Origin of the sequence: Pseudomonas sp. LAIL14HWK12:I10, assembly GCF_900184205.1 — a bacterium.
Taxonomy (GTDB): Bacteria; Pseudomonadota; Gammaproteobacteria; order Pseudomonadales; family Pseudomonadaceae; genus Aquipseudomonas; species Aquipseudomonas kermanshahensis.
The window spans coordinates 56,957-113,225 of sequence record NZ_FXWU01000005.1; the positions used below are offsets into that span (position 1 = coordinate 56,957).

51 protein-coding genes (2 of these 51 cut by a window edge) are annotated in these 56,269 nt (G+C 64.8%); 42 read left to right on the plus strand and 9 right to left on the minus strand.

Features of this window, described 5'->3' with window-relative positions; all coding sequences use genetic code 11:
• The 19 genes from QOS90_RS12840 to qhpG form a co-directional block, all read left to right on the plus strand.
• Window positions 1-1,267, plus strand: partial view of an ABC transporter substrate-binding protein gene (locus QOS90_RS12840; RefSeq protein WP_027593474.1) — the 3' portion only. 224 nt of this gene lie to the left of the window's left edge; only the last 1,267 of its 1,491 coding nucleotides appear in the window; its start codon lies off the left edge, out of view; the stop codon is at window positions 1,265-1,267.
• A gap of 12 nt (window positions 1,268-1,279) precedes the next feature.
• Window positions 1,280-1,921, plus strand: coding sequence for a SurA N-terminal domain-containing protein (locus tag QOS90_RS12845; protein ID WP_027593473.1), 642 nt, complete (start codon window positions 1,280-1,282; stop codon window positions 1,919-1,921).
• Between the two features lie 248 nt (window positions 1,922-2,169).
• On the plus strand, window positions 2,170-2,703 hold the full coding sequence (locus QOS90_RS12850) for a response regulator (protein WP_027593472.1): 534 nt from the start codon (window positions 2,170-2,172) through the stop codon (window positions 2,701-2,703).
• A 61-nt stretch (window positions 2,704-2,764) separates the two neighbouring features.
• Window positions 2,765-4,435 carry a GspE/PulE family protein gene (locus QOS90_RS12855; protein WP_027593471.1) on the plus strand — a complete coding sequence of 557 codons (1,671 nt, stop codon included), beginning with the start codon at window positions 2,765-2,767 and terminating at the stop codon, window positions 4,433-4,435.
• Window positions 4,416-5,210 (plus strand): hypothetical protein, encoded by a 795-nt coding sequence (locus QOS90_RS12860; protein ID WP_085272962.1) that lies wholly within the window; start codon window positions 4,416-4,418, stop codon window positions 5,208-5,210. The genes QOS90_RS12855 and QOS90_RS12860 overlap by 20 nt, the downstream gene beginning before the upstream one ends.
• Before the next feature lies 1 nt (window position 5,211).
• A complete protein-coding gene (locus QOS90_RS12865) occupies window positions 5,212-5,754 on the plus strand; it encodes a pilus assembly protein (protein ID WP_085272961.1) in 543 nt (180 codons plus the stop codon).
• Window positions 5,741-6,304: a GspMb/PilO family protein gene (locus QOS90_RS12870; protein ID WP_027593468.1), complete on the plus strand. Its 564-nt coding sequence runs from the start codon at window positions 5,741-5,743 to the stop codon at window positions 6,302-6,304. The genes QOS90_RS12865 and QOS90_RS12870 overlap by 14 nt, the downstream gene beginning before the upstream one ends.
• The gene (locus QOS90_RS12875) at window positions 6,304-6,813 is read left to right on the plus strand and encodes a hypothetical protein (protein WP_085272960.1); all 510 of its coding nucleotides are present in this window, start codon (window positions 6,304-6,306) and stop codon (window positions 6,811-6,813) included. Before QOS90_RS12870 ends, QOS90_RS12875 begins: the two co-directional genes overlap by 1 nt.
• Window positions 6,810-8,675, plus strand: coding sequence for a secretin GspD/PilQ domain-containing protein (locus QOS90_RS12880; RefSeq protein ID WP_027593466.1), 1,866 nt, complete (start codon window positions 6,810-6,812; stop codon window positions 8,673-8,675). The genes QOS90_RS12875 and QOS90_RS12880 overlap by 4 nt, the downstream gene beginning before the upstream one ends.
• Window positions 8,672-9,145, plus strand: a complete 474-nt coding sequence (locus tag QOS90_RS12885; protein ID WP_033694024.1) for a type II secretion system protein — start codon at window positions 8,672-8,674, stop codon at window positions 9,143-9,145. Before QOS90_RS12880 ends, QOS90_RS12885 begins: the two co-directional genes overlap by 4 nt.
• A gap of 5 nt (window positions 9,146-9,150) precedes the next feature.
• Window positions 9,151-9,525: a type II secretion system protein gene (locus tag QOS90_RS12890; protein WP_085272959.1), complete on the plus strand. Its 375-nt coding sequence runs from the start codon at window positions 9,151-9,153 to the stop codon at window positions 9,523-9,525.
• Window positions 9,500-10,027, plus strand: a complete 528-nt coding sequence (locus QOS90_RS12895; protein ID WP_085272958.1) for a type II secretion system protein — start codon at window positions 9,500-9,502, stop codon at window positions 10,025-10,027. The genes QOS90_RS12890 and QOS90_RS12895 overlap by 26 nt, the downstream gene beginning before the upstream one ends.
• A complete protein-coding gene (gene csgE / locus QOS90_RS12900; RefSeq protein ID WP_085272957.1) occupies window positions 10,024-10,425 on the plus strand; it encodes a curli production assembly/transport protein CsgE in 402 nt (133 codons plus the stop codon). Before QOS90_RS12895 ends, csgE begins: the two co-directional genes overlap by 4 nt.
• Window positions 10,422-10,835, plus strand: coding sequence for a curli assembly protein CsgF (locus QOS90_RS12905; RefSeq protein ID WP_027593461.1), 414 nt, complete (start codon window positions 10,422-10,424; stop codon window positions 10,833-10,835). Before csgE ends, QOS90_RS12905 begins: the two co-directional genes overlap by 4 nt.
• Window positions 10,836-10,869: 34 nt before the next feature.
• Window positions 10,870-11,721, plus strand: a complete 852-nt coding sequence (locus tag QOS90_RS12910; protein WP_085272956.1) for a CsgG/HfaB family protein — start codon at window positions 10,870-10,872, stop codon at window positions 11,719-11,721.
• A gap of 495 nt (window positions 11,722-12,216) precedes the next feature.
• Window positions 12,217-14,127: a sigma-54-dependent Fis family transcriptional regulator gene (locus QOS90_RS12915; protein ID WP_085272955.1), complete on the plus strand. Its 1,911-nt coding sequence runs from the start codon at window positions 12,217-12,219 to the stop codon at window positions 14,125-14,127.
• Between the two features lies 1 nt (window position 14,128).
• A complete protein-coding gene (locus QOS90_RS12920; protein ID WP_027593458.1) occupies window positions 14,129-15,862 on the plus strand; it encodes an ABC transporter ATP-binding protein in 1,734 nt (577 codons plus the stop codon).
• The gene (qhpE, locus tag QOS90_RS12925) at window positions 15,852-16,529 is read left to right on the plus strand and encodes a subtilisin-like serine protease QhpE (protein ID WP_085272954.1); all 678 of its coding nucleotides are present in this window, start codon (window positions 15,852-15,854) and stop codon (window positions 16,527-16,529) included. The genes QOS90_RS12920 and qhpE overlap by 11 nt, the downstream gene beginning before the upstream one ends.
• On the plus strand, window positions 16,522-17,814 hold the full coding sequence (gene qhpG / locus QOS90_RS12930; RefSeq protein WP_085272953.1) for a flavin-dependent monooxygenase QhpG: 1,293 nt from the start codon (window positions 16,522-16,524) through the stop codon (window positions 17,812-17,814). Before qhpE ends, qhpG begins: the two co-directional genes overlap by 8 nt.
• 36 nt (window positions 17,815-17,850) lie before the next feature.
• On the opposite strand, the gene QOS90_RS12935 is transcribed toward qhpG, so the two are convergent.
• Window positions 17,851-19,164, minus strand: a complete 1,314-nt coding sequence (locus QOS90_RS12935; RefSeq protein WP_085272952.1) for an alginate export family protein — start codon at window positions 19,162-19,164, stop codon at window positions 17,851-17,853.
• 135 nt (window positions 19,165-19,299) lie between these two features.
• On the minus strand, window positions 19,300-20,793 hold the full coding sequence (locus QOS90_RS12940; RefSeq protein ID WP_085272951.1) for an aldehyde dehydrogenase family protein: 1,494 nt from the start codon (window positions 20,791-20,793) through the stop codon (window positions 19,300-19,302).
• 497 nt (window positions 20,794-21,290) lie between these two features.
• Between QOS90_RS12940 and peaA the strand changes: the two genes are divergently transcribed.
• From peaA to QOS90_RS12965, 5 genes are all read left to right on the plus strand, one after another.
• Window positions 21,291-22,856 carry a quinohemoprotein amine dehydrogenase subunit alpha gene (gene peaA, locus QOS90_RS12945; RefSeq protein ID WP_085272950.1) on the plus strand — a complete coding sequence of 522 codons (1,566 nt, stop codon included), beginning with the start codon at window positions 21,291-21,293 and terminating at the stop codon, window positions 22,854-22,856.
• 47 nt (window positions 22,857-22,903) lie between these two features.
• The gene (gene peaB / locus QOS90_RS12950) at window positions 22,904-24,334 is read left to right on the plus strand and encodes a quinohemoprotein amine dehydrogenase maturation protein (protein WP_085272949.1); all 1,431 of its coding nucleotides are present in this window, start codon (window positions 22,904-22,906) and stop codon (window positions 24,332-24,334) included.
• Window position 24,335: 1 nt separating this feature from the next.
• Window positions 24,336-24,659, plus strand: coding sequence for a quinohemoprotein amine dehydrogenase subunit gamma (qhpC, locus tag QOS90_RS12955; protein WP_008091708.1), 324 nt, complete (start codon window positions 24,336-24,338; stop codon window positions 24,657-24,659).
• 32 nt (window positions 24,660-24,691) lie between these two features.
• Window positions 24,692-25,813: a quinohemoprotein amine dehydrogenase subunit beta gene (peaD, locus tag QOS90_RS12960; RefSeq protein ID WP_085272948.1), complete on the plus strand. Its 1,122-nt coding sequence runs from the start codon at window positions 24,692-24,694 to the stop codon at window positions 25,811-25,813.
• Window positions 25,814-25,944: 131 nt separating this feature from the next.
• A complete protein-coding gene (locus tag QOS90_RS12965) occupies window positions 25,945-27,618 on the plus strand; it encodes a fatty acid CoA ligase family protein (protein ID WP_085272947.1) in 1,674 nt (557 codons plus the stop codon).
• A 36-nt stretch (window positions 27,619-27,654) separates the two neighbouring features.
• Here the strand turns inward: QOS90_RS12965 and uvrA are convergent, their stop codons facing one another.
• On the minus strand, window positions 27,655-30,171 hold the full coding sequence (uvrA, locus tag QOS90_RS12970) for an excinuclease ABC subunit UvrA (RefSeq protein ID WP_085272946.1): 2,517 nt from the start codon (window positions 30,169-30,171) through the stop codon (window positions 27,655-27,657).
• Between the two features lie 316 nt (window positions 30,172-30,487).
• Here uvrA and QOS90_RS12975 point away from each other — a divergent pair, with 316 nt between their 5' ends.
• The 4 genes from QOS90_RS12975 to QOS90_RS12990 all read left to right on the plus strand — a co-directional run bounded on the left by QOS90_RS12975 (window position 30,488) and on the right by QOS90_RS12990 (window position 35,352).
• Window positions 30,488-31,663, plus strand: coding sequence for a M20 aminoacylase family protein (locus tag QOS90_RS12975; protein ID WP_027593448.1), 1,176 nt, complete (start codon window positions 30,488-30,490; stop codon window positions 31,661-31,663).
• Between the two features lie 80 nt (window positions 31,664-31,743).
• Complete coding sequence (locus tag QOS90_RS12980; RefSeq protein WP_027593447.1) at window positions 31,744-33,054, plus strand: citrate-proton symporter; 1,311 nt, start codon at window positions 31,744-31,746, stop codon at window positions 33,052-33,054.
• Complete coding sequence (locus tag QOS90_RS12985; RefSeq protein ID WP_027593446.1) at window positions 33,051-34,508, plus strand: amidase; 1,458 nt, start codon at window positions 33,051-33,053, stop codon at window positions 34,506-34,508. The genes QOS90_RS12980 and QOS90_RS12985 overlap by 4 nt, the downstream gene beginning before the upstream one ends.
• Window positions 34,509-34,578: 70 nt before the next feature.
• The gene (locus QOS90_RS12990) at window positions 34,579-35,352 is read left to right on the plus strand and encodes an IclR family transcriptional regulator (protein WP_027593445.1); all 774 of its coding nucleotides are present in this window, start codon (window positions 34,579-34,581) and stop codon (window positions 35,350-35,352) included.
• Here the strand turns inward: QOS90_RS12990 and QOS90_RS12995 are convergent.
• The gene (locus tag QOS90_RS12995) at window positions 35,341-36,255 is read right to left on the minus strand and encodes a helix-turn-helix domain-containing protein (protein WP_033694023.1); all 915 of its coding nucleotides are present in this window, start codon (window positions 36,253-36,255) and stop codon (window positions 35,341-35,343) included. The two genes, QOS90_RS12990 and QOS90_RS12995, sit on opposite strands and share 12 nt — an antisense overlap.
• Before the next feature lie 177 nt (window positions 36,256-36,432).
• Here QOS90_RS12995 and QOS90_RS13000 point away from each other — a divergent pair, with 177 nt between their 5' ends.
• From QOS90_RS13000 to QOS90_RS13015, 4 genes are all read left to right on the plus strand, one after another.
• Window positions 36,433-37,260, plus strand: a complete 828-nt coding sequence (locus tag QOS90_RS13000; RefSeq protein ID WP_027593444.1) for an SDR family NAD(P)-dependent oxidoreductase — start codon at window positions 36,433-36,435, stop codon at window positions 37,258-37,260.
• Window positions 37,257-38,975, plus strand: coding sequence for an FAD-dependent oxidoreductase (locus QOS90_RS13005; protein WP_085272945.1), 1,719 nt, complete (start codon window positions 37,257-37,259; stop codon window positions 38,973-38,975). The genes QOS90_RS13000 and QOS90_RS13005 overlap by 4 nt, the downstream gene beginning before the upstream one ends.
• A complete protein-coding gene (locus QOS90_RS13010; protein WP_027593442.1) occupies window positions 38,975-39,304 on the plus strand; it encodes an NIPSNAP family protein in 330 nt (109 codons plus the stop codon). Before QOS90_RS13005 ends, QOS90_RS13010 begins: the two co-directional genes overlap by 1 nt.
• A 68-nt stretch (window positions 39,305-39,372) precedes the next feature.
• A complete protein-coding gene (locus tag QOS90_RS13015) occupies window positions 39,373-40,716 on the plus strand; it encodes an MFS transporter (protein WP_085272944.1) in 1,344 nt (447 codons plus the stop codon).
• A gap of 35 nt (window positions 40,717-40,751) precedes the next feature.
• Here the strand turns inward: QOS90_RS13015 and QOS90_RS13020 are convergent, their stop codons facing one another.
• Window positions 40,752-41,663, minus strand: coding sequence for a LysR family transcriptional regulator (locus tag QOS90_RS13020; protein WP_085272943.1), 912 nt, complete (start codon window positions 41,661-41,663; stop codon window positions 40,752-40,754).
• Between the two features lie 294 nt (window positions 41,664-41,957).
• On the minus strand, window positions 41,958-42,614 hold the full coding sequence (locus QOS90_RS13025) for an HAD family hydrolase (protein ID WP_027593439.1): 657 nt from the start codon (window positions 42,612-42,614) through the stop codon (window positions 41,958-41,960).
• A 93-nt stretch (window positions 42,615-42,707) separates the two neighbouring features.
• On the opposite strand from QOS90_RS13025, the gene lexA reads away from it, so the two are divergent.
• The 4 genes from lexA to QOS90_RS13045 are packed head-to-tail and all read left to right on the plus strand — an operon-like array spanning window position 42,708 to window position 48,447.
• Entirely contained in the window at window positions 42,708-43,325 is a 618-nt protein-coding gene (gene lexA, locus QOS90_RS13030) for a transcriptional repressor LexA (RefSeq protein WP_085272942.1), read from the plus strand.
• On the plus strand, window positions 43,325-43,939 hold the full coding sequence (gene imuA / locus QOS90_RS13035) for a translesion DNA synthesis-associated protein ImuA (protein ID WP_027593437.1): 615 nt from the start codon (window positions 43,325-43,327) through the stop codon (window positions 43,937-43,939). The genes lexA and imuA overlap by 1 nt, the downstream gene beginning before the upstream one ends.
• A 12-nt stretch (window positions 43,940-43,951) precedes the next feature.
• A complete protein-coding gene (locus tag QOS90_RS13040; protein ID WP_085272941.1) occupies window positions 43,952-45,370 on the plus strand; it encodes a Y-family DNA polymerase in 1,419 nt (472 codons plus the stop codon).
• Window positions 45,367-48,447 (plus strand): error-prone DNA polymerase, encoded by a 3,081-nt coding sequence (locus QOS90_RS13045; protein ID WP_027593435.1) that lies wholly within the window; start codon window positions 45,367-45,369, stop codon window positions 48,445-48,447. The genes QOS90_RS13040 and QOS90_RS13045 overlap by 4 nt, the downstream gene beginning before the upstream one ends.
• A 143-nt stretch (window positions 48,448-48,590) precedes the next feature.
• Here the strand turns inward: QOS90_RS13045 and QOS90_RS13050 are convergent, their stop codons facing one another.
• Both QOS90_RS13050 and QOS90_RS13055 read right to left on the minus strand, forming a co-directional pair.
• Window positions 48,591-49,412, minus strand: a complete 822-nt coding sequence (locus QOS90_RS13050; RefSeq protein ID WP_027593434.1) for an aldo/keto reductase — start codon at window positions 49,410-49,412, stop codon at window positions 48,591-48,593.
• Complete coding sequence (locus QOS90_RS13055) at window positions 49,400-50,305, minus strand: LysR family transcriptional regulator (protein ID WP_027593433.1); 906 nt, start codon at window positions 50,303-50,305, stop codon at window positions 49,400-49,402. The genes QOS90_RS13050 and QOS90_RS13055 overlap by 13 nt, the downstream gene beginning before the upstream one ends.
• 140 nt (window positions 50,306-50,445) lie before the next feature.
• On the opposite strand from QOS90_RS13055, the gene QOS90_RS13060 reads away from it, so the two are divergent.
• The 5 genes from QOS90_RS13060 (at window position 50,446) to QOS90_RS13080 (ending at window position 54,854) form a co-directional block, all read left to right on the plus strand.
• Window positions 50,446-51,144 (plus strand): CoA transferase subunit A, encoded by a 699-nt coding sequence (locus tag QOS90_RS13060; protein ID WP_027593432.1) that lies wholly within the window; start codon window positions 50,446-50,448, stop codon window positions 51,142-51,144.
• A 35-nt stretch (window positions 51,145-51,179) separates the two neighbouring features.
• A complete protein-coding gene (locus QOS90_RS13065; protein WP_027593431.1) occupies window positions 51,180-51,836 on the plus strand; it encodes a CoA transferase subunit B in 657 nt (218 codons plus the stop codon).
• Window positions 51,837-51,976: 140 nt separating this feature from the next.
• The gene (locus QOS90_RS13070) at window positions 51,977-53,428 is read left to right on the plus strand and encodes a short-chain fatty acid transporter (RefSeq protein WP_172960356.1); all 1,452 of its coding nucleotides are present in this window, start codon (window positions 51,977-51,979) and stop codon (window positions 53,426-53,428) included.
• 96 nt (window positions 53,429-53,524) lie between these two features.
• On the plus strand, window positions 53,525-54,067 hold the full coding sequence (locus tag QOS90_RS13075; RefSeq protein WP_027593429.1) for a helix-turn-helix domain-containing protein: 543 nt from the start codon (window positions 53,525-53,527) through the stop codon (window positions 54,065-54,067).
• Window positions 54,068-54,077: 10 nt separating this feature from the next.
• Window positions 54,078-54,854, plus strand: a complete 777-nt coding sequence (locus tag QOS90_RS13080) for an AraC family transcriptional regulator (protein ID WP_085272939.1) — start codon at window positions 54,078-54,080, stop codon at window positions 54,852-54,854.
• Window positions 54,855-55,005: 151 nt separating this feature from the next.
• Here the strand turns inward: QOS90_RS13080 and QOS90_RS13085 are convergent, their stop codons facing one another.
• Window positions 55,006-55,587 carry a LysE family translocator gene (locus QOS90_RS13085; protein ID WP_085272938.1) on the minus strand — a complete coding sequence of 194 codons (582 nt, stop codon included), beginning with the start codon at window positions 55,585-55,587 and terminating at the stop codon, window positions 55,006-55,008.
• A gap of 250 nt (window positions 55,588-55,837) precedes the next feature.
• Here QOS90_RS13085 and QOS90_RS13090 point away from each other — a divergent pair, with 250 nt between their 5' ends.
• A protein-coding gene (locus tag QOS90_RS13090; RefSeq protein ID WP_027593426.1) for a TerC family protein crosses the window boundary here: on the plus strand, window positions 55,838-56,269 show its beginning. Its footprint extends 1,140 nt past the window's final position; only the first 432 of its 1,572 coding nucleotides appear in the window; its start codon is at window positions 55,838-55,840; its stop codon lies beyond the right edge, outside the window.

Here is a 56,269-nt window from a genome sequence, read left to right on the forward strand (position 1 = left end):
GCAACGCCTGGCCCTGGGCCAGGGCGAGCGGCAGACCAATGGCCGCAGTTACCCGCGTTACACCGACGCCAGCCTGGCCAGGGCGATCCAGCAGGGGGTGGACCCTGCCGGCAATCGCCTGGACGCCGCCATGCCGCGTTTCGATTTGACCCTGGCCGACCAGCGCAACCTCACCGCCTACCTCAAACGCCTGGCCGATGAGCGCGACCCGGGCGTGGAGGAGGGCGTGCTGCGCCTGGGCACCTTGCTGCCGGGCTCCGGGCCGCTGGCCGAAGCAGGGCACGTGGTGCGCGCAGTACTGGAAGACGGCCTGGCGCAACTCAACCAGCAAGGCGGTGTGCACGGGCGGCGCCTGGAACTGGTGGTGCTCGACCCTGGCAGCGACGCCGACAGCGCCGAGCAGGCCCTTCGCCAATTGCTGGACAAGGAGCAGGTGTTCAGCCTGATAACCCCGCTGGCACCTATGCTCGATCAGCGACTGACCACCGTGCTGGCGCAGCAGAGCGTGCCGCTGATCGGCAGCACCCCGCGCAGTGGCGGCAGTGCGCAGATCTTCGACCCGCTGCCGGGCTTGCCTGCGCAACTGCTGAGCCTGGCCGGCCACGCCCGTGACGCCTTGGGTCTCGCCCCAGATGGCTTGCGTGTGGTGTATGCCGGTGACGAGCAAGCGCCGCTGGCCGAGCAGGTGCGTGAACAGCTTGTGCAGCAAGGCTGGGCCCCCGGCGCCCTGCAGCCCTTCGATGGCCAGGCGGTGGACGGCCAGGGCATCGTCTTCGTTGGCCGCGCCCAGGCCTTTGCCGAGTTGGCTGCCGCGTTGCAGGCGGCAGGCCGCCAGCCATACCTGTTTGCAGCGTCCAGCCAGGTGGTCGGGGCCGTGGCGAACTTACCTGCGCAGTGGTCGCAGCGCGTCTACCTTGCCTACCCATTCGTGCCCGAAGACTGGACCGAGCAAGGCCTGGCGACCCTCGACGGGCTGCAACAACGCCAGGGCCTGGACCCGCGTCAGGCGTCCTTACAGGTCAACACCCTGTGCGCCCTGCGCTTGCTGACAGAGGCCCTTAAACAGATCGGCCGAGATGCAAGCCGCGAGCAACTGATCACGGCCCTGGAGGGCCTGCACGACGTCACTACCGGCCTCACGCCAGCCCTGGGCTTCGGCCCCGGTCGCCGGCAGGGCATGGCCGGTGCCCACGTGGTGGCGGTGGCCTTGCCCGGGCCGCGCTTCACCTCGGTCACCCCGTACCGGCCAGTGCCGGACACCCCTTGAGCGGAGGTTGCCATGCGTACCCTGTTGCTGTGCCTGTTGCTGCTGGTCGCCAAGGCGAGTTGGGCCGATGTGCCGGCCGCGCGGGTAAACGGTGTGGAGATTGATGTGATGCGCCTTGAGCGCTACTTCACGGAGTACCTCGAAGCCCAGGGCCGCGCGGTGGCCAGCATCCGCAACCCGACCCTGTACAAGCGCCTGCGCGACCAGGCCTTGGACGAGCTGATCGACAAGGAGCTGCTGTGGCAGGAGGCCCAACGCCAGGGCATCGGCATCAGTGATGAACAGGTGTCTGCCCAGGTTGGTGAAGTGGAGGCGGCGTTTGGCAGCCCGACAGTGTTTGAACGGCGTCTGGCGCAGGCAGGCTTCGATAGGGCAGAGTACGCTGATTACACCCGCCGCGAGCTGGCTGCCCAGCGGGTGTATGCCCAGCTCAGCGCGGTCGACGCGCCCAGCCAGGCCGAGGTGGAGGCCTTCTACATGGCCAATCGACAAAGACTGCAAGGAGCGCAGAACCAAAGTGATAACCCTTCTGTCATACGTGAACAGGGCCTGGTCTTGGCCAGGGCCTCGCTCATCGGGCAATTGCAGGCGCAAGCGCGGCAAGCTGTGCGCCAACGTTTGCGCGAATCCGCTAAAGTGGAAATCGCCGACTGAAGGCCCCGATGGCGTTTCCCCAAAGCTGGGGAATAACGACTTGGCAAAGTGCCATCAGGTTCCCCGGATGTGGGGAACCGGGCGAGCTCGCCTGCTCGCCGCGCCTGGGGTGATTTCGGGCACCCTTGCCAGATCAACGACTTACAGTGGTGCAGCATGACTATTCACGCCTGGCACGAAGCCTGCTCAAGCCTTATCAAGGCCGCACTTCGCAGACCGGGAAACCGGGCAGTTTTGGGGAGTCGACCTTGGTGAACAGAGTATTGGTAGTCGATGACGAACAGACTCTTGCGCAGAACCTGCAGGCGTATTTGCAGGCGCAAGGCCTGGAAGTTCATGTTGCCCACGACGGTGCCAGTGGTATCGAGCAGGCTGAACGCCTGGCACCGCAAGTGATTGTGCTGGATTACCGCTTGCCCGATATGGAGGGTTTTCAGGTACTGGAGACCGTGCGCAAGAACAGGCAGTGCCACTTCGTGCTGATCACCGCCCACCCGACCGCCGAGGTCCGTGAGCGAGCCGCCGAACTTGGCGTGACCCATGTCCTGTTCAAACCGTTCCCGTTAGCGGAACTGGGGCGCGCGATCCTCGACCTGATGGGCATCGAGCGCCGGCGCAGGGCCACGGACAACCCGGCAGAAGGGTTCGTCGAACGACGCCAGACCAGGAACGAATCGTTCCCCCTGCAGTTGTACGATGGTAGCTGGGTACTGGCCGACCGCCGCCGTAATGGCGCCAAGCCCCCAGGTCCGGATGACGAACAACTGCTCACAGGGGAATAGCGGCGCCCGCTGCCCTGGCTGAGCCAGCCTGCGACGCGCCCCCTGAGCGGAGTCGCAGGCCATGCCCGAAGTACTCGAGATTGCCGGTTTTACACGCGAGCTGCTGGCCCAGGCCCGTTTGCAAGCCAGTGACGAACGCCTGCTCAATTGCCTGGAGCGCCTGGCCAACGACACCCCGGACACCTTCACCCGCCGCCTCGGCATCACCCTGCATTACCCCGTGCTGCACAGCCAAGCGCTGCTGGCCAGCACCCCCCGCTTCGACAAGGTCAGCCTGGCCCAGTGCCTGAAACGCGAGTTCGTGCTGATCGAGCAGGGCGGCGAACTGATGGGTGTGTTCTCCGACCCCTTCGACCCTGCGCGCCTGGCCTGGATCGACGATGTGCTGCAAGGCGCGCCGCTGTACCTGGCGCACGCCGCCGAGCTGGCGACGTTTCTGGCCCGTCATGAAGAAAGCTTCCACGCGGTCGATGCGCTTGACCACGACAGTGAAGCCAGCAGCGAAAGCGACCCGCTGCAACGCCTGTCGCTGACCAGCATCAGCGAAGACCAGAGCCGCGTGGTCAAGCTGGTCAACTCGACCCTCTACGACGCCCTCAAACTGCACGCCAGCGACATTCACCTGGGCATGACCGGCCAGGGCCTGACCATCAAGTACCGTATCGACGGTGTGCTCAACGGCGCCGGCAAGGCCAGCGGCAGCGCCTTCGCCGATCAGGTGATCTCGCGCATCAAGGTCATGGCCGAGCTCGACATCGGCGAGAAACGCGTGCCCCAGGACGGTCGCTTCAAGGTCGCCGTGGGTGAGCGGCAGATCGACTTCCGCGTCTCGATCATGCCCAGCATCTTTGGCGAAGACGCCGTGCTGCGGGTGCTCGACAAACAGGACCTGTCCGACAAGGTGAGCGGCGTGCAGTTGCAGGCCCTGGGCTTTGCCGACGAAACCCTGCGTGCCTTGCGCCGGCTGGCCGCCGAACCCTACGGCATGATCCTGGTCACCGGCCCCACCGGCAGCGGCAAGACCACCACCCTGTACGCCATGATCAGCGAGATCAACCACGGCGTTGACAAGATCATCACCATCGAAGACCCGGTCGAGTATCAACTGCCCGGCGTGTTGCAGATCCCAGTCAACGAGAAGAAGGGCCTGACCTTTGCCCGCGGCCTGCGCTCGATCCTGCGCCACGACCCGGACAAGATCCTGGTCGGCGAGATCCGCGACCCGGACACTGCACAGATCGCCGTGCAGTCGGCCCTGACCGGGCACCTGGTGTTCACCACCATCCACGCCAACAACGTCTTCGATGTGATCGGCCGCTTCAGCCAGATGCAGGTCGACCCCTACAGCTTCGTCTCGGCGCTCAACGCCATCCTGGCTCAGCGCCTTATTCGCCTGGCCTGCCCGCACTGCGCCAGCGCCTGCGAAGTGGACGATGAAACCCTGCTGGCCTCGGGCCTGACCCGCGCCGCCGTGGCCGGCTGGACATTCGTCCGCGCCCAGGGCTGTGGCCAGTGCCGTGGCAGCGGGTATCGCGGCCGCAGCGCCATCGCCGAGCTGCTGCACCTGGACGATGACCTGCGGCAGATGATCGTCGAACGCCGCCCCCTGTCGCAGATCAAGACACTCGCCTGCCAGCGCGGCCTGCGCTTGCTGCGGGCCTCGGCCCTGGACCTGGTCCGTGACGGCCGCACCACCCTTGAGGAGATCAACCGTGTCACATTCATTGCGTGATCGTGCTGCTCATAAATACTGTGCCGTGCTCGGCGCCGAGGGTGTTGGCCTGGGTTGCTGGAAAGGCAATCAGCACCAGTGGCTGGGCAGTCGCGAATTCAGCTGCGACGCCGCCCAACCGGCCTGGGAAGCTGCCGTCGAGGCGCTGGGCGCACTGCTGGCCGAGCACGCCGTACGCGGCGCCCAATTGCGGGTGTTGCTGTCGGCCCGCTACAGCCGCTTCTGCCTGGTGCCGTGGAGCGATGCCATTGGCCATCCACGCGAGCTGGATGCTTATGCGCGGGCCTGCTTCGAGAACCTCTACAGCCAGTCGCTGGGTGATTGGCGCATCGTCCTCTCGCCGGAGCCGGCAGGTGCCGCACGCATTGCCACGGCGTTGCCCGAGGCCTTGCTGCAACGGCTGCAGGCGCTGGGCCGGGAAAGCCGCCTGAGCCTGCGCTCGGTGCAGCCGTACCTGATGGCGGCCTACAACCGTTGTTCGGCGCAGCTGGCACAAGGCGACTTCCTGTTCGTCCTCGCCGAGCCGCGCCGCAGCGTGCTGTTGCTGGCTGCTGGCGGTGCCTGGCAGCAGGTGCTGGCGCAAGGCTGTGCCGATACCGACCAGGCCCTGCAAGCGTTGATCGAGCGTACCTGCGAGCTGTACGGCGAGCATCTGCCACGGGTCTACCTGCATGCGCCCGGCCGCGGCGACGTGCCGCAACTGGCAGCGGTGCAGCTGTGCCAGCCGGCCAGCGAAGCCGACCCCCTGTGCGCCATGTGGCGGGCGGTGGCCTGACATGCGCCGCCTCGACTTGGAATTCCAGCCCCGCCGCAATGGCGCCTTGGCTTGGTCGCTGCTGGCCCTGGGCTGTGCAGGGGTGGCCGCACTGGTGCTGCTGCAACACCACCTGCAGGGCGAGCAAGGGGACCTCGAAGGCCGCCTGCACAGCCTGGAGCTGCAACTGGGCCGGCGCCCAGCCACCGCTGCGCCGCAAAGCAGTGCAGCCAGCCGCGAGCAGGCCGAGCGCCTGGCGCAGATGCGCAATGTCTCGCAGCAGCTGCAACGGCCCTGGCAGCAACTGTTCGCCATGCTCGAAGCACTGCCGCAGGACGATGTGGCGCTGCTTGGCCTGACCCCGGACGCTCGCAAGGGCCAGGTCCGCATTGCCGCCGAGGCGCGCAACCTGGAGGCGATGCTGCAGTACCACCAGCGCCTGGAGGCCAGTGCCGAGCTCAGCGATGTTTCGTTGCTCAATCACGAGGTGATGGTGAGCCAGCCGGAGCACCCGGTGCGTTTCACCCTGACCGCCACCTGGGAGACCGGCCATGCGCGCCCCTGAACCGCTTAGCAGCCTGATCATTCAGGAGCACCTGCGCCGTATCGGCCCGGTGGGCCTGGCCGCCGTTGCCGTTGGCCTGCTGGTGGTCGGCGTGGCAGTGGCCGGCGTATTGCCGCAATGGCAAAGCGTGCGCGAACTGCGGGCCAGCGAGGCAGACGCCAGTGTGCAAGTAGGGCGGGTGCAGCGCGGTGAGCTGAAAATCGCGGTCAAGCCCGAGCAGCAGGCCCTCGACACCCTGCGTCAACAACTGCCCGGTCAGCCGCAGGCCAGCGAACTGATCGAGCGGCTGTATCACCTGGCCAGTGCCGAGCACATCAGCCTGGCACGCGGCGAGTACGCCCTGGGCATCGACCCGAAAACCCAGTTGGCGCGCTACCAGATCGTGCTGCCGGTCCGCGGCAGTTACCCGCAGATCCGTGGCTTCCTCAAGGGCCTGCTTGGCCAGCTGCCGACCTTGGTGCTGGAAGACCTTGAGCTGCAACGCAAACGCATCGGCGACAGCGAGCTCAACGCCCGCCTGCGCATGACCCTCTACCTGTCGAGGTCGTGATGAATACTCAACGTGGGTTGGTCTGGCTCGGGTTTTTTGGGCTTTCTGCCGCGCTGGCGTGGGCGCCTGGGCATTGGTTTGGCCAGCAAGTCGAGGACGCCCCAATCGCCGGCAAGCCGGCTCCCACAGGTTCGGGGGTGCCCATGGAACCGGTGGGAGCGGGCTTGCCCGCGAATAGGCCAGAACAGGCCTCCACCGACCTGTTCCCGAGCCAGCGCTGGACCAAACCCAAGGCCCTGGCCACCGTCACCGAACAACCGATCATCGCCACACCCGTGGTGGTTGCCGCACCCACGGCACCGGCGTTGCCCTTCCAGTTCGTCGGCCGCCTGGGCGATCGCGACGACCTGCAGGTTTTTCTGCAGAGCGGCGAAAAACTCTACGTCGTGCGCCAGGGCGACGTCATCGAAGACACCTACCGCCTCGACCGGGTCTCGGCCAACGAGCTGAGCCTGGTCTACCTGCCTTTGCATCAGTCGCAGACCTTGTCTGTTGGGAGCGCACCATGAAGTCATCGAAGCTGTGCAAGCCTGCTCCGTTCCTGCTGTTGGCGCTGTGCGTGGCCATCGCCGGCTGCGGCTCCAGTGCGGTACGCGAAGACAGCGCAGAACTGATGAAGGAGGGGCAGTACGAAGCCGGCATCGCGCGCCTGGAAGAGGCCCTGCGTGAAGACCCGCGCGACACCGAACTGAACATCGCCCTGGCCCATGGCCGCCAGGCGGCGGTCGAGGCACTGCTGAGCCAGGCCGACAGCGACCGTATCCGCCACGACTTTGCCGGTGCGCGCATGGGCTACGGCCGGGTGCTGAGCATCGAGCCCAACAACCGCCGTGCCCAGGAAGGCATCCGTCAACTGGAGCTGATCCGCACCCTCGACGAACGCGTCGCCCTCGGCCAGGCGGCCCTGCGCCAGGGCGACCTGTTCGGTGCCGAGCGCTACATGCGCGAAGTGCTGCGCCTGGACCCGCAGAACCAGAAGGGCATGACCCTGCGCAGCGACATCGAGAACGTCCAGGCACGCACTGCGCAGCCCTTCCCGCAGCTGCGCAGCAAGCTGGAGCGCCCGGTCACCCTAGAGTTTCGTGATGCCAACCTGAAGACCATCTTCGAAGTGCTGTCCCAGGTCGCTGGCATCAACTTCATCTTCGACAAAGACCTGCGCCCGGACATGAAGGCCACCATCTTCGTCCGCGACGTCCGCATCGAGGACGCCGTGGCCCTGCTGCTGGAGCAGAATCAGTTGCGCCAGAAGATCGTCAACGACAACACCCTGATGATCTACCCCGACTCGCCGCAAAAGGCCAAGGACTACCAGGAACTGGTCATGCGCACCTTCTACCTGACCAGCATCGACGCCAACACCGCGCTGAACATGGTCAAGACCATGCTCAAGACCCGCGATGTGTTCGTCGACGAGCGCCTCAACACCTTGACCATGCGCGACAGCCCCGACGCGGTGCGCATGGCCGAGAAACTGCTGCAGTCCCAGGACCAGTCCAACCCTGAAGTGGTACTGGAAGTGGAGGTTATGGAGGTGGCCACCTCGCGCATCCTCGACCTCGGCCTGCAATGGCCCAACACCTTCGGCGTGCTGACCTCCGACGGCAAACCGGTCAGCGTGCTGGACCAGTTGCGCGGCATCGACTCCAGCCGCATCAGTATCTCGCCGGCCCCACAAGCCAAGATCAACGCCCAGGACAAGGACATCAACACCCTGGCAAGCCCGGTGATCCGCGTCAGCAACCGTGAGCAGGCACGCATCCACATCGGCCAGCGGGTGCCGATTATCAGCGCCACCTCGGTGCCGTCGACCCAGGGCCCCGTGATCACCGAAAGCGTCACCTACCTGGACGTGGGCCTGAAGCTTGAAGTGCAGCCTACCGTGCACCTGAACAACGAAGTGGCGATCAAGATTGCGCTGGAGGTCAGCAACGCCACCCCACTGGAGGCCACGCGCCAGGGCACCATTCCGGTTCAGGTCGATACCCGCAACGCCCAGACCAGCCTGCGCCTGCACGACGGCGAAACCCAGGTACTGGCCGGGCTGGTGCGTAACGACCACAACGCCAGCGGCAACAAGATCCCCGGCCTGGGCGACATCCCCGGCCTGGGCCGGCTGTTCGGCAGCAACAAGGACGACATGAGCAAGTCCGAACTGGTGCTGGCGATCACCCCGCGCATCGTGCGCAACCTGCCGTACCAGAGCCCGTCGGACATGGAGTTTGCCACCGGCACCGAGTCGAGCCTGCAAGTCCGCCAGATGGCACCGCTGCCGCCAACCGATGTACCGGGCAATACGCCGTCCGGTGACACGCCGGTAGTAGAAAGCCAAATGGCCGTGGTGCCTGCCAACGGGAGCCCACGCCCATGAAACGCCGCATGCAAGGCTTCAGCCTGATCGAGGTGGTGCTGACCCTGGCACTGCTCGGGCTGCTCGCCAGCATGGCCGCGCCGCTGACCGAAACCGTGGTGCGCCGCGGCAAGGAGCAGCAACTGCGCGAGGCGCTGTACCAGATCCGCGATGCCATCGATGCCTACAAGCGCGCCTTTGACGCCGGCTACATCGAAAAACGCCTGGATGCCAGCGGCTACCCGCCCAACCTGCAGGTGTTGGTCGACGGGGTGCGTGATGTGCGCAGTGCCAAGGGGGCCAAGTTCTACTTCCTGCGGCGCATCCCCCACGACCCGCTGCTGGCGGCCAAGGAGGACGATGAGGGGGCCTGGGGCCTGCGTGCCTACGACAGCAGTCCCGACAGCCCACGGGAAGGCGAAGACGTCTTCGACGTGTATTCCAAGGCCCGTGGCAAAGGCCTCAACAACATCCCCTACGGGCAATGGTGACGGCCATGAAACGCAGCCGAGGCTTCACCCTGATCGAACTGCTGGTGGTGATGGCGATTATCGCCACGCTGATGACCATCGCCATGCCGCGCTACTTCAACAGCCTGGAGAGCTCCCGCGAGGCCACCCTGCGCCAGAGCCTGGCAGTGCTGCGCGAGTCGCTGGACCACTTCTACGGCGACACCGGGCACTACCCCGATTCGCTTGAGCAACTGGTCGAGCTGCGCTACCTGCGCAACACCCCGGTGGATCCGATCACCGAACGCAGCGATGCCTGGCAACTGGTGCCACCGCCAGAAGGTGTGGCCGGTGGCGTGGCCGACATCAAAAGCGGCGCTACAGGGAGGGCGCGTGATGGCAGCCTCTATGCTGAATGGTAAGGCCTGTGCCGGCTTCACCTACCTGGGCGTGCTGCTGCTGATCGCGGTCAGCAGCGTGGCCCTGGCCGCCACCGGGACGGTCTGGTCGAGTGCCGCCCAGCGCGACCACGAGCGCCAGTTGCTGTGGGTCGGCAGCCAGTACGCCCAAGCCCTGCGCAGTTACTACCGCGCATCGCCGGGGCTGGCCCAGTACCCCCAGGACCTGGCCGACCTGTTGCAGGACAACCGCTTCCCCGAGGCCAAGCGGCACATCCGCAGGCTCTACCCGGACCCGATCAGCAACAGCGACGACTGGGGCCTGCTGCGCTCGATCGACGGCCGCATCACCGGCGTGCACAGCCGCTCGGACGCCACCCCGTTCAAACGCAGTGGCTTTGCCGCCGAGTGGTCGGGCTTCGAAGGGCTGGAGCACTACAGCGACTGGCAGTTCGTCGCCGAGCAGGCGTTCGCCGACAGCCCCAACGGTGCCCAGCCCCATGCCGGTCCGGGAGACACGCCATGAACCGCCTGGCTGCGCTGTGCCTGAGCCTGTTGCTGGCGAGCTCGCTGAGCAGCGCGCTGAAGGCGGCTGAAGAGGACGAGATGATGGGCTTTATCGTCGACAACACCATCTCGCACATCGGCCACGATTTTTACTACTACTTCGCCGACCGCCTGCGTGCCACCAGCCGCCTGGACTTCAACCTGGTAGTGCGCGAACGCCCGGATGCCCGCTGGGGCAGCCTGATCACCGTGGAGTTCGAGCGCGACGTGATGTACCGCCGCTTCCTGCCACCCAACACCACGGAACTCAAAGAAGAGGCCGTCGCGGCCGCCGACCTGGTCAAGCAGCAGATCATCCAACGCAAGTTGCAACGCCTGCTGCAGGACACCACCGATCTGGAGAGGGACGAGCTATGAAAACCCGCATTCCCCGTTGCATCGCCGCCTGCCTGCTGGCCAGCGCCTGTGCTGCCCAGGCCACCGAGCTGGTGTACACCCCGGTCAACCCGGCCTTCGGCGGCAACCCGCTCAACGGCACCTGGTTGCTGAACAACGCCCAGGCGCAGAACGACTACGACGACCCCGACCTCAAGGACCGTGCGTCTGCCTTCTCGGGCACTTCGGCCCTGGAGCGCTTCAGCAATCAGCTGGAGTCGCGGATGTTGTCGCAGCTGCTGGACAACATCAGCAATGGCAGCACCGGAAGCATGGCCACCGATGCCTTCCTGATCGACGTTATCGACGATTCAGGGGCGCTGAGCATCAAGGTCACCGACCGCGCCACAGGAGAAATTTCGATCATTGAGGTCAGCGGCCTAAACCCCTGAGAGGGGAAGGCATTTATGTTGGGGAGAGAACACCATGAAACGTCTGCTGAGCACGCTGCTGATCCTCACCGCCCTTGGCCTGCAAAGTGGTTGCAGCCTGCGCGAACCCATGTCGGCCGAACAGGACTCGGAAACCCCGACCCTGACCCCGCGCGCCTCGACCTATTACGACCTGATCAACATGCCACGCCCTAAAGGCCGGCTGATGGCGGTGGTGTATGGCTTCCGCGACCAGACCGGGCAGTACAAACCCACCCCGGCCAGTTCGTTCTCGACCAGCGTCACCCAAGGCGCGGCGAGCATGCTGATGGACGCCCTGAGCGCCAGTGGCTGGTTCGTGGTGCTGGAGCGTGAAGGCCTGCAGAACCTGTTGACCGAACGCAAGATCATCCGCGCCTCACAGAAGAAGCCGGATGTTGCAGAGAACATCATGGGCGAACTGCCGCCGCTGCAGGCCGCCAACCTGATGCTCGAAGGCGGCATCATCGCCTATGACACCAACGTGCGCAGTGGCGGGGAAGGGGCGCGTTACTTAGGCATAGACATCTCCCGCGAGTACCGCGTCGACCAGGTGACCGTGAACCTGCGCGCAGTCGATGTGCGCACCGGGCAGGTGCTGGCCAACGTCATGACCAGCAAGACCATCTACTCGGTTGGGCGCAGTGCCGGGGTGTTCAAGTTCATCGAGTTCAAGAAGTTGCTGGAGGCGGAGGTGGGGTATACCACCAATGAGCCGGCGCAGCTGTGCGTGCTGTCGGCGATCGAGGCGGCGGTGGGGCATTTGCTGGCGCAGGGGATCGAGCGGCGGTTGTGGCAGGTGGCGGGGGAGGCGGGGGATGGCAAGGCGACGGTGGACAAGTACCTGAGCCAGTATCAGCAGCCGTGATCGACGTTGAGGGCCTCTTCGCCGGTGAACCCGCTCCCACAGGTACTGCGTAGCCTTTGAGATCAAGCTATTCGCCTACAGAGGTTTGGCGCCTGTGAGATCGAGCGCCGCCCGCGCGGCGCTTCGCGGGGCAAGCCCGCTCCCACATCTGTTTCGGGCCAGTCACTCCAGTGAGCTCACCTCTGTCCGCTGTATTTGCCAATCCAGTATCGAGGGTAGCGCTGCGGTCCTTCATCTATCTCCAGCCATGCACCCAGGGGGCCGCGCGCCATAGGTACAGGAGTAACTGGCCCGAAACAGATGTGGGAGCGGGCTTGCCCCGCGAAGCGCCGCGCGGGCGGCGCTCGATCTCTGCCCGCACACAAAACCCAAGCCATGCACTTCCAGCCATACCCCAACCCATCAACCAGATGACGCCCAGCCTTTTCTCCCGCACACTGCGAAAAATTCCCAAGCCTGTACCCCGCCACTCGCGGGGCGCAGCCGGAGTAGAAAATGGCGCGACAACTAATAACAAACGCCCAAGACCCGCTACACGAATCCCGCCAGGCCCGGCTCAAGCTGGCCAGCGAAGGCGAGCTGCCATTGGGCATGCTGCGCGATGAAATCGACGCGTCCTGGCGCCGCAGCCTGGGCCATGGCCTGGACTGCCTGCAAGGCGAGCAGGTCGGCCTGGGCCTGGAGCAAGGCCATGACCTGCGCATGCTGTTGGAGCGCAACCGCTTGTTGGTCGATGCCGTCACCCCCGAGCTGGATTACCTGGTCTCGCGCCAGGGCAAGGCGGGCATCATCATCCTCGGTGATGCCCAGGCCAACGTGCTGGCCATCGAAGGCCAAACCCACGTGCTCAGCCGCGAAGGCCTGCGTGACCTGCACCCAGGCAGTTGCTGGAGCGAATCCCTGCGTGGCACCAATGCCATCGGCACGGCCGTGGTAGAAGGGCGGCCGACCTTGATCAATTGTGGCGAACACTACCTCGATCGCCTCAGCCCGTTCTCTTGCACCTCGGTGCCGCTGCGTGACCCGCGGGGCGAGGTGATCGGTGTGCTCGACATCACCCGCGAAGGCGTGATGGCGCAGCCGCAGGACAGCCTGTCGACGCTGATGCTGGCAGCCGGCAACATCGAAGGTCGGCTGTTCGGCCTGTGCCACCCCGAGCAACTGGTGCTGGCCTTCCACAGCCGCCCGCAGTACCTCAACAGCGCCTGGCACGGTCTATTGGCATTGAGCCTGGACGGCGAAGTGCTGGCGGCCAACGACAGTGCCTGCCAATTGTTGCAGGTGCCGCGCCAGGACCTCATTGGCCGGCGTAGCAGCGACCTGCTCGGCGAGCGCTCGCCAGCCTTCATCGCCCGGCTGTGGCAGGGCGGTGTCAGCAGTGTGCAGACGGCCAAGGGCGAGTTCTTCTTCCGCGCGTTGCAACTGCCACGTCACGGCCAGCTGAACGGCAGCGTGGCGGTGAGCAAGCCGGCGCTGGCCAACAGGTCACCGGCGCTCGATGCACTGGCCGGTGACGACCCACGCCTGGCGCGCAACCTGCGCATGGCCCGCCAGGGCCTGGGCAATGGCCTGCCGGTGTTGCTGCTGGGTGAGACCGGCACCGGCAAGGAAGTCGTCGCCCGGGCCCTGCACCAGGCCAGCCCGCGGGCCGACAAGCCGTTCGTGGCGGTCAACTGCGCGGCCATTCCTGAAGGGCTGATCGAATCCGAACTGTTTGGCTACCGCGAAGGGGCGTTCACCGGCTCGCGCCGTGGCGGCATGGTCGGGCGGCTGATGCAGGCCCATGGCGGCACGCTGTTCCTCGACGAGATCGGCGACATGCCGCTGGCCCTGCAGGCCAGGCTGTTGCGGGTGCTGCAAGAGCGCCGCGTGGCGCCGCTGGGCGCGGGTGACGAGCAGGACATCGACGTGGCGCTGATCTGCGCCACCCACCGCGACCTCAAACGCCTGGTGCTTGAACAGCATTTTCGCGAAGACCTCTATTACCGGGTCAATGGCGTCTCGCTGCGCCTGCCGGCCCTGCGCGAGCGTGACGACCTGGCCGGGATCATCCAAGGGCTGCTGGACAAGTCCGGTGCCAAGGGCGTGAGCCTGGACCCGGCGCTCAGCGCCTTGCTCGAAGGCTTCGACTGGCCAGGCAACATCCGCCAGCTGGAGATGGTCGTGCGCACCGCGCTGGCCATGCGCGAGGACGGTGAGCAGGTGCTGACCCTCGATCACCTCACCGATTGCCTGCTCGATGAACTGGCCAGCGGCACGACGCCGTCCGGCAGCCTCAAGGACAATGAACTGGAGCTGATTCGCAGCGCCCTGGGCCGCCACCAGGGCAACGTCTCGGCCGCCGCCGAGGCCCTGGGTATCAGCCGGGCGACGCTGTACCGCAAGCTCAAGCAGTTGCGTAGCTGACATGGGTGGTTTGTTCGCAAGGCTGGTAGAGACCAGCGACCCTGTCCTCATGCGTCAGGCGTTGGCCTGGCTGTATGGTTTCGTCCGCCCCCATCGACGCGCCATCGGTGTGCTGCTGGGCTTGTCCTTGGGCGCGTCACTGCTGGCCCTGGCGCAACCCTGGCTGGTCAAGACACTGATCGACGAAGGCCTGTTGGCCAAGGACTACCAGACCCTCTGGCACATGGCGGCGATCATGATCACTGCGGGCCTGCTGGGCACCGTGCTGGCCGGGGTCAACCGCTACCTGCATACGCGATTGTCCGGGCGCATTCTGTTCGCGCTGCGTGATGACCTTTACCGCCACCTGCAACAGTTGTCGCCCACTTTTTACGGGCGGCGGCGCATCGGCGATATCCTTTCGCGGCTGGATGGCGACGTCGCCGAAATCCAGCGCTTTGCCGTGGACTCGCTGTTTTCAGCGGTGTCTGCCGTGATCGGGCTGATGGGGGCGGTGGCCTTGATGCTGATGTTGTCTTGGCAGCTGTCGCTGTTGCTGGCGCTGCTGATCCCGATCGAGGTGCTGTGGTTGCGCTGGATGCGGCGCAAGGTCGAGCGCGAGGTGCGCAGCCTGCGTGAGCGCTCGGCCGATGTGTCGTCGTTTCTGGTCGAGACACTGCCGGCCATGAAGTTCATTCAGGCCGCGGGCCAGCAGGGGCGCGAAGCCGGGCGCCTGGACCAGTTGGGTCAGGGCTACATGAGCCAGTTGCTCAAGGTGCAGGTGACCGAGTTCTTTACCCAGGCGATACCCGGCACGCTGACCTCCTGGTGCCGCGCCTGCGCCTTTTTGGTAGGCGGCTGGTGGGTGATTCAAGGTACCTGGCAACTGGGCGCGCTGATCGCGTTTTCCACGTACATGGGCATGGCAGTCGGGCCGGTGCAAAGCCTGTTGGGCTTGTATGTGGCGGTGCAGCGCATGGCCGTGAGCTTGGGCCGGGTAATGGAGCTTAAGCAAGAAGCCGTTGCCGTGCGCCAGGCGGACACGCCGCAGCCGATACCAGACGGGCCAGGTGAATTGCGCCTGGAGGCCTTGCACTTCGCCCATGACGGGCGCCAAGGCGCGGTGCTGAGCGACGTGAATATCTGCGTGCCGGGTGGCCTGAAGGTCGCCATCAGCGGCGCCTCTGGGGTCGGCAAGTCGACCTTGATCGATCTGTTGCAACGGTTCTACGACCCGGACGCCGGGCGCATCCTGCTGGATGGCACCGACCTGCGCGAACTCGACCTGGCGGCGCTGCGTCGGCGCATTGCCGTGGTCAGCCAGGACATCGTGTTGTTCCGTGGCACCCTGGCGCAGAACCTTGCCTACGGGGTGCCCGAAGCCAGCCGTGCCGAGCTTGAGCGGGTGGTGCGCCTGGCGCGCCTGGACAGCCTGGTCGAAAGCCTGCCCTTGGGGCTGGACGGGCTGTTGGGCGAGCGTGGCCAGCAGCTGTCTGGCGGGCAGAAGCAACGTATCGCCATTGCCCGCGCGGTGTTGCAGGCCCCTGCGATCCTGGTGCTGGACGAGGCCACGTCGGCGGTAGACGAAGCGACCGAGCGCGAAGTGATCGCGGCCATCGACCAGCTGTTTGCCGGGCGCACGCGCATTCTGATCAGCCACCGAGCCTCGACCCTCGCCGATGCCGACTTGCATTTGCACCTGCATGATGGGCAACTGAAGGTGTTGCCCCAGGAGGCCATCAAGCATGGGCAATGAGTTGCGTGTCGGGGTCATCGACAGCGGTTGCTCGTCGGACCAAGCACTGGATTTGCTGGGCGCACGGCGTTTCTGGCTTGAGGACGGCCAGCTGCGCGAAGGCGAAGCGTTGCCCGACCAACTAGGCCACGGCAGTGCCGTTGTTGCAGGCCTGCTGCGTGAGTCTGGCCCGGTGCCGCTGTTGCTGGCCCAGGTGTTTTCTGCGCAGGCGAGCACCAGTGCGTTGCAGGTGGCCGCCGCATTGTTATGGCTGGTGGAAGAGGGGGCGACGCTGATCAACCTTAGCCTCGGCCTGCTGCAGGACCGGCCCGTGCTGCACCAGGCCTGCGCCGAGGCCCAGGCGGCTGGCGTGCTGCTGTGCGCCTCCAGCCCGGCGCAGGGTGGGGCGGTGTACCCGGCCAGTTACCCGGGCGTGATTCGCATGACCGGCGATGCGCGTTGTGCACCGGGGCAGTGGTCCTGGCTGGGCACTGCACAGGCGGACTTCGGTGGCCATGTCGGCGCCGGTGGCCTGGCTGGGGCAAGCCTGGGTTGCGCTGCGCTGAGCGGGCGCGTTGCAGCGTTACTGCGTGAGCGGCCCGGCATGGGCCGGCAGCAGGTGTTCGACTGGCTGCGCGCCCATGCCGCATTCAGCGGCCCTGAGCGGCGAGGTGCCGAGGATGAGTGAGCCGCACATCGTGGTGCTGGGTGCCGGCCCCGCGGGGGCTGCCACGGCGATCGGCCTGCGCCGCCTGGGCTACCTGGTCACGGTGGTATCTGAGTGGCGCCGCTTTGCTGCCGTGGAAGGCGTTTCGCAGCGGGTACTGGAAGGTCTGCGGCACGCGGGCCTGGGCCGGGCCCTGAGCGAGGCGGCGATGCCAGCGACACGTCAGGTGCGCTGGAATGGCGAGCACCTGCAGATGAACCAGGAGTTTCTGCTCGACCGGCAACGCTTCGACCGTGCCTTGCGTGATGACCTTGCACGGGCGGGAGTGACGCTGGTTGAAGGGCGCATCCGTGAGGTGGCCCGTGCCGAGGGTCATCAGGTGCGCCTGGACGACGGGCAAATGCTGCAGGCTGAATTTCTGGTTGAGGCCCGTGGGCGCCAGGCACCGTTGGCAGCTGACCGCATGCGCGGACCTGAGACGATCAGTTTGCTCAACGTCTGGCATGACGCCCCTGGCGCACCGGCTTCGGCGGTGGAAAGCCTGGACGACGGCTGGTCCTGGATGGCCAGGTTGGCCGATGGGCGCTGTTATTGGCAGATTACCGTCGATGCCCAAGGGGTGCCGACCAAGGCCGCCCTGCCTGAGTACTGCGCCACACGGCGCCGTGACTCGGCGTTAGTGGCCGAATTGTTCGGGGCGCAGGCGATGGAACCTGCACAGGTACATGCCCGTAGCAGTACCGCGATACTGGCCGGCGAATGCGTGGGGGATGACTGGATACGGGTGGGGGATGCTGCGATGGCGGTTGACCCACTCTCGGGGAACGGAATTTTCCAGTCGCTGTCGTCGGCGCTGCAGGCGCCTGTGGTGATCAATACCCTGTTGCGACGGCCCGAGCGGGCTGCGCTGGCGCGTCAATTTCATCAACAGCGGGTTGAGCAGTTGTTCATGCGCTTTGCCCGTATCGGGCGGGATTTTTATAGTCAGGAGCAGACACGCGCAGGGCTGCCGTTCTGGGCGCGTCGGCGGGGTTGGCCCGATGCCCAGTCGCTGCATTTGGCGGCCGATTGGCAGTCAGTACAGGTAGCGCGCAGGCCGGTGTTGCGTGATGGTTTTGTGGATGAGGCCGAAGTGGTAGTGACGGCGGATCAGCCGTTGGGGGTTTGGCATTTGCAGGGGGTGGAGCTGGCGCCGGTGGTGCGCGCGGTGCTGGCTGGGCAGGCGTTGGATGAGGTCATGAGCAGCCACTCCGAGGCGCAACAGATGATGCTGCGGCGGTGGCTGGCGGAGCAGGGCAGGCCCTGAGACCCAGGGGCCGCACAGCGGCCCCAAGATCCTCAGTCAGAAGAAAGTCCCAACCACCAACTGCATATAGGTCCCGGTATCGCGGCTACCCATCTGCGTACCGCCATTCGCCGCACTGCGCTCCGGCTTGTAGAACCCCACCAGCGGGCTGATCAGCAGGTGCTCGTTGACCATCCATTCCACATACAGGTCCAGCTCACGCCCACCCAGGTTGCCCTGGTCGGTGTCAAGTGTGTCGAAGTCGAAGTACAACGTCCCCACCGTCAGGTTGTCACGCGGCTTGCCTTTGAGCGCGACGTGGTGCACCTGGCTGTTCTTGTTGAAGGGCCCGGCATAGTTGGCGGCCACCTCGCCCTGAAACCAGGTGCCGTAACCGCGGCTCAGGCCATAGAACAGCGGGTCGAAATCTTCCGAAAAACGGCTGTAGCGGTAGGTGGCGGTTGGCGTCCAGGGCAGTTCGGAAAACGTCCAGTTGCCCTCAAGGTACCAAGCGTTCTCGCGCCCGCCTGTGCGGTCTTGGGTGACGTATTCGCCGGCCAGTTCCAGGTCCTTGACCCCCAGGTTACCGCGCCCGCGCAGGCTGACTGTGTCCATGCCGTCGCGGTGCTCCAGGCCCATGATCTGCGCGTAGCGCTGGTCGACGTCGAGGCCGCGGATCCAACTGAGCCCGACTGTGCCAGCGTCGGCGACATGCTCGATGTTGGTCACCGCCATCGACGTGTTGGCCTGGTAATGGTTGTCGGATTTGAGCCACATCAGGTCGCCACGCCAGCCTTGCTTGCCGCCCAGGCGCAGCACGGCGGTGCGGTCGAAGGCTTTGCGTGCGGCCAGGTAATAGGCGCCGCCGCGGTCGAAGTTCGCGCCCAGGTCGACCTTGCCCAGGTTGACCGGGTCGCCCTGGATCAGGAAACCATCGCCCAGGGTCACCACCTGACGGCCACCGGAGAGGTCGATGCCATCTTCGCCCAGGGCCGGGAACAGGTTGGCTGAGCGCCAGCCCAGGTACAGGTCTTCGAAGGCGGTGCGGCGTTCGTCGCCGAGCGTCAGGCCTGCAGCGTCGCCATCACCCCAGGTGGCAGAGCTGAGCAGGTTGACGGCGCCATACAGTGCGCCGCTGTCGGCCAGGGCCTGGCTGCCGCTTAGGCCGTATTTGACGTAGCCCTCGCGCCAGTTGCTGCTGCCGGGTTGGCGGTTGCCGGCCTGGTTGTAGCTTTCGTCGCTGTGGAAGACGCCGAACAGGGCTTCGAGGTCGGCGTTGAGGGTGGTGCCGTTTTGGTTGTAGAGCTCGTGGGCTTGGGTGAGGGTTGTGCTGAACAAAAGTGCCAACGTGCAGGCGAGCGTGTGCTTCATGGTGTGCTCCATGTTTTTGTTGTTGTGTTTGGGTTGCCTGTGCCGGCCTTTTCGCAGCACAAGGCTGCTCCTACAGGGACCGCGTGCTTTTGTAGGCGCAGCCTTGTGCTGCGAAGAGGCCGGTATAGGAAAAGATCAGAGCTTGATCAACACTGACTTCAGCTCGGTGTAATGCTCGATGGCCGACGCGCCCATCTCGCGGCCGACGCCTGACATCTTGTAGCCACCAAACGGCAACGCCGGGTCGAGTGCGCTGTGGCAGTTGACCCACACCGAGCCCGACTTGATACGCGGGATCATCCGGTGCACCGCCCCCAGGTCGTTCGACCAGATACTCGCCCCTAGCCCGTAGGGGTTGTCGTTGGCCATGCCAATCACTTCGTCGAGGTCATCGAAGGGCATAGCCACCAGCACCGGCCCGAAGATTTCTTCCTGCACCAGGCGATGACGCTGGTCGACATCGACGATCACCGTTGGCTTGACGAAGTAACCCGGCCCGAAGCCTTCGCCGCCGCAGGCAATGGTCGCGCCCAGCTCACGGCCGAGTTCGATGTAGCCGGTGACACGGTCCTGCTGCTTGGCCGAGATCAACGGGCCCATCTGTACCGAAGGGTCCAGCCCGCTGCCCAGCTTCATGCCATTGGCGATACCGGCGATGTCGGCGATCACGTTGTCGAAGTGCTTGCGGTGCACATACAGCCGGGAGCCTGCGCAGCACACTTGGCCCTGGTTGAAGAAGATAGCTGTGGCAGCGCCGGCAGCGGCTTCCTGCAGGTTGGCGTCGGGCATGACGATGGTCGGCGATTTGCCGCCCAGCTCCAGTGTCACGCGGGTCATGTTGTCCATGGCCGCTTTGCCGATCAGCTTGCCGACCTCGGTAGAGCCGGTGAAGGTCAGTTTATCGACGCCGGGGTGGCGGCTCAGGGCTGCGCCGGCATTCAGGCCGGTGCCGGTGATCACGTTGAACACGCCTGCCGGGTAGCCGGCTTCCTCGATCAGCTCGGCCAGTTTCAGTGCAGTCAGAGGGGTTTCGTCGGCCGGTTTGAGCACCACGGTGCAGCCCGTGGCCAAGGCTGGGCCCAGCTTCCAGCAGGCCAGTAGCAGCGGGAAGTTCCAGGCGACAATGGCACCTACCACGCCTACCGCCTCGCGGCGGACAAAGCCGTGGAACTGGTCGTTGGGCATCAAAGGCATCGAGGCTTCGACGGTGCTACCCTCGATCTTGGTGGCCCAGCCGGCCATGTAGCGCAGGAAGTCGATGGCCAATTGCACGTCCATGACCTTGGCCACTGCGGCGCTCTTGCCGTTGTTCAGGCACTCAAGCTCCGCCAGCTGTTGCGCGTCACGCTCCATCAGGTCGGCCAGGCGCCACAGCATGTTCTGCCGCTCACGCGGGCGCAGGCGGCTCCAGCGCGAGTCGTCGAAGGCTTGGCGCGCGGCCCGCACGGCGCGGTCGACATCGTCGGCGTCGGCGGCGGGTACTTCGCCCAGCACCTCGCCGGTGGCCGGGTTGCGGAACGACAGGGTGCGACCGCTGGCGGCGTCCTGCCAGTCGGCGCCGATGCGCATTTTCAGTTTGCGTTCGAGGAAGGCGCGGGTGGCGGGCTGGATGGGCAGTTCGGAAAGCATGGGGCGGTGCCTCTTGTCATTGGAATGTGAGCGAGGCTTGCGCAATGGGCGTGCCAAGGTCGTTGATGGGCCGCAAGGCCTTGAGGCGACTGGGGTTTGCCACAGTGCAAGGGCGTAATTGCAGGGTTGCGCTGTTGCACATTGAGACTGTGTGAGACGGTGGTGAAACAGTGGCTATACCGGCCTCTTCGCGGGGCAAGCCCGCTCCCACAGGGATAGAGCCGAACCCAGCCGCTGCGGCGTTTCGGTGGGAGCGGGCTTGCCCCGCGAATGGCCTGCAGAGCAGGCCCTGTCTCAGGATGAAACACCCTGTCGCGAAATGGCACGCTTCGGCTCTACCCCGGCGTGCCTGCGCAACCACGCGAAACCTACTAAGAGGCTGAAATACAACAACTTTTCAGCATGTGGCACAGTTTCTGTATCACAACTGTCACATGCACACCTGCTGTACCAAAGCGTGCGAGAACGATAAGAACAACAACCGTGGAGGTCTGACCTTGAAGACGACTCGACTCCGCCGGCATGCGGGCAAACTGGCGCTGGTCGCCGCCGCGCTGCTGAGCACCCAGGCCATGGCGGCCGAGCAGGGCCCTAACCTGTTGCAAACCAAGTGCATGGGGTGCCATATCCCCGAAGGCAACGACACCTACAGCCGTATCAGCCATCAGCGCAAAACGCCGGAAGGCTGGCTGATGAGCATCGCCCGCATGCAGGTCATGCACGGCCTGCAGATCAGCGACGATGACCGGCGTACCCTGGTCAAGTACCTGGCCGACAAGCAGGGGCTGGCGCCCAGCGAGACCGATGGCGTGCGCTACGCCATGGAGCGGCGGCTGAACACCGTCGAACACTTCGACCAACAGCTCAGCGAAACCTGTGGCCGTTGCCACTCCGGTGCCCGCGTTGCCCTGCAGCGTCGCCCGGCCCAGGAATGGGAACACCTGGTCAACTTCCACCTCGGCCAATGGCCGTCTCTCGAATACCAGGCCCAGGCGCGTGACCGTGACTGGCTTGAAATCGCCCTCAAGCAAATGGTGCCGGACCTGGCCAAGCGCTTCCCGCTCGACAGCCCGGCCTGGGCAGAATGGCAACAGGCCAGGCCCAAGGCCGATGCCTTGCCAGGGCAGTGGGCGTTCAGCGGTCACATGCTGGCCAAAGGCGATGTCCGTGGGGTGATGACGGTCAGTGCAGGGGAGGCTGACACCTTCAAGGTCGAGGTCAAAGGCAGCTACGCCGACGGCACGCCGTTCAATGGCAGCGGCTCGGCGATCCTTTACAACGGCTATGAATGGCGCGGCAACGTGAAGGTGGGCGACAGCAACCTGCGCCAGGTATTCGCGGCGCTGGATGGCGAGATGAAAGGCCGCATGTTCGAGGCCGATCACGACGAGCGCGGCCTGGACTTCAGCGCGGTGAAAGACGGCAAGGCACGCCTGCTGGCAGTGCAGCCAGCATTCATCAAGGTGGGCAGCGAAAGCGAGATCACCCTGGTCGGCAGCGGCCTGACGGGCAAGCCGGAACTGGGCGCAGGTGTTGAAGTGACAGAAGTGCTGGAGGCCACCCCGACCCTGGTGCGGGTCAAAGCGCGCGCGGCGGCAGACGCCAAGCCAGGCCAGCGAGACGTCGCAGTGGGCGCACTCAAGGGCGTCAACCTGGCGGTTTACGACAAGGTCGACGAGGTCAAGGTGGTGCCGGCGTTCTCCATTGCCCGCATCGGCGAAAACGGCGCGTCCGTGCCGAAGGTGCAGGGGCGCTTCGAAGCCGAAGCCTGGGGCAAGGACGCCAGCGGCCAGCCGCTGCGCATCGGTTACCTGCCCGCCCAATGGAAGGTCGAGCCGTTCAACGAGCGTGCCGTTGAGGACGAGGACGTCAAGTTCGCCGGGCAGATGCAGGCCGACGGCGTCTTCGTACCCGGCGGTGCGGGGCCTAACCCGGCACGCAAGATGATGACCAACAACGCTGGCAACCTGAAAGTCATCGCCACCCTGGCTGACGGCGGCCAGACCGGCGAGGGCCACATGATCGTCACCGTCCAACGCTGGAACAACCCGCCCTTGCCATAAGGCAGGTGTGAACGCGTTTTCCAACGGATCGATTATCGGAGGTCGCCATGGGCGCACTATTGAACCTGGTCGAACGCAACCTGCACGAAGTGCAGGTGGATGCCGACCGCATGCTGTTCCACATCCCTAGCAGTTCGCTGTTTGCCACCGACGCGGTGACCGGCGGCATCATCGACACCCTGCGCCAGCAAGGCTGCTCCGCCGAGGAGCTAATGCAGCGCCTCGGTCAGCAGTTTGCCGGCGCCGACATCCAGGACACCCTGCGCGAGCTGATCGCCCTGGAAGTGGTCAGCGACGGCTCACCACTGACGCCGGAAATCGCCCTCAAGCAGGTCGAGCGCACGGCCTTGAACACGGTGGTGCTCAACGTCAACACCGGCTGCAACCTCAGCTGCACCTATTGCTACAAGGAAGACCTGGACAAACCCTCTGCTGGCAAGAAGATGAGCACCGCCACTGCCGAGGCCTCGGTGGAGATGCTGCTCAAGGAGTCCCCTGACGAGCAACGCTACAGCGTGGTGTTCTTCGGCGGCGAGCCGTTGTCCAACCGGCCTTTGATCGAGCACATGGTCGCTTACTGCGAGCGGCGTTTCGCCGAGGCCGGCAAGCAGGTGGAGTTCATCATGACCACCAACGCCACCTTGCTCACCGAAGAGATCATCGACTGGCTCAACGCCCACCGTTTCGGGTTGTCGATCAGCATCGATGGGCCGAAGACCGTGCACGACCGCAACCGCATCACCGTGGGCGGGCAGGGCACCTATGATGTGGTGCGGCGCAAGGCCGAGATGCTGTTGTCACGCTATACCAGTCGCCCGGTGGGCGCGCGGATCACCCTGACCCGTGGCATCACCGATGTCGAGACCATCTGGAATCACCTGTTCAACGAGATGGGCTTTGCCGAAGTCGGCTTCGCCCCGGTGACCTCGGGCGACCTGTCGGCATTCAACCTCACCAGCGACGAACTGGTGCAGGTGTTCGCCAACATGAAGGCCCTGGGCCGTCGCTACCTGGAAGCCGCGCTGGAGCACCGCAACATCGGCTTTTCCAACCTGCACCAACTGATCACCGACATCCACGAGGGCCACAAGAAGGCCCTGCCGTGCGGCGCCGGGCTGAAAATGCTGGCGGTAGACCATGAAGGTGAATTGAACCTGTGCCACCGCTTCACCGGCTCCAGCCTGCCGACGTTCGGCAACGTGCACCAAGGTGTGAAGCAGGCCCAGCTCAATGACTTCCTGTCGCAACGCCTGGACCGCAGCAACACCGGCTGCGAGAGCTGCCGTATTCGCAACCTGTGCTCCGGTGGCTGCTACCACGAGAGCTATGCCCGCTACGGCGATCCGCAGCACCCGACCTACCACTACTGCGAGCTGATGCGCGACTGGGTCGACTTCGGCATCGAGGTCTACAGCCGCATCATGGCCGCCAACCCGGCCTTCATCGACCGCTACATCACCCCGCGGAAGGCGCACTGACATGAAGCACTTGAAGCCCCTGAACAACAAGGCGCGCATCCTCGAACAGGCCGCTGCCGAAGACCGTGTCGAAGAAGTCATGGCGATGAGCGCGGTGGCAGGCTGTACCGCCACCACCGACCCGGGTTGGGAAGTGGACGCCTTTGGTGGCGTGAGCTCGCTGTGCCAGCCCATGGAAGCCGACCTTTACGGCTGTTCCGACCCTTGCTGGTGGCCAGCGCAGGTGCCGGACATGATGAGCACCTACCAGGACTGGAACGCCCAGGCGACCAACTCCCAGGACGACTGGCGCAACCTCGGCACCGTGTTCCCGAAAGACAAGTGACCGGCCCAACAAGAATGACAAGGGGAAACCGCATGAAACCTGGACTCTGCGCGCAGCTCGCGCTCACCGTCGCCGCCACGGCCAGCGCCTGGGCGGTACAGGCTGACGACACCGGGCCGGCCTTGAAGGCTGGCCATGAATACCTGATCGTGACCAACTACCCGAACAACCTGCATGTGGTGGATGTGGCCAGCGATGCGCTGTACAAGAGCTGCCGCATGCCCGATGCGTTCGGCCCCGGCACCGCGATGATGGCGCCGGACAACCGTACCGCCTACATCCTCAACAACCACTACGCCGACATCTACGGCATCGACCTGGACACCTGCAAGACCACCTTCCACGCCAACTTGTCCAGCGTGCCTGGGGAAGTCGGCAAGTCGATGTATTCGTTTGCCATCAGCCCTGATGGCAAAGAGGTGTATGCCACCGTCAACCCGACCCAGCGCCTGAACGATCACTATGTGGTCAAGCCGCCGCGCCTGGAGGTGTTCCGCACGGCCGATGGCCTTGATGCGAAACCGGCGCGTACCTTCCCGATGCCGCGCCAGGTGTACCTGATGCGCGCTGCTGACGATGGCAGCTTGTTCGTGGCGGGCCCGGACATCTACAAGATGGACGTGCAAACCGGCAAGTACGAGGTGGCATTGCCGCTGCGTACCTGGAACCGGCCCGGCTACAGCGCCCCGGATGTGCTGTATTTCTGGCCGCATCAGAGCCCTCGGCACGAGTTCTCGATGCTCTACACCATTGCCAAGTTCAAGGACGAAAAGCAGGACCCGAATACCGCCGAACTGCTTTACGGTTACCTGAGTGTCGACCTGAAAACCGGCAAGACACACACCCAGGAATTCGCCGACCTGACCGAGCTGTACTTCACCGGGTTGCGCTCGCCGAAGGACCCGAACCAGATCTACGGCGTGCTCAACCGCCTGGCGCGGTATGACATCAAGGAACGCAAGCTGATCAAGGCGGCTAACCTTGAACACACCTACTACTGCGTGACCTTCGACAAGAAGGGCGACAAGCTGTACCTGGGCGGCACCTTCAATGACCTGGCGGTGTTCGACCCCGAAACGCTGCAGAAGGTGAGGAACATCAAGCTGCCGGGTGGGGACATGTCGACCACTACGCCGCAGGTGTTCATCCGCTAGATACAAGGTGGACTTACCGGCCTCTTCGCAGCACAAGGCTGCTCCTACAGGCCACCGCGTTCCATTGTAGGAGCAGCCTTGTGCTGCGAAGAGGCCGGTTCAAACAACACAAGAACAACAAGAGAACGCCCATGCCCCAGCCAAGCTATTCCCAGGGCAACCAGGACAAACCCCTGCTTACCCACTGCATCGGCGACGCCTTCGACACCACCGTGGCCCGCTTTCCCGACCGCGAAGCCCTGGTGGTCCGCCACCAGGCCTTGCGCTACACCTGGCGGCAACTGGCCGAGGCGGTCGACCAGAGCGCGCGCGCACTCATGGCATTGGGCGTGCAAGCCGGCGACCGCCTGGGCATCTGGGCGCCCAACTGTGCCGAGTGGTGCATCACCCAGTTCGCCAGCGCCAAAGTCGGAGCGATCCTGGTCAACATCAACCCAGCCTACCGCGCAAGCGAGCTGGACTACGCCCTGGGCCAGGCGGGTTGCCGCTGGGTGATCTGCGCCGATGCCTTCAAGACCTCCGACTACCATGCCATGCTGCTGGGCCTGATCCCGGGCCTTGCCGAGGGCCACCCGGGCGCACTGGCCTGTGAGCGGTTCCCCGAATTGCGCGGGGTCGTGAGCCTGGCCGCCTCACCGCCACCGGGCTTTCTCGCCTGGCATGCCCTGCAGGCCCGCGCCGACGCCATCAGCGCCGAGGCGTTGGCCACCCGCCAGGGGCAACTGCACTGTGACGACCCGATCAACATCCAGTACACCTCCGGCACCACCGGCTTCCCCAAGGGCGCCACGCTGAGCCACAGCAACATCCTCAACAACGGCTACATGGTGGGCGAAAGCCTGGGCTTGACCGAGCACGATCGGCTGGTGGTGCCGGTGCCGCTGTACCACTGTTTCGGCATGGTCATGGCCAACCTGGGTTGCATGACTCACGGCAGCACGTTGATTTACCCCAACGACGCCTTCGACCCACTCGCCACGTTGCGCGCAGTGGCCGAGGAAAAGGCCACCGCGCTGTACGGCGTGCCCACCATGTTCATCGCCGAACTGGACCACCCGCAACGCAGTGCCTTCGACCTGTCGAGCCTGCGCACCGGCATCATGGCCGGCGCCACCTGCCCGATCGAAGTGATGCGACGGGTCATCGACGAGATGCACATGGCCGAGGTGCAGATTGCGTATGGCATGACTGAAACCAGCCCAGTGTCCTTGCAAACCGGGGCCAATGACGACCTGGAGCGCCGCGTGACCAGCGTCGGCCGCACCCAGCCACGGTTGGAGAACAAAGTCATCGATGCCGATGGCCGCACAGTGCCGCGTGGTGAAATCGGCGAACTGTGCACCCGCGGCTACAGCGTAATGCTGGGGTACTGGAACAACCCCAAGGCCACGGCCGAGAGCATCGATGCCGAGGGCTGGATGCACACCGGTGACCTGGCGGTAATGGACGAGCAGGGCTATGTGCGCATCGTCGGGCGCAGCAAGGACATGATCATTCGGGGCGGCGAGAACATCTACCCACGTGAGCTGGAAGAGTTCTTCTTCACCCATCCAGCGGTGGCCGATGTGCAGGTGATTGGTGTGCCCTGCAGCAAGTATGGCGAGGAGATCGTCGCTTGGGTGCGCTTGCACCCGGGGCATGCAGCCACCGAAGACGAGCTGCGTGACTGGGCGCGGGCGCGGATTGCGCACTTCAAGGTGCCGCGCTATTTCCGCTTCGTCGATGAGTTCCCGATGACGGTGACCGGCAAGGTGCAGAAGTTTCGCATGCGCGAGATCAGCATTGCGGAACTGTCGGCGGGCTAATGGCATGGGCACCGGCGAGGCCGGTGCCCAGCACCGCTACAACGCCTTGGCCAGGAAGCTGGCGGTACGGCTTTCAACGCACCCGGCGACGGCCTGCGGTGTGCCACTGGCCACGACCTTGCCCCCCGCATCCCCAGCCCCCGGCCCGATATCGATCACCCAGTCGCTTTGCGCCACCACGCGCATGTCATGTTCGACCACCACCACGCTATGCCCGGCATCCACCAGACGGTTGAGTTGTACCAGCAACCGGTCGATATCCTGGGGATGCAGCCCGTTGGTGGGTTCATCCAGTACATACAACGTCGCCCCGCGCGCCGTGCGCTGCAACTCGGTGGCCAGCTTGATGCGTTGCGCTTCACCGCCAGACAGCTCCGTAGCCGGTTGGCCCAGGCGCAGGTAACCCAGGCCGATATCCTGCAGCACTTGCAGGCTGCGCCGTACTGACGGCTGTTCGGCGAACACCGCCAGGGCGTGTTCAACGGTCAGTTGCAGCACCTGGGCGATGTTCATCCCTTGCCAGGTCACCGCCAGTGTCTCGGGGTTGTAGCGGGCACCGTGGCAGGTTGGGCAGGGCGCGTAGACACTGGGCATGAACAACAGCTCGACGCTGACAAACCCTTCGCCCTCGCAGGTTGCACAGCGGCCCTTGGCGACGTTGAAGGAGAAACGCCCGGCATCGAAGCCTTGCGCCTTGGCGTGGTCGGTGGCAGCAAACAGTTTGCGCACGGCGTCGAACAGGCCGGTGTAGGTGGCCAGGTTGGAGCGGGGGGTACGGCCGATGGGTTTCTGATCGACCTGCACCAGGCGCTTGATGCTGCCCAGCCCTGCCTTTACCCGGCCGCTGCTGGTTTGTTCGGGGTCGTCCTCCAGGCTCTGTTCTTCGCGCTCGGCAGGCTGTTCGGCATGGCCCAGGTGCGCGCCGACCAGCTCCAGCAGCGCCTGGCTGACCAGGCTGGATTTGCCTGAACCGGAAATACCCGTCACGGCGGTGAAACACCCCAACGGGAACTGAGCGCTGAGGTTGTCGAGGTTGTTACGGGTGATGCCTTCCAGCGCTAGCCAATCCTGCGCCTGGCGTGGTGTGCGAACGGCCTGGGCGTGCTCGCCGAACAGGTAGGCGCGTGTGCACGATTGCTCGACCCGGGCGAGCCCCTCGGGCGGGCCACTGTAAAGGATGGTGCCGCCGTGTTCGCCGGCGGCAGGGCCAACATCCACCAACCAGTCGGCGCGGCGCATGGTGTCGAGGTCGTGCTCCACCACATAGACCGAGTTGCCGGCCTGTTTCAGGCGCTGCAAGGCCTCGAACAAGGCCTCGCTGTCGGCAGGATGCAAGCCGGCCGAAGGCTCGTCGAGCACATAGATCACGCCGAACAGTTGTGAGTTGAGCTGGGTGGCCAGGCGCAGCCGCTGCAGCTCACCTGAGGACAGGCTTGGGGTACTGCGCTCCAGGGCCAGGTAGCCCAGCCCGAGGTCGAGCAGGGTGTCGATGCGCGCCAGCAACTCATGGGCGATACGTTGGGCGGCCAGGCGTTTTTCCAGGGTCAGGTCGTCCTGGTGCTGTTCCAGGTAAGCCGGCGCCGCCACCGTGCGGAACACCTCGGCCAGCGCCTGCAACGAGAGGTGCGACAGCTCGGCGATGTCCAGGCCTGCGAAGGTCACGCTCAGCGCTTCGCGCTTGAGGCGTTTGCCCGCGCACAGCGGGCAGGGGCTTGGGCGCATGAACTGCGACACGCGCTTGCGCATCTGCGCGCTTTGCGAGTGCATGAAGGTGTGCAGTACGTAGCGCCGGGCGCCGCTGAACGTGCCCTGGTAGCTGGGTTCCTGCTTGCGCTTGAGAGCGGCGCGGGTTTGCGCCGGGGTCAGGCCGGCGTACACCGGGGCGGTGGGGGTTTCTTCGGTGAACAAGATCCAGTCGCGCTGCGCTTGTGGCAAGTCGCGCCAGGGAATATCGACGTCATAGCCCAGGGTTACCAGGATGTCGCGCAGGTTCTGGCCCTGCCAGGCCATGGGCCAGGCCGCCACCGCGCGCTCGCGGATGGTCAGTGAAGGGTCCGGGACCAGGGTTGCCTCGGTCACTTCATAGACGCGGCCCAGGCCGTGGCATTCGGGGCAGGCGCCCTGGGGGGTGTTGGGTGAGAAGTCTTCGGCATACAGCATCGCGTGCCCGGCCGGGTAATGGCCGGCGCGCGAGTAAAGCATGCGGATCGAGCTGGACAGTGTGGTGACGCTGCCCACTGAGGACCGCGCGTTGGGCGTGCCGCGTTGCTGTTGCAGGGCCACCGCTGGCGGCAGGCCTTCGATGGTGTCCACATCGGGCACGCCAACCTGGTCGACCAGGCGCCGGGCATAGGGCGCGACGGATTCGAAGTAGCGGCGCTGGGCTTCGGCATACAGGGTGGAGAAGGCGAGCGAAGACTTGCCCGAGCCCGATACGCCGGTGAACACCACCAGCGCGTCGCGGGGGATATCGACATCGATGTTCTTGAGGTTGTGCTCGCGGGCGCCACGGACGCGGACGAAACCGGCAGGGCTTGGGTGACGTTGTGGCATTGGGCACTCCTTGGCTGGGGAGGGGGCACGGTAGCAGTGTTTTGGGATTTGTAGGTGCTTGCCTTGAGGTTTTCAGCGCCTGGCAGATCGAGCGCCGCGCGGGCGGCGCTCGATCGCCTAGGCGCTAAAGATCTCAACCCGTACCCCTGGCGGCCCTCATGCAATCCCCCATGCCCAGTTCCACCCTGCGGAACCACATTCGATTGTGCTCCCCCCATCACTCGCGTTTATCTGTCAGCCAACACGACCTGCCTTCCCCGTCGTGATCTCAACGCGAACAACAAGAACGGGAATTACCCGCGCAAGGAGATTCCGCATGTCCCGACATCAACACATCCTGGCCTGGCTCAACGACGTGGCCAGCGACCTGCACGCCATCCGTCACGACATCCATGCACACCCGGAACTGGGTTTTGAAGAAAACCGCACCTCAGCGCTGGTGGCCCGGCTGCTGCAAGCCTGGGGCTACGAGGTTCACACCGGTATCGGCAAGACCGGCGTGGTGGGGGTGCTGCGCAACGGCAGCAGCCCACGCAAGCTGGGGCTGCGCGCCGACATGGACGCGCTGCCGATCCATGAGGCCACCGGCGCGGCCTACAGCAGCCGGCACCAAGGCTGCATGCACGCCTGCGGCCATGACGGCCACACCACCATGCTGCTGGGCGCTGCGCGTTACCTGGCGGCGACCCGGCAGTTCGATGGCACGCTGACGCTGATCTTCCAACCCGCCGAAGAGGGCCAGGGCGGCGCCGAGGCGATGCTCGCCGACGGCTTGCTGGAGCGCTTCCCCTGTGATGCCCTGTTCGGCATGCACAACATGCCGGGGCTGCCGGCAGGGCACCTGGGCTTTCGCGAGGGGCCGATGATGGCCTCGCAGGATTTGCTCAGCGTAACCCTTGAAGGCGTAGGCGGGCATGGCTCGATGCCGCACCTGACCGTCGACCCGCTGGTGGCAGCGGCCAGTGTGGTGATGGCGTTGCAGACGGTGGTGGCGCGCAATATCGATGCCCAGGAAGCCGCGGTGGTCACTGTGGGGGCACTGCAGGCGGGCGAGGCGGCCAACGTGATTCCGCAGCAGGCAGTGCTGCGCCTCAGCCTGCGGGCGTTGAATGCCGAAGTGCGGGCGCAGACCCTGGCGCGGGTACGCGCGATCATCGTTAGCCAAGCCGAGAGTTTTGGCTGCAGCGCCAGCATCGAACACCGGCCGGCGTACCCGGTACTGGTCAACCATGCCGCAGAGAACGCCTTCGCCCAACAAGTGGGCGAGGAACTGCTCGGTGCCGACGCGGTGGACGGCAACACCCGCAAATTGATGGGCAGCGAGGATTTCGCCTGGATGCTGCAACGTTGCCCAGGCGCCTACCTGTTCATCGGCAATGGCCTGTCGCGGCCGATGGTGCACAACCCGGCCTATGATTTCAACGACGACATCCTGCTGACCGGCGCCGCTTATTGGGGCGCGCTTGCCGAGCGCTGGCTCGAACCCGCCTGACCTTTCTTTGACGACTGCCGCTGGAACCTGGGCGCGGCTGTGCCTGGGTCATCACCCAACAGATGAATGGAGTGTTCCCTATGCAGACTTCGAGCACAGGCGTGTCGCGTACCCGGCAGGTGGTCGCTGCCGTCATCGGCAATGCGCTGGAGTGGTATGACTTTATCGTGTACGGCTTTCTGGCGAGCATCATCGCCCGGCAGTTCTTCCCCTCCGACGATGAATACGCCTCGCTGCTGATGGCCCTGGCCACTTTCGGCGTGGGCTTTTTCATGCGCCCGGTGGGCGGCGTGCTGCTGGGCATGTACGCCGACCGCAAAGGCCGCAAGGCGGCCATGCAGATGATCATCCGCCTGATGACCGTGTCCATCGCCATGATCGCCTTTGCGCCCAACTACCTCGCCATCGGCATGGGCGCACCGTTGCTGATCGTGGTGGCGCGCATGCTCCAGGGCTTCGCTACAGGGGGCGAATACGCCAGCGCAACGGCGTTTCTGGTAGAAAGCGCACCCGCCCATCGCAAAGGCCTGTATGGCTCCTGGCAACTGGTGGGGCAGTGCCTGGCGGTGTTCTCGGGGGCGGCGATGGTGGCGTTGGTGACGCACCTGTGCACGCCAGAGGCGCTAGACAGCTGGGGCTGGCGAATCCCGTTCGTGCTTGGCCTGCTGATTGGCCCGGTGGGGCTGTGGATTCGCAAGCACATGGAAGAACCCGAAGAGTTCCTCGAGGCGCGTAAACAGGCCAAGGGCCAGGCGCCGGGCCTGTGGCAGGTACTGCGTGAACACCGCCGCAGCCTGCTGGTGTCGATGGGCCTGGCGTGTGGCGCCACGGTATCGTTCTACGTGGTGCTGGTGAACATGCCGACCTTCGCCCACAAGAACCTCGGGTTGCCGCTGGACCAGGTGTTGCTGGTGCAGATGCTTGCGGTGGGGCTGATGACCGTGGTCATCCCGCTGGCGGGGGCCTTGTCTGACCGGTTGGGCCGGCGCCCGGTACTGATGGCCTTCACCCTGGCCTTCTTCGTGATGGTCTATCCGCTGTATGTGTGGGTGGCGGCGGCGCCGTCGATCGAGCGCCTGCTGGTGATGCAGCTGCTGCTGTGCACCGCCATCGGCGGGTTCTTTGGCCCGGCGCCGACTGCCCTGGCCGAGCAGTTCCCGGTCGAGGTGCGTTCGACCGGGGTATCGGTGGCCTACAACGTGGCGGTGATGGTGTTCGGCGGCTTTGCGCCGCTGATCGTCACCTGGCTGAGCAAAGCCCTGAACACGCCGGTGGCGCCGTCGTTCTATGTACTGTTCGCTTGCCTGCTGACGCTGTTGGGCACTTACTGCCTGAAAGAAGCGCCACGTGCGGGTAAAGCTGTCGCGTTCAACCTTGGAGTGAAACCGTGAAGCCGCTAGCCATCGACCCAATCGTAGCGCTGGATGCCGAGGCGTTGTCCCGCGCGATTCATGCCCGCCAAGTATCGTGCCGTGAGGCGATGCTGGCGTACCTCGCCCATATCGAGCGTTTCAACCCGCAGGTCAATGCGCTGGTGTCGCTGCGTTCGGCCGAGGCGCTGCTGGCCGAAGCCGATGAGCGCGACGGTGAGCTGGCGCGGGGGCAGTCAAGGGGCTGGATGCATGGCATGCCCCAGGCAATCAAGGACCTGGCTGCCACGGCCGGGCTGCGCACCACGTTGGGCTCGCCGCTGTTCGCCGAGCAGGTGCCCAAGTACGATGCGGTCAGCGTGGCGCGGGTCAGGGCCAGTGGGGCGATCATCGTCGGCAAGAGCAACGTGCCGGAGTTCGGCCTGGGCTCGCAGAGCTACAACACCTTGTTCGGCACCACCCTCAATGCTTACGACCCAAGCCGGGTGGCCGGTGGCAGCAGTGGCGGGGCCGCGGCGGCCTTGGCCCTGCGATTGCTGCCGGTGGCCGATGGCAGCGACATGATGGGCTCGCTGCGCAACCCGGCGGCGTTCAACAACGTGTTCGGCCTGCGCCCGTCCCAGGGGCGGGTGCCGCATGGACCGGCGCCGGAGGTGTTCCTGCAGCAACTGGCCACCGAAGGGCCGATGGGGCGCAGCGTGGTCGATGTCGCGCGGTTGTTGACGACCCAGGCAGGCTTCGATGCACGGGTGCCGTTGTCGCTGAGTGGCGGCAAGGTTGATTTCGCTGAAGGGTTGCAGCGCGACTTCAAGGGCGCGCGGCTGTGCTGGCTGGGCGATTATGACGGCTACCTGCCGATGGAAGACGGGGTGCTGAGCTTGTGCGAGTCGGCCCTGGCGGATTTTGCCGAGCTGGGCTGCCAGGTCGAGGCCTGCCAGCCGGCCTTTGACTTGGCGCGCCTGTGGCAATGCTGGTTGACCCACCGCCACTTCCTGGTGCACGGCACCCTCGGCGCGGCCTATGCCGACCCCGGCAAACGTGCCCTGCTCAAGCCTGAGGCGCAGTGGGAAGTCGAGGGCGGTTTGCACCTGAGCGCGGCGCAGGTGTACCAGGCTTCGATAGACCGCAGTGCGTGGTACCAGGCCCTCGGCAGGTTGTTCGAACGTTACGATTTCCTGCTGTTGCCTTCGGCCCAAGTGTTCCCTTTCGATGCACAGCAGGCGTGGCCGAAGGCGGTCGCAGGGCGAACGATGGACACGTATCACCGCTGGATGGAGGTGGTAATCGGGCCGACCTTGGCAGGGCTGCCGAGCATCAGTGTACCGGTGGGCTTCAGTACCACGGGGTTGCCGATGGGCCTGCAAATCATTGGCCCAGCCCAGGCGGACCACGCGGTGTTGCAACTGGCCCATGCCCATGAGCAACTGACCCGCTGGGTCGAACGGCGGCCGCCGCCGTGCTTGCAACTTGCGTAAAGGCCCTGGGCAGGCGCGGTTCTTGCTGTGCATGATGACCAACCCGCCAAGTGACAGGGAGGTCAGACACATGGGCAACATGACAGACAGTGGCGGCGTACGCTCGGTGGAGCGGGCGCTGGCCATCGTCGATTTGCTGGGCGAACACCAGGCATTGGGGCTTGAAGAACTGCATTACCTGACGGCGCTGCCCAAGGCCACGGTCTCGCGCATGCTCGCCACCTTGCAGGAGCAGGGGTGGGTTTACCGGGGCTTGAGCGACCGGCGCTATCGTCTGTGTGCCCGGCGCCTGTTCGGCGACCGCCAGCTGCGCTTCAAGCGGCGCCTGGTGGAGCAGGCGGCGCCTTGGCTGCTTGAGCTGAGCGAACGCACCGGGCTGGTGGCAGACCTGTCGTGCTTCGATGGCGAGCGGCTGGAGGTGATGGAAAGCGCCATCCCTCAGGTGTTGCGCAAGCGCTACCCGAACAACTGCCAGATCGTCGGCCACCATGCCAGCCTGTTTCATTCGGCGATGGGGCGCGCGTGCCTGGGGGAGTTGGACGGCGACGAAGTGCAGCGCTTGGCCAGCCATCAACGGTTGGGTGATGACAGCCTGTTGCGCGATATCGAGGAGGATGCGCACAAGGGCTTTGGCCAGCGTACCGAGGGGCATTGGGAATACCCGGTGCGGTTGCCATTTCTGATCCGGGCGATCGCCTTGCCGGTCCGGGTCGAGGGGCAACTGGCGGGCAGCATCGCCTTGCATTGGCCGGTGGACCAGGCGCCGGTGGAGCGAGTGTTGAGCCTGCACCTGGACCGATTGGCGGCGACAGTGGGCCAGGTGCAGCAGGCGCTAGAGGCTTGAAGAAAGCCTTGTACTGGCCCGCGAAGAGGCCAACGCAGCGTCGCGAAACCCGCTCGGGCTCACCCCCGAGTGCTTGCGAAAAAACCGGCTGAAATACCCCACATCGACAAACCCCAGGTCATGGGCAATCTCTTTCACGCTGAGGCTTGAATGCCCCAGCGCCCGTTTGGCCTCCAGCACCAACCGGGCATTGATGACATTCATCGGGGTCATGCCCAGATGTTCCTGGCACAGCCGCCCCAGCGTGGCCAACGTCAGCCCGAGTTCAGCGGCATAAGCCCCCAACGACCAATGCTCGCGAAAGTGCATGTCCACCAGCTCGCGGAACCCGGTCAGTTGCTGGCTGCGCCTGGACGGTGGGCGACGCCCGTTACCACTGGCCTGTGGTTCGTGGCGCAGCACCTGGATCAGCAGCGCCAGCAACAGCGACATGCTGCTGGCCACATGCTCGCGAGCGCGGTTGTGGTATTCCTCGTGCAGGGCGCGGCACAACGGCAACAGGGGGTCTTCGTCGGTTTCCCAGTGGGGCAGGGCGATCACCTGGGGTTTGCGGACCGTTGCCAGCAGGTTCGGCGCCAGTACCTGGGTGATGCTTTCCAGCGGGTGCTGCGCCGCCGTGATCACCTGGCCCTCGACCGCACCGGCCCAGTGGAAGCCATGCACCACCTGCGCCGGCACGTACACCACGCAGGGCGCCTGGGCCTGCACGCGGTCACTGTCGAACAGCACTTCACCGCTGCCGATTTGCAGGTACAGCAACTGCAGTAAACCTTCGTGACGGTGCGCGGCGATCTCCCAGTTGTGGGCACCGGAGCGTTTGGAGATCGACTCCACATGCAGCGACTCGTGCCACACCGGCTGAGCAGTCTCACCGTACAGGGCGTAATTGGGAATCTTGTTCATGGTGTTGTAATTGTTTTGATCGGTACCCGGCTACTGTGCCACAGCCGCTGAGCAGGTTCAGGGGCGGTGCAGCAAATTGTCGGGAATGTGGGGCTGGTTGCAGGTTTTGTCCATTCTGCCCGGGTGCCTGTCAGCCCTAGGCTGTTCGCCAGATGAAGCGACACTCTGGAGAGCAGCATGCATAACAACAAGATTAGCGCTCACTGGCTGGGCCTGGATTCAGCCGTTTGTGTAGTGACCGGCGCGGCCGGCGGCATTGGCGCGGCACTGGCTGCCGCGTTGGTCGAACAGCAAGCCCATGTGGTGTTGCTGGACCGCGACCTGGGCAAGTGCCGTGAGCTGGCGGCCACCTTGGGCGAGCACAGTGTCGGCGAGGTCAGCGCGCTGGGGTGCGACATCGCCGACCCCGATAGCGTGAGCCAGGCCGCCGCACAGGTGCAGGCGCTGCACGGCTGCTGCGATGTACTGATCAACAACGCCAGTGTGCTGCGCCCGGGTTCGCTCGACGTGCTGACCCTGGAGCAATGGAACCAGGTGTTGGCGGTCAACCTCAGCGGCTACCTGCTGTGTTCGCAGGCCTTCGGCAGCTTGATGCTTGCCCGAGGCCAGGGGCGCATCGTGCATGTAGCGTCGATCGCGGCCCATTACCCTCAACCCAACAGTGGTGCCTACAGCGCGGCCAAGGCCGGGGTCAGCATGCTGTCCCGGCAGATTGCCGTGGAATGGGGGCCGCGCGGGGTACGCAGCAACGCGGTGTGCCCGGGGTTGATCCGCACGCCGCTGTCGGCAGCGTTTTACGCGGACCCGCACATCGAACGCCAGCGCAGCGCCATGACCGCCAACCAGCGCATCGGCGAGCCGCAGGACATCGCCGAGGCGGTGCTGTTTCTTGCCAGCCCGCGTGCCGACTACATCAACGGCGCCGAGCTGACGGTCGATGGTGGGCTGGAGAGCATGCCCATGGCGTTGATCCCGCGCCCCGGTTTCGAGGGCGTACGCGCATGAACACACGCACCTGCGATGTACTGGTGGTGGGGGCGGGAGCCGGCGGCCTGGCGACGGCGATCACTGCGAAAAAAAACGGCCTGGATGTGGTCGTCATCGAAAAGGACGATTGCTTCGGCGGCACCACGGCGTTCTCCGGTGGGGTGCTGTGGGTGCCGGGCAACCGGCATGGGATGAACGACAGCGATGAGGCGGCGCTGACCTACCTGCGCAACGAAACCGGCGACTGTTTCGACGAAGTGGCGGTCAAGGCGTTTCTGCGTCACGGGCCAGACATGGTCGAGTTCTTCGAGCGCGAAACCGCCGTCAAATTCGTCCCCACGCTGTACCCCGACTATCACCCACACGTGGAAGGTGGCGTCGATGTCGGGCGCTCGATACTGGCGGCGCCCTACGACATTCGCGGCCTTGGGCCCGACATGGCACGCCTGCGGCCACCGCTCAAGACCATCACCTTCATCGGCATGATGTTCAATTCGTCGAATGCCGACCTCAAGCACTTCTTCAATGCCACCCGCTCGCTGACGTCGTTCGTGTATGTGGCCAAGCGCTTGCTGACCCACCTCAAGGAGTTGGCGCTGTACGGGCGCGGCACTCAGGTGACCAGCGGCAATGCCCTGGCGGCGCGGCTGGTGAAGTCGGCACTGGACCTGGGCATTCCGATTTTGACCGGGACCCCGGCCAGGCACCTGTTGCGTGAAGGCAATCGGGTCACTGGCGTGTTGGCGAAACAAGGCGACAGCGAACTGCGCATCGAGGCGCGGCGTGGCGTGGTGCTGGCCTGTGGTGGGTTTTCCCATGACGTGCAGCGGTTGAAGCAGGCCTACCCGCATGTGCGTCGGGGTGGCGAGCACTTTTCGCCGGTGCCAGCAGGCAACACGGGTGATGGTGCGCGCATGGCTGAAACGATGGGCGCCAAGGTCGATATCTGCCTGCAAGCGGCGGCGGCGTGGATGCCGGTGTCCAAGGTGCCGATGGGGGCAGGGCGATTCGTCGCGTTCCCCCATTTGCTCGACCGTTACAAGCCCGGTGTGATCGGCGTGCTGCGCTCGGGCAGGCGCTTTACCAACGAATCCAATTCCTACCACGACGTGGGCGCCGCCTTGATCGAGGCGTGTGCAGAGCAACCGGAAACCGCCATGTGGCTGGTCTGTGACCGGCGCACCCTGGCCAAGTACGGCCTGGGTTTCGCCAAGCCCTCGCCGATGCCGCTGGGGCCGCTGTTGCGTAACGGCTACTTGCTCAAGGGCAGCAGCCTCGCCGAGCTGGCGCGCAAGGCCGGGATCGATGCCGCCGGGCTGGAGCAGACCGTACGTGAGTACAACCTGGGCGCCGTTCAGGGTGAGGACCGCCAGTTTGGGCGAGGTACCACGCGTTTCAATCGCTACCTGGCCGACCCGCAGCACACGCCCAACCCGTGCGTGGCGCCAGTGGCCGAGGGGCCTTACTTTGCCGTGAAGGTGATCATGGGTGACCTGGGCACCTTCGACGGCATCCGCACCAGCGTGGTCGGCGAAGTCCTGGGCGCCGATCAGCAGGCCATCGACGGCCTGTACGCCGTCGGCAACGACCGCGCCAGCATCATGGGCGGCAATTACCCCGGTGCGGGCATCACCCTGGGGCCAATCATGACCTTTGGCTACATCACCGGGCGCCACCTGGCGGGCGTCGAACAAGGCCTGGCGACAGCGGGCAACGCGCGGGAGGTTGCATGATGGACAAGCCTGTCGTCGATCACAGGGTCTACACCATCCGCCCCCGTGGCATGGCGGCCTTTCTCGAAGCCTTCGACCAGCTGGCGATGCCAATTTTGCTGCGCCATCTCGGTGCGCCGCTGGCGTTCTACACCAGCAGCATCGGCCCGCTCAACCAGGTGGTGCACTTGTGGGGCTATGACAGCCTCGATGACTTCGAAAAACGCAGCGCCGCGCGGGACGCTGACCCGGACTTCGCAGCCTACCTGCAGGCCACCCGCGATCTGGTCGTGGCCCAAGAGACCCGGATCATCCGGCCTGTGCGGCTGCCCAGCCTTGTTAACCGGTAATGCTGCCTGGGCCGCATGGCGGCCCACTGCCGATGCACCTTCATAAAAACAACAACAGGTGATACCCCATGAGCAACGCCATCGATGTGCGCCAACTGATCGACCAGCAACCCATCGGCCGCTACCAGAAATGGGTAGTCTTCCTGGGCTTTCTGATCATCGCCCTGGATGGGCTGGACGTCGCCCTCATCGGTTTCATCGCACCGCAACTGAAAAGCGATTGGGGCCTGGGCGCACAAAGCCTGGGCCCGGTGTTGAGCGCGGCCCTTATCGGCCTGGCGCTCGGGGCATTGATCGCCGGCCCCTTGGCCGACCGCTATGGGCGCAAGGCGGTCTTGCTGGGCAGTGTCCTGCTGTTTGGTGTGTGGACCTTGGCCTCGGCATTTTCGCCCGACCTCGAGACCCTTGTTGCCCTGCGTTTTCTGACCGGCCTGGGCTTGGGCGCTGCCATGCCCAATGCCAGCACCCTGGTCAGTGAATACGCGCCGGCGCGCAGCCGCTCGCTGTTGATCACCTTGGCCTTCTGTGGTTTCTCACTGGGTGCGGCGGCAGGCGGCTTTGTCAGTGCCTGGATGATCCCCAACCTGGGCTGGCGCAGCGTGCTGGTGCTGGGCGGCGTGCTGCCGCTGCTGACAGTGCCGTTGCTGTGCTGGCGGTTGCCCGAGTCGGTCACCTTCCTGGTCAGCAAGGGTGCTGACAAGCGTCGCATCCACGCCATCGTCAGCCGCCTGGCACCGGAGCGTGTCAACGCCGACAGCACCTTCATCGTACCGGCCAGCGCGCCCAGCAGTGGTGGGGCGATTGCGACCATTCTCTCGCCGCGCTACCGCTTTGGCACCTTGATGCTTTGGGCTGGCTACGTGCTGGCGCTGTTTCTGGTTTACCTGTTCAGCGGCTGGTTGCCCACCTTGGTCAAGGAGGGGGGCGGCTTCTCGGTAGCCGAAGCGGCCATCGTCACCGCCTGTTTCCAGATCGGCGGGCCGCTGGGGGCGATCTCGGTGGGCTGGGCCATGGACCGCTGCAACCCGCAACGGGTACTGATGCTGACCTTCTTGTTCAGCGGTGCGGTGATCTTCGCCATTGGCCAGGTGGCTGGGGATTTTGCCTGGCTGTGCGCGATTGCCTGGGCCGTGGGCTTTGGCCTCAATGGCGCGAGTGTGGGCATGAATGCCTTGGCAGCGGCGTTCTACCCCACCGAAGCGCGGGCGACCGGTGCCAGCTGGATGAGCGGCATCGGCCGCTTCGGGGCGATTCTCAGTGCGTTTGCCGGCGCCCAGATGCTGGCCATGGGCTGGAGCTTTGCACAGGTGTTCGCGTCGTTGCTGATCCCGGCGGTATTGGCTGCGCTGGCGGTGTTGTTGCAAGGGCGCCATGCCGGTTCAGGCCGGCGCGCCGCCCGGCAAGCGGTGTAAAGGTCGCTGGAACATGAACACCTGCAGGCCTTCGTTCAGTTTTCGCGGCTGTACATTCTGCATTCAGCCAGCAACGCCAGCAGGTTCGGCTCTCGTTCCCGCGCCTTCAAAAACACCACGCCAATGTGCTGTTGCAGGCGATAGCGTGGTTGCAGGGCAATCAACTTCACCCGGTTCTCGTAGACCGCAGCGATTCGCCCTGGCAGCAGGGCAAAGCCAACGCCGGAGCTGACCATGCTCAGCAGGGTGAAGATATCGTTCACCTGCATGGCCACCTTCGGCTCGAACCCTGCCTGCTCGAATACCCGCGCACCATCACGGTGGGTGGCAAAGCCTTGGGTCAGGGTGATGAAGGTGGAGTCGGCGAGGTCGGCCAGGTCCACCTCGGCGTGTTCGGCAAAGGGCGAATCGGTGGGGACGGCAAGGAAAATGTCGTCGGAGAACAGCGGCAATTGCTCGCAGGCGGGGTCGCTGACGCTTTCGTCCAGCGACACCAGGATGGCCTCCAGTTCGTGGTTTTTCAGGCGTTGCAGCAGGTCCACGTTCGAGCCCAGGGTCAGGTCGATATTGAGCGCGCTGCGGCGCAGTTTCAGGCCCATGACCAGCTTTGGCACGGTCTTTACTGTTAGCGAGTACAGGGCGCCCAAGCGGAAACGTTCGGCATAGAACCCCGCAGCCTCACGGGTCTGGCGGACCATCTGCTCGGCGTCCTGGATCAGCTGGCGGGCTTTTTTCTCCAGCACGTAGGCGCTTTCCAGCCGGATCAGTTGCCGGCCTTCGTGCTTGAACAGGGGGCAACGCAAGGCGCTTTCCAGCGAGTGGATGGCGCGGTGCACGCTGACGGCACTGGTGGACAGCTCGGCGGCGGCGCGGCCGAGGTTGCCACTGCGCATGAAGGCGAGGAAGGTTTCCAGCTTTTTGAGGGTCAGTTCTTCGTCGATGAGCATGGGCGGCCTGAGAGGTTGGGCTGCGGTTGATGGTTAGAGCGTTGAGGTGTAGGGGTTGAGTGTTGTGGCGTTTGTGAGATCGAGCGCCGCCTGCGCGGCGCTTCGCAGCACAAGGCTGCTCCTACAATTTTTTCGGGCCAATTATTCCTGAGGCGGTCGCGCGCAAATATCACAGGCCTCACTGGCCCGAAACAGATGTGGGAGCAGCCTTGTGCTGCGAAGCGCCGCGCGGGCGGCGCTCGATCTCACAGGCGCCATAAACCTCAAGGCATGCACCAGCGCATCCAGCACACCTCACCCCATCGATTCAATCAACGCCCACAACCGCGCATCATCAAAGTCCTCGATCACCAGCCCAGCCCCTGCGTCCATCAGGCGTTCGGCAGTCTGTGTAGTCGCAACCCCAACCGTAAAAATCCCCGCACCACTGGCAGCCTTGACCCCGGGCAACGAGTCCTCGAAGGCCAGGGCCTGCCCGGCCTCGGCCCCGAGCCGCTGTAGCCCGGTGAGGTAGGGCAGCGGGTCCGGCTTGGCTCGCTCAAGCTCCTCGGCCACCAACACATGCTCGAAGCGGGCCTCCAGCCCCATGGCCTGCAACATGTGCTCGGCATTGAGCCGGGGGGCGTTGGTCACCACGCACATCCCCAGGCCACAGGCCTGGCCGTGCTCCAGCAAGCGCAACAGGCCGGGCATGGGCGCGAGCGACGGCGCCAGCGAGCGGAACAACGCCTCTTTGCGATCCGCCAGGGCCAGGCATTGCTGCGGGCTGGCATCGGCAAACAACTCGGCGAACAGTTCGCCGTTGGCCCGGCCACTGACCTGTGCATCGAACTGGGCCTGGCTCAGTTCACGGCCGTCATGCTCGCGCAGCAACTGGCGGAAAGCCTGCAGGTGCAGGGTATCGGTGTCGGTGAGGGTTCCGTCGAGGTCGAACAGCAGGGCAGTCAGCATCAGGTATCCAGGTATGAAAAATCACAAGCCCGACGATCATAACCAAAGCGGACGACGAAGGGGGCTGTTCAGTGTGTTGCGAAAAGAGTACAAATGTACTCCATGGACAATCTGACCCCCAAACGCCGCGCCATTCTCGAATTCATTCGTGAGCGCATTGCTGACCACGGCCAGCCACCGAGCCTTGCCGACATCGCCACGCGCTTCGGCTTCGCCTCGCGCAGCGTCGCGCGCAAACACATCACCGCCCTGTGCCAGGCCGGCCATATCGACGTCACGCCGAACCAGGCGCGAGGCATTCGCCTGGCTCAACCGCTGCGCCGCCCGGAAATCCTCGAAGTGCCGGTGCTGGGCCAGGTCGCGGCAGGTGCCCCGATCGGCCCGGACCTCGACATCCACGAGCAGTTGCTGCTCGACCCCAGCCTGTTCCGGCGCACACCCGATTACCTGTTGAAAGTGCGCGGCGACTCGATGGTCGATGACGGCATCTTCGACGGTGACCTGGTCGGCATTCGGCAACAGGGCGAGGCCCGTGACGGGCAGGTCGTGGTCGCCCGCCTGGACGGCGAGGTGACCATCAAGCGCTTGCAGCGTCAGCCTGGCGGTTACCGGCTGTTGCCGCGCAACCCGGCCTATGCGCCGATCGATGTGGGCCCTGAGCAGGAATTCTTCATTGAAGGCGTGTTCTGTGGCCTGCTGAGGCGCGACTGATGGGCGCGGTGGTCGATCTCGACAGGCTGCTCGACCAGCGTCAGGTCTGGCGTGGGCGGCAGGTTCAGGCCCGGCCCTTAGGGTTGCAGCCGACCGGGCATGCCGCGCTCGACCAACGCCTGCCCGAGGGCGGCTGGCCGGCCGCGGCACTCAGCGAACTGTTGCTGGCCAGCCCGGGGTGCGGTGAGCTGCAACTGTTGTGGCCCTCACTGGCGCGCCTGACCGCAGAAGGTGGCCGCGTGGTGCTGGTCGCGCCGCCGTTCATTCCCTATGCCCCGGCCTGGCAGGCAGCGGGGGTGGATCTACGCTGGCTGGCCCAGGTTAGCGCCACGCCTGCCGACGCACTGTGGGCGGCTGAGCAATGCCTGCGTTCAGGCAGTTGCGCCGCCGTGTTGTGCTGGCCGGAGCGCGCCGATGACCGGGCACTGCGGCGCCTGCAGGTGGCCGCCGAGACCGGCCAGGCGCTGGCGTTCGCCTGTCGCCCACAGCAGGCGGCACACAACCCGTCGCCGGCCGCTCTGCGTATTGCCATCGACACTCGGCCGGCACAGTGGCGTGTGCTCAAGAGCCGGGGCGGCATGCCGCCAGCGCTGCCCATCGCGCTGCCCGGCTGAGGCTGATGCACCATGCTCTGGGCCTGCATTCTGCTGCCACAGCTGGCGCTGGACACTGTTCTGCGCGAGCGTGACGACCCTGAAACGCCCCTGGTAGTGATTGGCGGCCCGACACAGCGCCGTGTGCTACAGGCGGTCAACCCCGCTGCCGCAGCGCTCGGCCTGCGTGCCGGGCAAACCCTGACCACGGCGCGTGCCTTGGCCGATGGCTTCACCTGCGTAGAGGCCGATGACAAACGCATCGAGCAGTTGCAACAGCTGCTGGCAGCCTGGGCCTATCGCTTCAGCGCCCAGGTGAGCCTGCATTACCCAAGGGCTTTGTTGTTGGAGGTCGGCTCCAGCCTGCAGCTGTTTGGCCCCTGGCCGTTGTTCGAGGCACGCCTGCGCCAGGAGCTCAGCGCGTTGGGCTTGCGGCAGCGCATCGTGCTGGCCAGCAACCCGGTGGCGGCCCGCATGCTCGCCAACGGCCACGATGGCCTGGCGGTAACCTGTGCCGACGCCACCCGCGCCGTGCTGGCACAGATGCCCATCGACCGTGTCGGCTTGCCGCTAGAGGCCGCCGAGGCCTTTGCCCGCATGGGGTTGCGCCAGTTGGGCCAGGTGCTGGCCTTGCCGCGCGACGCCCTGGCCAAGCGCTTTTCTGCGCAGGTCCAGTTGCACCTGGACCAACTGCTCGGCCTGCGCACCCTGGGGCTGGGCTTCTACCAGCCGCCGGACCGCTTCGAGTCGCGCCTGGAGCTGAACTTCGACGTGGAGTCGCACCAGGCGTTGCTGTTCCCGCTGCGCAGAATGCTCAACGACCTCGGCGCGTTCCTGGCTGGGCGCGATTGTGGCGTGCAGCGTTTTTGCCTGCACCTGGAGCATGCCGAAGGGCCGGACACGTTGCTCAAGGTTGGCCTGCTGGCGGCCGAACGTGACCCTGCCATGCTCTTCGAACTGGCAAAAGGGCGCCTGGAGCCGCTGCAAATCCCCGCCCCGGTACGCAACTTGCGCTTGGTCGCCGATGACCTGCCACCCTTCGTGCCCCAGCACCAGGCGCTGTTCGACCCCCGCGCCCAGCAGGCGCAGCCCTGGGAGCAGTTGCGTGAACGCTTGCGGGCACGGTTGGGCGACGAGGCCGTCAAGGGGCTGAGCGCCGAGGCCGATCACCGCCCCGAATGTGCCTGGCAAGCGGCAGAGCAGGGCGCACAAGGCAGCCTGCCGGTGTTGCCGGGTAGCCGCCCCGGCTGGCTGTTACCGGCGCCCGTGGCGCTGGAGGCAGCCGGCCACCGTGTGCTGGGGCATGCCGAGCGCATTGAGTCGGGCTGGTGGGACGGGGGCGACGTGCGCCGTGACTACTACCGCATCGAAACCCGCGACGGCCTGCGCGGCTGGGCCTACCGCGACCTCAGCCAGCCAGGCCCTTTGTGGTTGCAAGGCTGGTTTGCATGAGCCGGTTCGGGTATGCCGAATTGCACTGCCTGTCGAACTTCAGCTTCCAGCGGGGTGCGTCGAGTGCCGATGAGTTGTTCAAGCGTGCGCGCGAGCAGGGTTATGACGCACTGGCGATCACCGATGAGTGCACCTTGGCCGGTATCGTCCGCGCCTGGCAGGCCGCCAAGGCGCACCAGCTGCGGCTGATTATCGGCAGCGAAGTCCGCCTGCAGGATGGCCCGAAACTGGTGCTGCTGGCGGAAAACCTCACCGGCTACCAGAGCCTGTGCGCGCTGATTACCCGTGCGCGACGGCGGGCGGAAAAGGGCGCCTATCAACTGTTCAGCGAGGACCTGCGCGAGCATCATCAAGGCTTGCTGGCGCTGTGGGTTGCCGAGGATGCCGACGACCCTGCACCCGGTGAGGGTTTGCGCACGCTGTTCGCCGAGCGGCTGTGGCTGGCCGTGCACCTGCACCGTGGCAGTGATGACGAGGTGCGGCTTGGTAAACTGCGCCAGTTGGCGAGCAAGGTCGGTATCCGTGCAGTGGCCTGCGGTGACGTGCACATGCATGCACGCGGTCGCCGTGCCCTGCAGGATTGCATGACCGCCATCCGCCAGCATTGCCAGGTGGCCGAAGCGGGTCGCTACCTGTACGCCAATGGCGAGCGTCACCTGCGCAGCCCTGAGCAGTTGCAGGAACTGTACCCGGCCGACCTACTAGCCGAGACCCTGGTCATCGCCGAGCGCTGCCGTTTCGACTTGAGCGAACTGAAGTACCAGTACCCGCGTGAATTGGTGCCAGACAGCCACACCCCGGCGAGCTGGCTGCGCGAGCTGTGCGAGCGCGGCTTGCCGATGCGCTGGCCGGGTGGGCCGAGCGACAAGGTGCGCGAGGTGCTGGCAAAGGAGCTGGCGCTGATCGAGGAACTGGCCTACGAAAGCTATTTTTTGACCGTGCACGATATCGTCGCCTTTGCCCGCAGCCAGCATATCCTCTGCCAGGGCCGAGGCTCGGCCGCCAACTCGGTGGTGTGTTTCGTGCTGGGGATCACCGAACTCGACCCCATGGAGCACCGTTTGCTGTTCGAGCGCTTTCTGTCACGCGAACGCAATGAGCCGCCCGACATCGACGTGGACTTCGAGCACGACCGCCGCGAAGAGGTGATCCAGTATGTGTTCCGGCGCTATGGCCGGCACCGGGCCGCACTCACCGCCGTGGTCAACACCTATCATGCTGCCGGTGCGGTGCGTGATGTGGCGCGGGTACTGGGGCTGCCGGCCGACCAGGTGGATGCGCTGGCCAAGTGCTGTGGCCGCTGGAGTGATCGCATCCCCGATGCGCAACGCCTGGCCGAGGCCGGTTTCGAGGCCAGCAGCCCGTCGCTGCGGCGGGTGCTGATTCTGGCCGGTGAACTGATCGGTTTTCCCCGGCACCTGTCGCAACACCCCGGCGGGTTCGTCATCTCGCAGCAGCCGCTGGATCAACTGGTGCCAGTGGAAAACGCCGCGATGCAAGACCGCACCGTGATCCAGTGGGACAAGGACGACCTGGACATGGTCGGTTTGCTCAAGGTCGATGTGCTAGCGCTGGGCATGCTCAGTGCCTTGCGCCGTTGCTTCGACCTGCTGCAGCGCCACCGGGGCCGGCAATTGACGCTGGCAAGCATCCCAGCTGAAGACCCGGCCACCTACGCGATGATCAGCCGAGCCGAAACCATGGGCGTGTTCCAGATCGAATCTCGGGCGCAGATGGCCATGTTGCCGCGGCTCAAGCCCAACACGTTCTACGATCTGGTCATCGAGGTGGCCATCGTGCGCCCCGGGCCGATTCAGGGTGACATGGTGCATCCGTATTTGCGCCGCCGCCTGAAGCAGGAGCCCGTGACGTACCCCTCGCCAAAATTGCAGGAAGTGTTCGAGCGCACCCTGGGTGTGCCGTTGTTTCAGGAGCAGGTGATGGAGCTGGCGATGGTGGCAGCCGATTACAGCCCGGGCGAGGCCGACCAGCTACGCCGCAGCATGGCGGCCTGGAAGCGCCACGGCGGGCTGGAGCCGCACCGCGAACGGCTGATTCAAGGCATGTTGCGCAATGGTTACGAACGGTCGTTCGCCGAGCGCATCTTCGAGCAGATCAAGGGGTTCGGCAGCTATGGCTTCCCCGAGTCCCACGCGGCCAGTTTCGCCTTGCTGTGTTACGCGAGCAGTTGGCTCAAATGCCATGAGCCGGCCATTTTCACCTGCGCGCTGGTCAACAGTTGGCCGATGGGCTTTTACAGCCCCGACCAGTTGCTGCAGGACGCCCGTCGCCAAGGCGTCGAGGTGCGGCCGGTGGATGTGTTTCACAGCGAATGGGATTGCACGCTTGAACCGGTGGGTGAACACGCGCTGGCCATACGCTTGGGGCTGCGGCAGGTCCGTGGTTTTGCTGAAGCTGACGCCCGGCGCCTGGAGCAGGCGAGGGCGCAACGGCCTTGGCGCGATGTTGAAGATTTGTGCCTGCGTGCAGGCCTCGACCACCGCGCCCGTGCCCGCCTGGCTGACGCCGGGGCCCTGAGGGCTTTGGCACGTGACCGTCATCAGGCGCGTTGGCAGGTAGCGGCGGTGCAGCCACAGTTGCCCTTGTTCGCCGAGGTCGAAGCGTTGCCTGAGGCCGTAGTAGCGCTGCCTGCACCGACTGTCGGCGAGGACCTGGTTGCCGACTACCAGACCCTGGGCACCACGCTTGGGCCCCACCCGTTGCGGCTGCTGCGCCCTCGTTTGCGAGCGTTGGGTTGCCGCAGTTCGCACGAGCTGTCAGCTGTCGAGCATGGCGACAACATTGCCGTGGCCGGGCTGGTGGTGGGCAGGCAACGCCCGCAGACGGCCAGTGGGGTGACGTTCGTGACGCTGGAGGATGAGTACGGCATGGTCAACGTGGTGGTCTGGCGTGACTTGGCCGAGCGGCAGAGGCGGGCGTTGGTGGGGTCGCAATTGCTCAAGGTGAGCGGGCGGCTGGAGCAGGAGAACGGGGTGCGTCACCTGATTGCAAAACGGCTGGAGGATATCAGCCCCTTGCTGCAGGGGCTGGATGTGCGCAGCCGCGATTTTCATTAGCCTGCCAGCGTTGCCTGTTGCGTTAACTGTTGTAGGAGCAGCCTTGCGCTGCGAAGAGGCCGGTGACAACTCAGCAGATCTTCTCTGGTATCGCCGGCCTCTTCGCAGCGCAAGGCTGCTCCTACAAGGGTCGGGCAAAGGCTTCAGACCATCGCCAAGCGTTGCTTGCGGGTCGGTGCTGGGAATGCCCGGTCAATCGCTCGCAGGTCTTCGCTGCTCAGGGTCAGCAAGCCGGCCGCCGCATTCAGTCGCACATGCTTTGGGTCTACCGCCTTGGGAATGGCAATCACCCCCTCATCACGGGTCACCCAGGCCAGGCTGACCTGGGCCGGTGTCGCACCGTGGCGCTCGGCAATTTCGGCCAGCACGGGGTGCTGCAACAACTGCCCGGCCTGGGCCAATGGGCAATACGCCATGGTCGGCAAGGCGCGCTTCTGGCTCCACGGCAGCAGGTCGAATTCGATGCCGCGTTGCATTGGGTTGTACAGCACTTGGTTAGTGGCGCAATCGGGGTTGTGCAGTTCGCGCAAGTCATCGACATCGAAATTGGACACCCCCCAGCGTTTGATCTTGCCTTGTTCGCGCAAACGCTCGAACGCTTCGACGGTTTCCTCCAAGGGATGCTGGCCACGCCAGTGCAGCAGGTACAGGTCGATGCAGTCAGTGCCCAGGCGTTTGAGGCTACGCTCGCAGGCGGCAGGCATGCCGCGCTGGCTGGCATTGTGCGGGTAGACCTTGCTGACCAGAAACACCTGGTCGCGGCGCCCGGCGATGGCGTGGCCAACCACCTGCTCCGCGCCGCCCTCGGCATACATTTCAGCCGTATCGATCAGGCTCAGGCCCAGCTCGATACCTTGTTGCAGGGCTGCCACTTCGGCGGCCCGGCGGCCAGGGTCTTCACCCATGTACCACGTGCCCTGGCCAATGGCCGGCACCTTCGAACCTGCCAGTTTCACGTATCGCATGTCACCTCCGGGATCTGGGTATGGGAAAGCAGTACCTCGAGCAGCGCTTGCGCTGCGGTGGACAGTTTGTGCTCACTGAGCGCGATGACCCCCATGCGCCGCTCCACGGCGGGCTCGACCAGCGGCACGCAGCGGGCACCGAGCTCCTGCATCTGGTTGATGCACAGCGCCGGCACCGCGCTGACGCCCAGGCCGCTGGCAACCATGCGGCCAACGGTCGACAGTTGATGGCTCTCGAATGCCACCGCCAGCTTGCCATGGCTGGCCGCGACGTTCTGTTCCATCAACAGGCGGACCGCCGACGGGCGCTGCAAGGCGATGAAGTCTTCGGCCAGCAGTTGCGTCCAACTGACCTGGGGCAGCCCGGCCAGTGGCGAGTCGGCGGGCACCACGGCGACGAAACGGTCCATGTACAGGGGGTAGAAGTCCAGGCCATCGGTGTTGTCCGGTTCGAAGCCGATGCCCAGTTCGACGCGACGGTGGCGCACCAGTTCCTGTACCTGCTCGTTGATCACGTCATGCACGGTGACGTTGACTTTCGGGTAGCGCTGGCGAAACACCTTGAGCGCGTGCGGCAGCAGGTTACCGGCGAAGGCTGGTATGGCCGCCACCGAAACCCGCCCCAGTTGCAGGGTGAAACGCTGGCGCAGCATTTCTTCGGTGTCGTCCCAGTCGGCCAGCAGGCGCCGGGCCAGCGGCAGCAGCACCTCACCTTCGGCAGTCAGGCTGACACTGCGGGTGGTCCGGCTGAGCAGGGCGCCGCCGAGGTTTTCCTCAAGCGCCTTGATGGTCAGGCTCAACGCCGGTTGCGATACATGCAGGTGTTCACCGGCCTGGGCGAAGCTCTGGTACTTGGCCACGGCGACGAAGGCGCGGAGTTGCTTGACGTTCATGACGGCCCTGATCGTTGTTTTGAAAAAGTTATCAATCGATGATGAAAACAAAATTAACAAATCAGTCGACTAAGGTGAAGATGGGGGCACACGCTCACCGACAGCCTCGTCGGTTCAACAACTACAAAAGGCGGATCAACATGGCCGGACTGGACAAGCGCGTAGCAACGTATGAAGAGGCCCTCGACGGCCTGACCGACAACATGACGGTATTGGCCGGTGGTTTTGGCCTGTGTGGCATCCCGGAAAACCTTATCAACGAGATCAAGCGCCGTGGCGTCAAGGGCCTGACCGTGGTGTCGAACAACTGCGGTGTCGACGGTTTCGGCCTCGGCGTATTGCTGCAAGACCGGCAGATCCGCAAGATGATCGCCTCCTATGTCGGCGAAAACGCCGAATTCGAACGCCAACTGCTCAGTGGTGAGCTGGAAGTCGAACTGACCCCACAAGGCACCCTGGCCGAAAAAATGCGCGCCGGTGGCGCTGGCATCCCGGCGTTCTACACCGCCACTGGCTACGGCACCCCGGTCGCCGATGGCAAAGAGGTGCGTGAATTCAAGGGCCGCCACTACATTCTCGAAGAGTCCATCACCGGCGACTTCGCCATCGTCAAGGGCTGGAAGGCCGACCACTACGGCAACGTGGTGTACCGCAACACCGCGCAAAACTTCAACCCGCTGGCGGCCACGGCCGGCAAGATCACCGTGGTCGAAGTGGAAGAGATCGTCGAACCAGGCGTGCTGCTGCCCAGCGAGATCCACACCCCGGGTATTTTCGTTGACCGCGTGATTGTCGGCACCTTCGAAAAGCGTATCGAAAAGCGCACCGTCAAGGCCTGAGCGCCATCCTTCAGAACAACAAAGAGATCCTGACCATGGCACTGACCCGCGAACAGATGGCGCAACGCGTCGCCCGTGAACTGAAGGACGGCTACTACGTCAACCTCGGCATCGGCATCCCGACCTTGGTGGCCAACTACGTACCCGCTGACATGGATGTGATGTTGCAGTCGGAAAACGGCCTGCTCGGCATGGGCGAATTCCCTACCGAGAGCACGATCGATGCCGACATGATCAACGCCGGCAAGCAGACCGTCACCGCCCGCCGTGGCGCGTCGATCTTCGATTCGGCGCAATCGTTCGCCATGATCCGCGGTGGCCACGTCGACCTCACCGTGCTCGGCGCCTTCGAAGTGGATGTGCAAGGCAACATCGCGTCGTGGATGATCCCCGGCAAGCTGGTCAAGGGCATGGGCGGCGCCATGGACCTGGTGGCCGGTGCCGACAACATCATCGTGACCATGACCCACGCGTCGAAGGACGGCGAGTCCAAGCTGCTGCCGCGCTGCAGCCTGCCGCTGACCGGTGCCGGTTGCATCCGCAAGGTGCTGACCGACCTGGCCTACCTGGAAATCGACAATGGCGCCTTCATCCTGCGCGAGACAGCGCCGGGGGTGAGCGTTGAAGAAATCATCGAGAAGACCGCCGGCAAGCTGATCGTGCCGGATGATGTGAAAGAAATGACCTTCTAACCCGCAAGCGGGTCATTCAACCTGTAGGAGCAGCCTTGTGCTGCGAAGAGGCCAGTGACAACACAGTGATTCTTCGCTGCTGCCACTGGTCTCGTCGCAGCACAAGGCTGCGCCTACAGGTTTTTTGCGTTGCTGTAGAAATGTCCGATAAAACCAATAAAAGGAAGTTGATCGTGGCCGCTGAAATCCAAGACAGCCGCTCCGCCCGCTTTGCCCTGCGCTGCTCCAACTGGGCCGAACGCTGGTTCCCTGACTCCTGGGTATTCGCTGCCCTGGCCGTCGTACTGGTGTGCGTGGGGGCCCTGGCCATGGGCGCCAAACCGACCGACACCGCCAAGGCCTTTGGTGATGGCTTCTGGAGCTTGATCCCGTTCACCATGCAGATGGCATTCGTGGTCATCGGTGGCTACGTGGTGGCCAGCTCACCGCCTGCCGCGCGGCTGATCGACCGTTTGGCACGCATTCCCAAGAACGGCCGCTCGGCCGTGTGCTGGGTGGCGCTGATCTCGATGCTGGCCTCGTTGCTCAACTGGGGCCTGTCGCTGGTGTTCGGTGGCTTGCTGGTGCGCGCCCTGGCTCGGCGCAGCGACCTGAACATGGACTACCGTGCAGCCGGTGCTGCGGCCTACCTGGGCCTTGGCGCGGTATGGGCATTGGGCCTGTCGTCTTCGGCGGCGCAATTGCAGGCCAACCCGGCCAGTTTGCCACCGTCGATTCTGTCGATCACCGGGGTGATTCCGTTCACCGAGACCATCTTCCTCTGGCAGTCCGGCGTCCTGCTGGCGGCGTTGGTGATCGTGTCGCTGGTGGTGGCCTATGCCACCGCGCCAGGCCCTAGCAGTGCCCGTACCGCGCAACAATGCGGTGTCGACCCAAGCTTTACGGCGCCGCCACCGGCCCAGCGCAGCCGGCCCGGTGAGTGGCTGGAGTACAGCCCCATCCTGACCTTGCTGCTGGTGGCCCTGGCCGGTGGCTGGCTGTATCAGGAGTTCGCCACCAAGCCCGCCATCACGGCCATCTCCGGGCTGAACACCTACAACTTCCTGTTCATCATGCTGGGTGCCTTGTTGCACTGGCGCCCGCGCAGCTTCCTTGATGCTGTGGCCCGCGCGGTGCCGACCACCACCGGGGTGCTGATCCAGTTCCCGCTGTATGGCTCGATTGCGGCGGTCCTTACCCAGGTCAAAGGGGTGGACGAACAGACGCTGGCCCATCACATCTCCACCTTCTTCGTGCAGATCGCCTCCCACGACACCTACGCGGTGCTGATGGGGGTGTACTCGGCTGTGCTCGGCTTCTTCATCCCTTCGGGCGGTGGCAAGTGGATCATCGAGGCGCCCTACGTGATGCTGGTGGCTAACGACCTGCAATACCACCTGGGCTGGGCAGTGCAGATCTACAACGCCGCCGAGGCGCTGCCGAACCTGATCAACCCGTTTTACATGCTGCCGTTGTTGGGGGTACTGGGCCTCAAGGCGCGCGACCTGATCGGCTTCTCGTTCGTGCAGTTGCTGGTGCATGCGCCCCTGGTGCTGGTGCTGCTGTGGGCACTGGGCACAACCTTGCAGTACGTGCCGCCCGTGATGCCTTGAGAATTTGCCCGGTCAAGGCCAGCATTTCGCGCGCACTCCACGTATCATCGGTGTGCGCGAGCCTTGCATCTGCCTTCGCCTGGGAAACTGCTTCACATGTCGATCCGATTGAAACTGCTGAGAAAGAAACTGGGTATCACCCTGGAAGTGCTGGCCGACAAGACCGGCATGACCAAAAGCTACCTGTCCAAGGTCGAGCGCGGATTGAACACGCCGTCGATCGCTGCCGCGCTGAAACTGGCGCGGGCGCTGAACGTCAATGTCGAAGAGCTGTTCGCTGAAGAACACACCGCGCAGAGCCGTTACAGCCTGGTGCGCCACGCTGAACGCCAGGCGCTGGTGGGCGACGGCGAAGGGCCGGGCTATGCGGCGCTGACCAGCCAGGTAGGGCAGCGCAGCCTGCTGCCGTTTCTGATTCAGCCGCCCACCGAGTTCAGTGACCCGACGTTCAAGGAGCACCAGGGCGAGGAGTTTCTGTTCGTCCATGCCGGGCAGGTTGAGGTCGATTTCGTGAATGAACGGGTGCTGCTGGAGCAGGGCGACGCCTTGCATTTCAACGCCCAGACACCTCACCGCTTGCGTTCGGTCGGGCCGCGCCCGGCGCAGTTGCTGGTGGTGGTACACGACAACGGCGAATGAGGGCAGGGCGATGATCGAGGTGTCGCGGTTCTGGCGCGATCCGGCATTGCCCTTCGTCGAGGCTCGGCGGGTCGGGGACGGGCGCCAGGTGTGTTATGCCGCCCATTCCCATGAGAGCTTTTCCATCGGGGCCATCACCGGTGGGCGCAGCACCTATCTGAGCGGTGACAGCCGGATCGAAGTCAGCGCCGGCACCACGGTGCTGATGAACCCAGGGGTGGTGCACACGTGCAACCCCATCGAGGGCGAGGCCTGGTCCTACCTGATGCTGTTCGTTGACGTAGCGTGGTTGCAGAGGCTTGGGTTCCAGTTGCCCGCGCAGGTTGTCAGCACCTCGCCGGCCCTCTACAGCGCCTTGCTGAAGGTGTTTGCCGACCTGTTCGACGAAAACCCGGGTGATCGCGAAGCGCGGCTTGCGGCGTTCTTCCAGAGGCTGTCGAACGTGCTGGGTGGCGAGCCGGGGGCACCCAAGCCGGATCATCCTCGGCTGGAAGCCGCTGCGGCCTTCATCCGCGCACACCGTACCGACCCGCTAGACCTTGAAGACATCTGCCAAGCCTGCGGCTTGTCCCGCGCCTACCTGATCCGCGCGTTTCGCCAGCGTTTTGGGCTAACGCCCCACGATTACCTGCTTGACCAGCGTGTGCAGTGCGCGCGCGCGCAACTGCGCCAGGGCAGCTCGATTGCCGACGCAGCCCTGGCAGCGGGCTTCGCCGACCAGGCGCACCTGCAGCGTGCCTTCAAGCGCCATTTGGCTGCGACGCCGGGGCATTATCGCAAGCGATAACTTAGGGCCGCTGCGCGACCCATCGCCGGCAAGCCAGCTCCTACAGAGGTAGCGCATTTCTTGAGATTCACTCACACCTGTGGGAGCTGGCTTGCCGGCGATGGGTCGCGCAGCGGCCCCTTTGGCCCTGACTGACAGGCTTGAACCCGCATCAAATGACCAGGTAAACCGCGCTGCCCACCAGCAAGAAGGCCAGCCCCCGGTTCAACAAACGCATGCGCCCCGGGTTGCCCAGGCATTGGCGAATCACACTGCCAGCCCATGCCCAACTGGCCACCGAGGCGAAACAGATCGGCCCATAGATCCAGGTGAACACCCACAACAGTTGCTGGTCGCCCCCTGTGTAGGCGCCGACACCTGCCACCGCCGCCAACCATGCCTTGGGGTTGAGCCACTGCATGGCCGCGCCCTGCCAGGCAGACGGGGCGCGCTGTGCATGATCGCTGCCCAAGCGGCCATCGTCGCGGGCCAGCTTCCACGCCATGTACAGCAAAAACGCGACACCTCCCCCGTGCAGCAGCAAACCCAAAAGCGGCCAGCGCAACAGCAGTTCATGCAGGCCCAGCCCAACCAGTACCAGCAACAGGCAGAACCCCAGCGTGGCCCCGGCCACGTGGGCCAGGCTTGCGCGCAAGCCATGCCGGGCACCGCTGCCCAGCGCGACAATGTTGACTGGGCCAGGGGAAATCGAGGCGGCCAGCGCAAAGGCGGCCATGGACAAAGACAGGCTCATGGGGGTAATCCAAGTGGTGGAAGTTGACGCTATTCTTCAGGCGCAGGGCGTCAGCTGTATTGAATAAAAGTCCCCCGTTACAGGTTTTGTAATAGTTTCTCACTGTCAGAAAAACCGGCTGTGACTGTAGGATCTCTTACCCAATTTCTATTCAGGTACCTATGAGCACCTTCGCGGAACCCCCCTGTCCTTGGCCTTCTCGGCCACCTCTTACCTGTCCTTGTGACGCTTCCCTCGTGAGTACCCGCAAATGGAATGGCTAGCCGACCCCACGGCCTGGCTAGGCCTGTTGACGCTTATCGTCCTCGAGCTGGTGCTGGGTATCGACAACCTCGTGTTCATCGCCATCCTGGCCGACAAACTGCCGCCGCATCAGCGTGACCGTGCGCGGATTATCGGTTTGAGCCTGGCGCTGATCATGCGCCTGGGCCTGTTGGCGAGTATCTCGTGGATGGTGACGCTGACTGCGCCGCTGTTCGAGGTATTCGGCAAGAGCTTCTCGGGCCGTGACCTGATCATGCTGTTCGGCGGTGTGTTCCTGCTGTTCAAGGCCACCATGGAACTGCACGAACGGCTTGAAGGGCATGTTACCCAGGCCAGCGGTGCGGTCCGCCACGCGGCGTTCTGGCCGATCGTCGCGCAGATCGTGGTGCTCGATGCGGTGTTCTCGCTGGACGCTGTG

What these genes read in the sequence shown, in the direction of transcription:
- QOS90_RS12845 (WP_027593473.1), top strand. Translation starts at nt 1,280, where the DNA reads ATGCGTACCCTGTTGCTGTGCCTGTTGCTGCTGGTCGCCAAGGCGAGT.
- QOS90_RS12855 (WP_027593471.1), top strand. Translation starts at nt 2,765, where the DNA reads ATGCCCGAAGTACTCGAGATTGCCGGTTTTACACGCGAGCTGCTGGCC.
- QOS90_RS12865 (WP_085272961.1), top strand. Translation starts at nt 5,212, where the DNA reads ATGCGCCGCCTCGACTTGGAATTCCAGCCCCGCCGCAATGGCGCCTTG.
- QOS90_RS12870 (WP_027593468.1), top strand. Translation starts at nt 5,741, where the DNA reads ATGCGCGCCCCTGAACCGCTTAGCAGCCTGATCATTCAGGAGCACCTG.
- QOS90_RS12875 (WP_085272960.1), top strand. Translation starts at nt 6,304, where the DNA reads ATGAATACTCAACGTGGGTTGGTCTGGCTCGGGTTTTTTGGGCTTTCT.
- QOS90_RS12880 (WP_027593466.1), top strand. Translation starts at nt 6,810, where the DNA reads ATGAAGTCATCGAAGCTGTGCAAGCCTGCTCCGTTCCTGCTGTTGGCG.
- QOS90_RS12885 (WP_033694024.1), top strand. Translation starts at nt 8,672, where the DNA reads ATGAAACGCCGCATGCAAGGCTTCAGCCTGATCGAGGTGGTGCTGACC.
- QOS90_RS12890 (WP_085272959.1), top strand. Translation starts at nt 9,151, where the DNA reads ATGAAACGCAGCCGAGGCTTCACCCTGATCGAACTGCTGGTGGTGATG.
- QOS90_RS12895 (WP_085272958.1), top strand. Translation starts at nt 9,500, where the DNA reads ATGGCAGCCTCTATGCTGAATGGTAAGGCCTGTGCCGGCTTCACCTAC.
- csgE (WP_085272957.1), top strand. Translation starts at nt 10,024, where the DNA reads ATGAACCGCCTGGCTGCGCTGTGCCTGAGCCTGTTGCTGGCGAGCTCG.
- QOS90_RS12905 (WP_027593461.1), top strand. Translation starts at nt 10,422, where the DNA reads ATGAAAACCCGCATTCCCCGTTGCATCGCCGCCTGCCTGCTGGCCAGC.
- QOS90_RS12910 (WP_085272956.1), top strand. Translation starts at nt 10,870, where the DNA reads ATGAAACGTCTGCTGAGCACGCTGCTGATCCTCACCGCCCTTGGCCTG.
- QOS90_RS12915 (WP_085272955.1), top strand. Translation starts at nt 12,217, where the DNA reads ATGGCGCGACAACTAATAACAAACGCCCAAGACCCGCTACACGAATCC.
- QOS90_RS12920 (WP_027593458.1), top strand. Translation starts at nt 14,129, where the DNA reads ATGGGTGGTTTGTTCGCAAGGCTGGTAGAGACCAGCGACCCTGTCCTC.
- qhpE (WP_085272954.1), top strand. Translation starts at nt 15,852, where the DNA reads ATGGGCAATGAGTTGCGTGTCGGGGTCATCGACAGCGGTTGCTCGTCG.
- qhpG (WP_085272953.1), top strand. Translation starts at nt 16,522, where the DNA reads ATGAGTGAGCCGCACATCGTGGTGCTGGGTGCCGGCCCCGCGGGGGCT.
- QOS90_RS12935 (WP_085272952.1), bottom strand. Translation starts at nt 19,164, where the DNA reads ATGAAGCACACGCTCGCCTGCACGTTGGCACTTTTGTTCAGCACAACC.
- QOS90_RS12940 (WP_085272951.1), bottom strand. Translation starts at nt 20,793, where the DNA reads ATGCTTTCCGAACTGCCCATCCAGCCCGCCACCCGCGCCTTCCTCGAA.
- peaB (WP_085272949.1), top strand. Translation starts at nt 22,904, where the DNA reads ATGGGCGCACTATTGAACCTGGTCGAACGCAACCTGCACGAAGTGCAG.
- qhpC (WP_008091708.1), top strand. Translation starts at nt 24,336, where the DNA reads ATGAAGCACTTGAAGCCCCTGAACAACAAGGCGCGCATCCTCGAACAG.
- peaD (WP_085272948.1), top strand. Translation starts at nt 24,692, where the DNA reads ATGAAACCTGGACTCTGCGCGCAGCTCGCGCTCACCGTCGCCGCCACG.
- QOS90_RS12965 (WP_085272947.1), top strand. Translation starts at nt 25,945, where the DNA reads ATGCCCCAGCCAAGCTATTCCCAGGGCAACCAGGACAAACCCCTGCTT.
- uvrA (WP_085272946.1), bottom strand. Translation starts at nt 30,171, where the DNA reads ATGCCACAACGTCACCCAAGCCCTGCCGGTTTCGTCCGCGTCCGTGGC.
- QOS90_RS12975 (WP_027593448.1), top strand. Translation starts at nt 30,488, where the DNA reads ATGTCCCGACATCAACACATCCTGGCCTGGCTCAACGACGTGGCCAGC.
- QOS90_RS12980 (WP_027593447.1), top strand. Translation starts at nt 31,744, where the DNA reads ATGCAGACTTCGAGCACAGGCGTGTCGCGTACCCGGCAGGTGGTCGCT.
- QOS90_RS12990 (WP_027593445.1), top strand. Translation starts at nt 34,579, where the DNA reads ATGGGCAACATGACAGACAGTGGCGGCGTACGCTCGGTGGAGCGGGCG.
- QOS90_RS12995 (WP_033694023.1), bottom strand. Translation starts at nt 36,255, where the DNA reads ATGAACAAGATTCCCAATTACGCCCTGTACGGTGAGACTGCTCAGCCG.
- QOS90_RS13000 (WP_027593444.1), top strand. Translation starts at nt 36,433, where the DNA reads ATGCATAACAACAAGATTAGCGCTCACTGGCTGGGCCTGGATTCAGCC.
- QOS90_RS13005 (WP_085272945.1), top strand. Translation starts at nt 37,257, where the DNA reads ATGAACACACGCACCTGCGATGTACTGGTGGTGGGGGCGGGAGCCGGC.
- QOS90_RS13010 (WP_027593442.1), top strand. Translation starts at nt 38,975, where the DNA reads ATGGACAAGCCTGTCGTCGATCACAGGGTCTACACCATCCGCCCCCGT.
- QOS90_RS13015 (WP_085272944.1), top strand. Translation starts at nt 39,373, where the DNA reads ATGAGCAACGCCATCGATGTGCGCCAACTGATCGACCAGCAACCCATC.
- QOS90_RS13020 (WP_085272943.1), bottom strand. Translation starts at nt 41,663, where the DNA reads ATGCTCATCGACGAAGAACTGACCCTCAAAAAGCTGGAAACCTTCCTC.
- QOS90_RS13025 (WP_027593439.1), bottom strand. Translation starts at nt 42,614, where the DNA reads ATGCTGACTGCCCTGCTGTTCGACCTCGACGGAACCCTCACCGACACC.
- lexA (WP_085272942.1), top strand. Translation starts at nt 42,708, where the DNA reads ATGTACTCCATGGACAATCTGACCCCCAAACGCCGCGCCATTCTCGAA.
- imuA (WP_027593437.1), top strand. Translation starts at nt 43,325, where the DNA reads ATGGGCGCGGTGGTCGATCTCGACAGGCTGCTCGACCAGCGTCAGGTC.
- QOS90_RS13040 (WP_085272941.1), top strand. Translation starts at nt 43,952, where the DNA reads ATGCTCTGGGCCTGCATTCTGCTGCCACAGCTGGCGCTGGACACTGTT.
- QOS90_RS13045 (WP_027593435.1), top strand. Translation starts at nt 45,367, where the DNA reads ATGAGCCGGTTCGGGTATGCCGAATTGCACTGCCTGTCGAACTTCAGC.
- QOS90_RS13050 (WP_027593434.1), bottom strand. Translation starts at nt 49,412, where the DNA reads ATGCGATACGTGAAACTGGCAGGTTCGAAGGTGCCGGCCATTGGCCAG.
- QOS90_RS13055 (WP_027593433.1), bottom strand. Translation starts at nt 50,305, where the DNA reads ATGAACGTCAAGCAACTCCGCGCCTTCGTCGCCGTGGCCAAGTACCAG.
- QOS90_RS13060 (WP_027593432.1), top strand. Translation starts at nt 50,446, where the DNA reads ATGGCCGGACTGGACAAGCGCGTAGCAACGTATGAAGAGGCCCTCGAC.
- QOS90_RS13065 (WP_027593431.1), top strand. Translation starts at nt 51,180, where the DNA reads ATGGCACTGACCCGCGAACAGATGGCGCAACGCGTCGCCCGTGAACTG.
- QOS90_RS13070 (WP_172960356.1), top strand. Translation starts at nt 51,977, where the DNA reads ATGTCCGATAAAACCAATAAAAGGAAGTTGATCGTGGCCGCTGAAATC.
- QOS90_RS13075 (WP_027593429.1), top strand. Translation starts at nt 53,525, where the DNA reads ATGTCGATCCGATTGAAACTGCTGAGAAAGAAACTGGGTATCACCCTG.
- QOS90_RS13080 (WP_085272939.1), top strand. Translation starts at nt 54,078, where the DNA reads ATGATCGAGGTGTCGCGGTTCTGGCGCGATCCGGCATTGCCCTTCGTC.
- QOS90_RS13085 (WP_085272938.1), bottom strand. Translation starts at nt 55,587, where the DNA reads ATGAGCCTGTCTTTGTCCATGGCCGCCTTTGCGCTGGCCGCCTCGATT.